The 57,671-nt window shown below is 56.2% G+C and carries 52 protein-coding genes and 1 riboswitch (2 of these 53 only partly in view); of the genes, 16 read left to right on the top strand and 36 right to left on the bottom strand.

Annotated features, from left to right (window positions below):
- Both FY046_RS12450 and FY046_RS12445 read right to left on the bottom strand, forming a co-directional pair.
- Positions 1-372, bottom strand: partial view of a multidrug efflux RND transporter permease subunit gene (locus FY046_RS12450; protein ID WP_446186100.1) — the beginning only. It extends 2,745 nt beyond the left edge of the window; only the first 372 of its 3,117 coding nucleotides appear in the window; it begins with the start codon at positions 370-372; its stop codon lies beyond the left edge, outside the window.
- 30 nt (positions 373-402) lie between these two features.
- The gene (locus FY046_RS12445) at positions 403-1,506 is read right to left on the bottom strand and encodes an efflux RND transporter periplasmic adaptor subunit (protein WP_446186099.1); all 1,104 of its coding nucleotides are present in this window, start codon (positions 1,504-1,506) and stop codon (positions 403-405) included.
- Between the two features lie 136 nt (positions 1,507-1,642).
- Between FY046_RS12445 and FY046_RS12440 the strand changes: the two genes are divergently transcribed.
- Complete coding sequence (locus tag FY046_RS12440) at positions 1,643-2,338, top strand: response regulator (RefSeq protein ID WP_167863970.1); 696 nt, start codon at positions 1,643-1,645, stop codon at positions 2,336-2,338.
- Between the two features lies 1 nt (position 2,339).
- Positions 2,340-3,392 carry an ATP-binding protein gene (locus FY046_RS12435; protein ID WP_167863971.1) on the top strand — a complete coding sequence of 351 codons (1,053 nt, stop codon included), beginning with the start codon at positions 2,340-2,342 and terminating at the stop codon, positions 3,390-3,392.
- Between the two features lie 43 nt (positions 3,393-3,435).
- On the opposite strand, the gene FY046_RS12430 is transcribed toward FY046_RS12435, so the two are convergent.
- From FY046_RS12430 to FY046_RS12350, 17 genes are all read right to left on the bottom strand, one after another.
- Positions 3,436-4,095 carry a DUF2931 family protein gene (locus FY046_RS12430; RefSeq protein WP_167863972.1) on the bottom strand — a complete coding sequence of 220 codons (660 nt, stop codon included), beginning with the start codon at positions 4,093-4,095 and terminating at the stop codon, positions 3,436-3,438.
- A 57-nt stretch (positions 4,096-4,152) separates the two neighbouring features.
- The gene (locus tag FY046_RS12425; protein WP_167863973.1) at positions 4,153-4,812 is read right to left on the bottom strand and encodes a DUF2931 family protein; all 660 of its coding nucleotides are present in this window, start codon (positions 4,810-4,812) and stop codon (positions 4,153-4,155) included.
- Positions 4,803-6,656: a phospholipase effector Tle1 domain-containing protein gene (locus tag FY046_RS12420; protein ID WP_167863974.1), complete on the bottom strand. Its 1,854-nt coding sequence runs from the start codon at positions 6,654-6,656 to the stop codon at positions 4,803-4,805. The genes FY046_RS12425 and FY046_RS12420 overlap by 10 nt, the downstream gene beginning before the upstream one ends.
- A 225-nt stretch (positions 6,657-6,881) precedes the next feature.
- Positions 6,882-7,541, bottom strand: a complete 660-nt coding sequence (locus FY046_RS12415; protein ID WP_167863975.1) for a DUF2931 family protein — start codon at positions 7,539-7,541, stop codon at positions 6,882-6,884.
- Positions 7,542-7,568: 27 nt separating this feature from the next.
- Positions 7,569-8,228: a DUF2931 family protein gene (locus FY046_RS12410; RefSeq protein WP_159336660.1), complete on the bottom strand. Its 660-nt coding sequence runs from the start codon at positions 8,226-8,228 to the stop codon at positions 7,569-7,571.
- Positions 8,229-8,230: 2 nt separating this feature from the next.
- Positions 8,231-10,084, bottom strand: a complete 1,854-nt coding sequence (locus FY046_RS12405; protein WP_446186098.1) for a phospholipase effector Tle1 domain-containing protein — start codon at positions 10,082-10,084, stop codon at positions 8,231-8,233.
- 114 nt (positions 10,085-10,198) lie between these two features.
- Positions 10,199-11,548, bottom strand: coding sequence for an LLM class flavin-dependent oxidoreductase (locus tag FY046_RS12400; protein ID WP_241008195.1), 1,350 nt, complete (start codon positions 11,546-11,548; stop codon positions 10,199-10,201).
- Positions 11,545-12,534 (bottom strand): ABC transporter permease, encoded by a 990-nt coding sequence (locus FY046_RS12395; protein WP_212812691.1) that lies wholly within the window; start codon positions 12,532-12,534, stop codon positions 11,545-11,547. Before FY046_RS12395 ends, FY046_RS12400 begins: the two co-directional genes overlap by 4 nt.
- Positions 12,527-13,558, bottom strand: a complete 1,032-nt coding sequence (locus FY046_RS12390; RefSeq protein WP_171148497.1) for an ABC transporter permease — start codon at positions 13,556-13,558, stop codon at positions 12,527-12,529. The genes FY046_RS12395 and FY046_RS12390 overlap by 8 nt, the downstream gene beginning before the upstream one ends.
- Positions 13,555-15,084 carry a sugar ABC transporter ATP-binding protein gene (locus FY046_RS12385; RefSeq protein WP_446186097.1) on the bottom strand — a complete coding sequence of 510 codons (1,530 nt, stop codon included), beginning with the start codon at positions 15,082-15,084 and terminating at the stop codon, positions 13,555-13,557. Before FY046_RS12385 ends, FY046_RS12390 begins: the two co-directional genes overlap by 4 nt.
- Positions 15,074-16,087, bottom strand: coding sequence for a sugar ABC transporter substrate-binding protein (locus FY046_RS12380; protein WP_167863980.1), 1,014 nt, complete (start codon positions 16,085-16,087; stop codon positions 15,074-15,076). The genes FY046_RS12385 and FY046_RS12380 overlap by 11 nt, the downstream gene beginning before the upstream one ends.
- 113 nt (positions 16,088-16,200) lie before the next feature.
- Positions 16,201-16,851, bottom strand: a complete 651-nt coding sequence (locus FY046_RS12375; protein ID WP_446186096.1) for a methionine ABC transporter permease — start codon at positions 16,849-16,851, stop codon at positions 16,201-16,203.
- Positions 16,835-17,929 carry a methionine ABC transporter ATP-binding protein gene (locus tag FY046_RS12370; protein WP_167863981.1) on the bottom strand — a complete coding sequence of 365 codons (1,095 nt, stop codon included), beginning with the start codon at positions 17,927-17,929 and terminating at the stop codon, positions 16,835-16,837. Before FY046_RS12370 ends, FY046_RS12375 begins: the two co-directional genes overlap by 17 nt.
- A 2-nt stretch (positions 17,930-17,931) precedes the next feature.
- Complete coding sequence (locus tag FY046_RS12365; RefSeq protein WP_133842075.1) at positions 17,932-18,732, bottom strand: MetQ/NlpA family ABC transporter substrate-binding protein; 801 nt, start codon at positions 18,730-18,732, stop codon at positions 17,932-17,934.
- Between the two features lie 27 nt (positions 18,733-18,759).
- Positions 18,760-20,112, bottom strand: a complete 1,353-nt coding sequence (locus FY046_RS12360; protein WP_446186095.1) for an LLM class flavin-dependent oxidoreductase — start codon at positions 20,110-20,112, stop codon at positions 18,760-18,762.
- Positions 20,109-21,317: an SfnB family sulfur acquisition oxidoreductase gene (locus tag FY046_RS12355; RefSeq protein ID WP_446186094.1), complete on the bottom strand. Its 1,209-nt coding sequence runs from the start codon at positions 21,315-21,317 to the stop codon at positions 20,109-20,111. The genes FY046_RS12360 and FY046_RS12355 overlap by 4 nt, the downstream gene beginning before the upstream one ends.
- Positions 21,318-21,327: 10 nt before the next feature.
- Positions 21,328-22,542 carry an SfnB family sulfur acquisition oxidoreductase gene (locus tag FY046_RS12350; protein ID WP_446186093.1) on the bottom strand — a complete coding sequence of 405 codons (1,215 nt, stop codon included), beginning with the start codon at positions 22,540-22,542 and terminating at the stop codon, positions 21,328-21,330.
- A gap of 579 nt (positions 22,543-23,121) precedes the next feature.
- On the opposite strand from FY046_RS12350, the gene FY046_RS12345 reads away from it, so the two are divergent.
- From FY046_RS12345 to FY046_RS12310, 8 genes are all read left to right on the top strand, one after another.
- Positions 23,122-24,138, top strand: a complete 1,017-nt coding sequence (locus tag FY046_RS12345; RefSeq protein ID WP_171148488.1) for a lipoate--protein ligase A — start codon at positions 23,122-23,124, stop codon at positions 24,136-24,138.
- A 103-nt stretch (positions 24,139-24,241) separates the two neighbouring features.
- A complete protein-coding gene (locus FY046_RS12340) occupies positions 24,242-24,943 on the top strand; it encodes a hypothetical protein (protein WP_167863984.1) in 702 nt (233 codons plus the stop codon).
- A 659-nt stretch (positions 24,944-25,602) separates the two neighbouring features.
- Positions 25,603-26,916, top strand: a complete 1,314-nt coding sequence (locus FY046_RS12335) for an NAD(P)/FAD-dependent oxidoreductase (RefSeq protein WP_167863985.1) — start codon at positions 25,603-25,605, stop codon at positions 26,914-26,916.
- Positions 26,917-26,964: 48 nt separating this feature from the next.
- The gene (locus FY046_RS12330; RefSeq protein WP_133842068.1) at positions 26,965-28,515 is read left to right on the top strand and encodes an ABC transporter substrate-binding protein; all 1,551 of its coding nucleotides are present in this window, start codon (positions 26,965-26,967) and stop codon (positions 28,513-28,515) included.
- 9 nt (positions 28,516-28,524) lie between these two features.
- On the top strand, positions 28,525-29,523 hold the full coding sequence (locus FY046_RS12325) for an ABC transporter permease (RefSeq protein WP_167863986.1): 999 nt from the start codon (positions 28,525-28,527) through the stop codon (positions 29,521-29,523).
- Complete coding sequence (locus FY046_RS12320; RefSeq protein ID WP_167863987.1) at positions 29,520-30,338, top strand: ABC transporter permease; 819 nt, start codon at positions 29,520-29,522, stop codon at positions 30,336-30,338. Before FY046_RS12325 ends, FY046_RS12320 begins: the two co-directional genes overlap by 4 nt.
- Positions 30,335-31,954, top strand: a complete 1,620-nt coding sequence (locus tag FY046_RS12315) for an ABC transporter ATP-binding protein (protein WP_446186092.1) — start codon at positions 30,335-30,337, stop codon at positions 31,952-31,954. Before FY046_RS12320 ends, FY046_RS12315 begins: the two co-directional genes overlap by 4 nt.
- Positions 31,951-32,949 carry a dipeptidase gene (locus FY046_RS12310; RefSeq protein ID WP_133842064.1) on the top strand — a complete coding sequence of 333 codons (999 nt, stop codon included), beginning with the start codon at positions 31,951-31,953 and terminating at the stop codon, positions 32,947-32,949. The genes FY046_RS12315 and FY046_RS12310 overlap by 4 nt, the downstream gene beginning before the upstream one ends.
- A 56-nt stretch (positions 32,950-33,005) precedes the next feature.
- Here FY046_RS12310 and FY046_RS12305 read toward each other — a convergent pair whose 3' ends face one another.
- The 9 genes from FY046_RS12305 to FY046_RS12265 all read right to left on the bottom strand — a co-directional run bounded on the left by FY046_RS12305 (position 33,006) and on the right by FY046_RS12265 (position 43,742).
- A complete protein-coding gene (locus tag FY046_RS12305) occupies positions 33,006-33,671 on the bottom strand; it encodes a methionine ABC transporter permease (protein WP_446186091.1) in 666 nt (221 codons plus the stop codon).
- Entirely contained in the window at positions 33,652-34,779 is a 1,128-nt protein-coding gene (locus FY046_RS12300; protein ID WP_133842062.1) for a methionine ABC transporter ATP-binding protein, read from the bottom strand. Before FY046_RS12300 ends, FY046_RS12305 begins: the two co-directional genes overlap by 20 nt.
- 10 nt (positions 34,780-34,789) lie before the next feature.
- Positions 34,790-35,629, bottom strand: coding sequence for a MetQ/NlpA family ABC transporter substrate-binding protein (locus FY046_RS12295; protein ID WP_446186090.1), 840 nt, complete (start codon positions 35,627-35,629; stop codon positions 34,790-34,792).
- 365 nt (positions 35,630-35,994) lie between these two features.
- Positions 35,995-39,591: an urea carboxylase gene (uca, locus tag FY046_RS12290; protein ID WP_446186089.1), complete on the bottom strand. Its 3,597-nt coding sequence runs from the start codon at positions 39,589-39,591 to the stop codon at positions 35,995-35,997.
- Positions 39,592-39,690: 99 nt separating this feature from the next.
- Positions 39,691-40,326 carry an urea amidolyase associated protein UAAP2 gene (locus FY046_RS12285; protein WP_133842059.1) on the bottom strand — a complete coding sequence of 212 codons (636 nt, stop codon included), beginning with the start codon at positions 40,324-40,326 and terminating at the stop codon, positions 39,691-39,693.
- Positions 40,327-40,337: 11 nt separating this feature from the next.
- Complete coding sequence (locus FY046_RS12280; protein ID WP_167863992.1) at positions 40,338-41,045, bottom strand: urea amidolyase associated protein UAAP1; 708 nt, start codon at positions 41,043-41,045, stop codon at positions 40,338-40,340.
- Complete coding sequence (locus FY046_RS12275; protein ID WP_167863993.1) at positions 41,029-41,847, bottom strand: ABC transporter ATP-binding protein; 819 nt, start codon at positions 41,845-41,847, stop codon at positions 41,029-41,031. The genes FY046_RS12280 and FY046_RS12275 overlap by 17 nt, the downstream gene beginning before the upstream one ends.
- Complete coding sequence (locus tag FY046_RS12270) at positions 41,844-42,659, bottom strand: ABC transporter permease (protein WP_133842056.1); 816 nt, start codon at positions 42,657-42,659, stop codon at positions 41,844-41,846. Before FY046_RS12270 ends, FY046_RS12275 begins: the two co-directional genes overlap by 4 nt.
- A 24-nt stretch (positions 42,660-42,683) precedes the next feature.
- On the bottom strand, positions 42,684-43,742 hold the full coding sequence (locus FY046_RS12265) for a putative urea ABC transporter substrate-binding protein (RefSeq protein WP_167863994.1): 1,059 nt from the start codon (positions 43,740-43,742) through the stop codon (positions 42,684-42,686).
- A 55-nt stretch (positions 43,743-43,797) separates the two neighbouring features.
- Positions 43,798-43,896: riboswitch (guanidine-I (ykkC/yxkD leader) on the bottom strand.
- A 271-nt stretch (positions 43,897-44,167) separates the two neighbouring features.
- Here FY046_RS12265 and FY046_RS12260 point away from each other — a divergent pair.
- Positions 44,168-45,442, top strand: a complete 1,275-nt coding sequence (locus tag FY046_RS12260; protein WP_446186088.1) for an MFS transporter — start codon at positions 44,168-44,170, stop codon at positions 45,440-45,442.
- A 118-nt stretch (positions 45,443-45,560) separates the two neighbouring features.
- Here the strand turns inward: FY046_RS12260 and FY046_RS12255 are convergent, their stop codons facing one another.
- Genes FY046_RS12255 through FY046_RS12245 form a run of 3 tightly spaced genes read right to left on the bottom strand, consistent with a single transcriptional unit; the run spans position 45,561 to position 47,284 of the window.
- Positions 45,561-45,956 (bottom strand): hypothetical protein, encoded by a 396-nt coding sequence (locus tag FY046_RS12255; RefSeq protein ID WP_167863996.1) that lies wholly within the window; start codon positions 45,954-45,956, stop codon positions 45,561-45,563.
- Positions 45,957-45,987: 31 nt separating this feature from the next.
- On the bottom strand, positions 45,988-46,620 hold the full coding sequence (locus FY046_RS12250; RefSeq protein WP_133842052.1) for an NAD-dependent dehydratase: 633 nt from the start codon (positions 46,618-46,620) through the stop codon (positions 45,988-45,990).
- Position 46,621: 1 nt separating this feature from the next.
- On the bottom strand, positions 46,622-47,284 hold the full coding sequence (locus tag FY046_RS12245; protein ID WP_133842051.1) for an NAD(P)H-binding protein: 663 nt from the start codon (positions 47,282-47,284) through the stop codon (positions 46,622-46,624).
- Between the two features lie 154 nt (positions 47,285-47,438).
- On the opposite strand from FY046_RS12245, the gene FY046_RS12240 reads away from it, so the two are divergent.
- From FY046_RS12240 to FY046_RS12225, 4 genes are all read left to right on the top strand, one after another.
- Positions 47,439-48,680 carry an MFS transporter gene (locus FY046_RS12240; RefSeq protein WP_159336653.1) on the top strand — a complete coding sequence of 414 codons (1,242 nt, stop codon included), beginning with the start codon at positions 47,439-47,441 and terminating at the stop codon, positions 48,678-48,680.
- Positions 48,681-48,703: 23 nt separating this feature from the next.
- Positions 48,704-49,777, top strand: a complete 1,074-nt coding sequence (locus tag FY046_RS12235; protein WP_446186087.1) for a sugar phosphate isomerase/epimerase family protein — start codon at positions 48,704-48,706, stop codon at positions 49,775-49,777.
- Positions 49,770-50,921 carry a Gfo/Idh/MocA family protein gene (locus FY046_RS12230; RefSeq protein ID WP_212812709.1) on the top strand — a complete coding sequence of 384 codons (1,152 nt, stop codon included), beginning with the start codon at positions 49,770-49,772 and terminating at the stop codon, positions 50,919-50,921. The genes FY046_RS12235 and FY046_RS12230 overlap by 8 nt, the downstream gene beginning before the upstream one ends.
- A gap of 124 nt (positions 50,922-51,045) precedes the next feature.
- The gene (locus FY046_RS12225) at positions 51,046-52,023 is read left to right on the top strand and encodes a LacI family DNA-binding transcriptional regulator (protein WP_159336650.1); all 978 of its coding nucleotides are present in this window, start codon (positions 51,046-51,048) and stop codon (positions 52,021-52,023) included.
- A 178-nt stretch (positions 52,024-52,201) separates the two neighbouring features.
- Here the strand turns inward: FY046_RS12225 and FY046_RS12220 are convergent, their stop codons facing one another.
- The 4 genes from FY046_RS12220 to FY046_RS12205 all read right to left on the bottom strand — a co-directional run bounded on the left by FY046_RS12220 (position 52,202) and on the right by FY046_RS12205 (position 56,975).
- Entirely contained in the window at positions 52,202-52,408 is a 207-nt protein-coding gene (locus FY046_RS12220; RefSeq protein WP_227534504.1) for a hypothetical protein, read from the bottom strand.
- 295 nt (positions 52,409-52,703) lie between these two features.
- On the bottom strand, positions 52,704-53,564 hold the full coding sequence (locus tag FY046_RS12215; RefSeq protein ID WP_133842046.1) for a sugar phosphate isomerase/epimerase family protein: 861 nt from the start codon (positions 53,562-53,564) through the stop codon (positions 52,704-52,706).
- A gap of 223 nt (positions 53,565-53,787) precedes the next feature.
- Positions 53,788-54,975 (bottom strand): aminotransferase-like domain-containing protein, encoded by a 1,188-nt coding sequence (locus FY046_RS12210; RefSeq protein ID WP_133842045.1) that lies wholly within the window; start codon positions 54,973-54,975, stop codon positions 53,788-53,790.
- 752 nt (positions 54,976-55,727) lie between these two features.
- Positions 55,728-56,975 (bottom strand): MFS transporter, encoded by a 1,248-nt coding sequence (locus tag FY046_RS12205; protein ID WP_167864929.1) that lies wholly within the window; start codon positions 56,973-56,975, stop codon positions 55,728-55,730.
- Between the two features lie 282 nt (positions 56,976-57,257).
- Between FY046_RS12205 and FY046_RS12200 the strand changes: the two genes are divergently transcribed.
- Positions 57,258-57,467 (top strand): YdgH/BhsA/McbA-like domain containing protein, encoded by a 210-nt coding sequence (locus FY046_RS12200; protein ID WP_133842043.1) that lies wholly within the window; start codon positions 57,258-57,260, stop codon positions 57,465-57,467.
- A gap of 90 nt (positions 57,468-57,557) precedes the next feature.
- Here the strand turns inward: FY046_RS12200 and FY046_RS12195 are convergent, their stop codons facing one another.
- On the bottom strand, positions 57,558-57,671 hold the final stretch of the coding sequence (locus FY046_RS12195; RefSeq protein ID WP_167864928.1) for a hypothetical protein. 1,185 nt of this gene lie beyond the right edge of the window; 114 of the gene's 1,299 nt are visible here — the last part of the coding sequence; its start codon lies off the right edge, out of view; its stop codon occupies positions 57,558-57,560.

Raw genomic sequence — 57,671 nt, 5'->3', positions numbered from 1 at the left:
TTGCCGTACCACCTGCGGCAGGCGCGGCTCCACGATTTTAATGCGGTTCTGCACATCCACCTGCGCCAGCTCTGGATCGGTGCCCGGCTGGAAGGTCACGGTGATCGTCGCCTGGCCGCTGGTATCCGCTGATGACTCAAAATAGAGCAGGTTTTTCACCGACGAGAGTTCACGCTCGATCAACGCGACCACGTTATTGTTCATCGTCTCCGGGGTTGATCCCGGATAACTGGCATAGATACTGACACTTGGCGGTGCCACCGATGGATAGCGTGCGATCGGAAGCTTGGGGATCGCCAGCAGCCCGAACAGGATGATAAACACGGCGATAACCCAGGCAAAAACCGGGCGATGGATAAAGAACTGTGGCATAGAATATCCTGGATAAAATGAAGCGCAGCCTTAAGGGTTTGTTTTCTTATCACCGGCATTTACCGGCATCCCTTCCTGCAATTTTCCGCCGCCCTGGGTTATCAGGCGGTCCCCGGCCTTCAGCCCGGCGCGCACAAAATAGTGGCCGCTCAGAGTTTCGCCAAGCCGGATATTGACCACTTTCGCCTTGCCGCCGTCATCCAGCCAGACCTGCGTAGCATCGCCATTGCGCACCAGGGCTTCCTGCGGGATCACCACACCTTCAGCCGCCAGCTGCCGGGAAATTTTGGCCTGAACGTACATGCCCGGTAGCAGCGTGTGCTGCGGGTTATCCACCTCGAGACGCATCACCACATCACCGGTTCCGGTATCCACGCTGACGCCCGTAAACAGAATGCGTGCACTGTTGCTGAACGGCTCACCGGACGCAGAAAGAATGTCCGCCCGAACGGGCGCGGTGGCAGGTAATGTCTGTATGGCCGAGGCTGGCTGGCGCACGTCGACATACACACGATCGATTTGCTGCACCATCGCCATTGCCTGACTGTCGCTGCTACTGACCAATGCCCCTTCCGTGACGAAGTTCTGATCGATGCGCCCGCCTATCGGTGCCTTAACGGTGGCATAGGACAAATCCAGCTGTTTACGCGCCAGCACCGCGCGGGTTTCAGACACAGTGGCCTTTGCCTGAGCGGCATTTGAGGCAGCATCTTCATGATCCTGTTGGCTGATAGCCCCGCTGCCGTGCAGTTTTTGCAACCGGGCAGCACGCGCCAGCAGCTGGCGATAACTGGCTTCGGCTTTTTCCACTGCCGCCGCTGCGCTGTTAACGTCAGCCTTGAACGGCGCCGGGTCGATCTGAAACAGTGCCTGGCCTGGTGTGATTTCACTGCCCTGACTGAAGTGCATCGCCGTAATAATGCCGCTAACCTGTGGGCGAATTTGCGCGGTGCGAAATGCCGTTACGCGACCTGCAAAAGCCTGTTCCTGCATAACGGGCTGCAGTACCAGCGTTTCAACCGTCACCGCTACTGGAGGTATTTCGTTGGCCGTTGTTTCTGTCGGCGCATCGCAGCCCGACAGGAGATAAAACATCGGTATCAATGATAATCTTGCTATGCTTTTGGTAAACATACCGGCCGTTTTCCTGATATTTTTAACGTTAACTTATGTGTTAACGTAATAATAATGGTCGTAAGTTGAGGCTGCGTGGAGGTTATGTGGAGATTGTGTGGAGAGGGAATGAGATGACACAAAAAGCGGAACAGAAATGAAGAATATTAAAATTTTGCTCGCTGAAGACGAGGAAGATATTGCCGAGATCCTTTTTGCTTACCTGCAAAAAGAAAGCTTTACCATTATTCATGCCGCTAACGGGCGTGAAGCACTGGAACGTTATTTTGAGGATCGGCCTGACTTTGTCATCCTGGATATTAAAATGCCATTTATTGATGGCTGGCAGGTACTTAACGATATCCGTAAAGACTCAGATGTCCCCGTGATGATGCTGACCGCACTGGATGCTGATGTGGATAAAATTCATGCACTGAGAGTCGGCGCCGATGATTACATCGTTAAACCTTTTAATCCGGCAGAAGTGGTGGCAAGAATTCACGTGATATTACGCCGCCTGCCCTTCTACAGTAATAATAAAAACCAACATATCTACAGCAGTAAAAATATTGATATTGATACGGTTAATCATCTGGTGAAAATAAAAAGTAGCGGTACAGAAATGGGTAATAGGCTGACCTCAACGGAATTTAAAATCCTGATGCATTTGATCCGTTATCCGAAGCGTGTATTTACCCGCCGGGAATTGCTGGAACATTGCCTGCCAGAAGGTGAAGCCAGTGAGCGCACCGTTGACAGCCACATCAGCAAACTGCGTAAAAAGATTGAGCAGGCCGGGCTGTCTTCTGTTCCTGAGAGCATTCGCGGCTTCGGCTACCGGCTGGGAGATTAAGATGGCAAAGCCAGGCATCCGTTACCAGCTGTTTATCCTGACCTCGAAAGTGGCTGTCAGCACGCTGGTGCTGCTGTCGGTGGTTTACAGCGTCTATATCGGCATTTTTTATGATGGCAAAGATGAGATCAGCTGGATCCCTTCCTCGCATGACTGGATCCTGACGCTGATCTCCGGCGTATTATCCGCCGCGGTGGCGCTCTATTTTGTCTGGGGCTTTGCCAAACGCGTGATTATTCCGCTGAATGCGGTTGCGCACAGTGCGCGCCAGGTGGCTGAAGGCAATCTGAGCATCCGCGCAGAACACAGCACCTCCGAAATACGCGAAACTGCGCTGCTAATCGATGATTTCAATTCGATGGCGGAGAAGCTGGAAGTGATGTCGCATGAGATGAAAAAGTGGAACGCGGCCATTGCCCATGAACTGCGCACCCCGGTCACCGTATTGCAGGGGCGTATCCAGGGAATGATGGAAGGTATTTTTGACCGCGACGATCGGCAGTTCGCTATCTTACTCCGTCAGACGGAAGGATTATCGCGAATGATCGACGATCTTCGGGTACTCAGCCTCTCCGACAGCGGCCAGCTCTATCTCTACCGGGAAACGCTGCATCTGAAGGAAATACTGACGTCATCCGTCGATTCCTTCCGCGACAAGCTGAAACAGCGCGGGCTGGAGCCGGTAATTGAAGCCGAAGATATTGTCTGTTTTGTCGATGAAGTGCGCCTGCGTCAGGTGCTCTTCGCGCTGCTCAGCAATGTCAGTAAATATGCGGTTCCGGGCGTGGTAATGATCACCTGCCGCCCCTCCAGTGATGCCATTGTGCTGACGGTGGAAGATGAAGGCCCCGGTATTGGTTATGCCGATCAGGACGCAGTATTTGACGCCTTTTTCCGTGCAGAAAACGACCGGGTGCAAAAGCCCGATGGTTCCGGCCTTGGCCTGGCAGTGGTGTATGCCATTGCCCGAGCGCACGGTGGCACCGCACGCTGCCTGCCCAGCCGACTGGGCGGAACCTGTATGCAGATTACGCTTCCGGGTGGTGGGAAATAGGGATGCAGACTAAAGAACTCAATTCCCTTGCCTCAAGCAGGCATTACCACTTGCCGTAAGGGTATTTCTTTCCTTTGATAAAATCTTTTATGTCCTGGTCATATCCATAAGAAAAATCGCTCTTAGTGATTCCTTTGCAAATATCTAATTTATCCCCGGATAACGTTTTCAGGACAGAGGGCTTTATACGATAGTTATGTTCGAAACGGATACCATTTACCCAGACGGCCACCTTTCCTCCTGGGGCCAGCCCCATCTGTACACTGTCGTAATACGCAGCCTTACCAAGATAGTCCTTGTGTACGCTGGGTTTACGCATTTTATCCACCACATCCCAGGGAAAAGTCAGATGAGTTTCATAGACCTTTTTATCAATCACTGAATCCCAGCAAAAAATAATATGCTTGGGAGGTTTTTCAACATGATTCCAGTAACCATTGAGCGCCCGCGCACTGTCGTTCCACTCACCCACCACGTCATGTAATGGCTGCGTGCTGTCCAGGGTATTAAAGCGATAAACAGTACCAGCCGCATCCTGTACCACAACAAACGTCACCAACGCGGGTAGGTATATGGGCGTGAAAAAGTTAAATTTCCACTCCGTTGGTTCCGTGTTGTGAGCCGCCTTGTTGGTCTGACCTGCTCCCTGGCAGGCAGTCAGGATCAATAGCGAAAGCAGCCCTGCGATACGTTTTATTTCCATATTGTGTTCCCGTCCCTACTCTAAAAACCACCTGAACTCCCTTGCCTGAAGCAGGCATTACCACTTGCCGTAAGGGTATTGTTTTCCTTTGATAAAATCTTTTATATCCTGATCATCTCCATGAGAAAAATCACTTTTAGTTATTCCTTTACAAAGAATTAATTCATCCCCAGAAACCGTGTTTAATACTGATGGCGTTACACGGTAATTAGGTTGAGGTCCTGTGCCGACTAACCAGACTGCCACTTTTCCTTCAGGGGCCAGACCAAACTGGATATTGTCGTAATACGCAGTCTGGCCAAAATAGTTTTTATGCCCGCTGGGCCTGCGCATTTTTTCCACATCAGCGTCAGATAACGTCAGCCGGGTTTCATACACTTTCTTATCAATGATCGAATCCCAGCAGAAAAACAGTTGTTTTGGCGGATGCTTCACATGGTTCCAGTACCCGCTGGGTGCCCGCGTGTAATCGTTCCATTCACCGACCATGTCACTGAGATCGGGCGTACTGTTCAGCGTCACAAACCGCGAAACCCGGTTGTTGGCATCAATAATAACGGCAAAGGTCACCAGTGCGGGCAGGGCTTTGGGCGTGAAAAAGTTAAATTTCCACGCTGTCGGCTCCGTATTTTGCACTGTCTTACTGGCCTGGCTTACTCCCTGGCAGGCCGTCAGCATTGAAAATGAAATCAGTACTATAAGGCGTTTTATTTCCATATTATATTCCCGTCCATATCGTAAGTGGTTCGTTGCCAGCGATAATCCGGCCTGTTGGTAAAGGTAACCAGCTTAGCGGGCTTTACTGCTCCGGTAATTCTTCCCTGACTATCTTTTATCACGCTGTTCCAGTTGGCCGAGCAGTGAAGGTATTTTCCGGCCAGTACATTAATTTCCGGGGTGGTAAATCCGCTGGCCCGCTGGCCGTTGCGAACGGCGCGCCCCATCACCATAGCTTTTTTATAGAATTCATAGAGTTCTGATGGCAGTTTTAATTCTGTATTCGTACTTCGAATGGGTTCAAACACCACCCCTGCATCCTGCGCGGCATCGATCATCACCCGCAGCGCCACCTTTGACCAGTCATTACGCGTGGGGCGTTCAAGGGTTAGTGCGGCAGCGCTGCGTTTTTGCAGCGTGCCGTAGCGGTCGGCGGGCATTCGGTCATCATGCCAGGCTCTGAGTTTAATTTTGTTGCCCTGCAGCAGCGGCGCAATCATGGGATAACAGGCCATAATCCTGAACTGTGCCCCGGCATGCCGATAGGTGTTGGTTTCCTTATCGGGAACAGAAACCGGCACGGTTTCAAACTGCGGGCGCGTAAGGAAACAGGCTTCGTACTCGTCGGGATTATACCCACCGCCAATATCCGAGTGCGCCCCCGGCAACGCCAGTTCCGGCCAGGCAGGTTTTACGCTGTTCAGGGCGAAGTTAAAACGGCACTCATGCTGCGCGGTGATATGGAATACTTTCTCCGCCACGCCGGGCCGCAGCACAATATTCACCTCTCCGGTATCCGCGCTGTGCGGGTTAAAGCCGTTAATCGGCGTGCCGACCCCCGCCACGGTATCGAATATCCCCAGGAAGCGGGTTTTGCCGCCGGGCGTGCCATTGAACTTAATCTCACCTAATCCGGCTTTAATCGCTGCCACAATGGCATCGTCCTGATCAAACACGCGGTTAGCAAAATGTCGTGCTGCTGCCGCGCCACGACTAAACCCAAAGATATCGAACTGCAACTCACTAATAATGAGAGATTTGATATCGGGAAGTTGAGAAAGATAGTCCTGAATACTGGTCACCAGCAGTGTCACCGCCTTATCAGTTTTGCTGACTACCCCAGTACTGCCTCTGCCAGTCCCCATCCCGTAGGAACTGTCCCCCTGACCACTTTCAGTACCGATCCCCTCAATATAAATGGCTCTCTGTGTATATGCCCTGTCCTGGTTATACAGCGTATACAGCCAGTGAACATTGGTGAAATAGCCCAGATGGCTTCCGGCGGCGAAACCGCTGTGACCATATTTTAACTTTACACACTGAGCCTGAGCAGAAGAGGAATCCCCGTCACTCATACCAAAATGCTCGCCAGCACAGGCATTCTGACGGTCAGCACTGTTATCCGCATTATTCCCCGACCCATCAAAAAACACCCCGATCGTCAGCATGATTTCGCGCCGCTTTTTCTTCGCGGACTGGGCGTATTGTTGCGGTACGATGCCCTGAGAGGGGGCGAACAGCGAGAGTTCAATCGGCTGTGGCTTGCGCTGCCTTACGCTGGCGGGTTCTTTGCCGTAACCGTCAGGAATGGAGGAAATAAACGTAGCCCCGCAGGGGCAGGAACTGACGCTGTCGAGCGTGCCGGCCAGTGACATCCCGCCCACCCTTATTTTGCCCGGCCCGCTGATGATGCGGTACGTCATACCCGGGTTCTTACCACAGGAGACCAGACTGCCCTCCCGGGGAAGCTCCGCACCACGCAGAAAAACGGTCGAGTGACCGCTCAGTACTTCCCCACCGCAGGTGGTTTTATCGCCAACGCGAAGAAAATATCCCTTTGTCACAGGCTGTCCTTAGCTCATTCACGGTGAACATTAAATGCACAAAGAACAACTTAACCCAAACGCTTCTGAGGAGAAATAGGCGTTCCGCTAACAAAGCCCTCGTTTTTTTACGATTTATCGTCCGGGTCAACTTAATTTCAAGGCGTTATATCTGACACCGTTTTTGTGAGAATGAATCGTAAATACCCGTCAGGAGCGATTTTATTCCTGCATAAAAAGCAAGCGCTACCATTTGCCGTAAGGGTATTTCTTTCCGTTGATAAAATCTTTTATGTCCTGATCATAACCATAAGAAAAATCGCTCTTAGTGATTCCTTTGCAAATATCTAATTTATCCCCGGATAACGTTTTCAGGACAGAGGGTGTTATACGGTAGTTATGCTCGAAACCGATACCATTCACCCAGACGGCCACCTTCCCTTCAGGGGCCAGCCCAATCTGGATACTGTCGTGATACCGGGTCTTTCCCTGATAGTATTTGTGTGGGCTGGGCTTACGCATTTTATCCACTATCTCATCGGACAACGTCAGATGAGTTTCATACACCTTTTTATCAATCACCGAATCCCAGCAAAAAATAATATGCCGGGGGGGATGCTGTACATGATTCCAGTACCCGTAAAGTGCACGCGCACTGTCGTTCCACTCACCCGTCACGTCATACAGCGCCTTGGTACTGTCGAGAGTATTAAATCGATAATCAATATTGCCCATATCCAGGATGGCGGCGAAGGTCACCTGCGCAGGCAGCCCTTTCGGTGTGAAAAAATTAAACTTCCACTCTGTTGGCTCTGCGTCGAGAGCCGTCTTGTTGGCCTGGTCTGCCCCCTGGCAGGCCGTCAACGTCAGTAGTGAAAGCAGCACAGCGATCCGTTTTATTTCCATATTCTGTTCCCGTCCCTGTTCTAAAAACTACCAGACACCATACGGATACACTTTGTTTTTAATGAACTCTGGTGTATCCCCGTAGTATTTATACCCATTCGGGTGTTTGGTTATTCCTTTGCACAGCGCTAATTTATCGCCGGAAACCGTTTTCAGCACTGCAGGTATTACGCGATGGTTCGGTTCAAATCCTATGCCATCTATCCAGACGGCGACTTTTCCTTCAGGGGCCAGTCCAATCTGGATACTGTCGTAATACGCAATCTTGCCAGGATAGTTCTTGTACATGCTGGACCTGCGCATTTTATCTATAGCGGCATCAGATAACGTCAGGTGAGTTTCATAGACCTTTTTATCAATCACCGAATCCCAGCAGAATAAAATATGACGGGGGGGAGATTTTGTCCGGTTCCAGTGTCCATTGGCAGCCCGCGAGCGTTCGTTCCACTCGCCGACAACGCTATCCAGCGCAGGCGTATAGTCTAAGGTGTTAAACCGATAATCAATATTGCCAGCATCGAGGACGGCGGCAAAGGTCACCAGTGCGGGCAGGGCTTTGGGTGTAAAAAAGTTAAATTTCCACTCCGTTGGTTCCGTGTTTTGAGCCGCCTTGTTGGTCTGACCTGCTCCCTGGCAGGCAGTCAGGATCAATAGCGAAAGCAGCCCTGCGATACGTTTTATTTCCATATTCAGTTCCCATCCATATTATAAATCGTTCGTTGCCAGTGATAATCCGGCCTGTTGGTAAAGGTCACCAGTTTAGCGGGCTTCACCGCCCCGGTAATCCTTCCCTGCCCGTCTTGTATCACGCTGTTCCAGTTGGCCGAGCAGTGAAGGTATTTTCCGGCCAGCGTATTAATTTCCGTTGTGGTAAAGCCGCTGGCCCGCTGGTCGTTGCGAGCGGCGCGTCCCATTACAATGGCTTTTTCATACATGCTGTTCAAATCTGCGGGCAAGGCAAAGTCAGGGATCGTTTCATCAATAGGTTCGAATAACACTCCAGCATCCTGCGCGGCATCAATCATCACCCGTAGCGCCACCTTTGACCAGTCATTGCGCGTGGGGCGTTCAAGGGTCAGCGCGGCACCGCTGCGTTTTTGCAGCGTGCCGTAGCGGTCGGCGGGCATTCGGTCGTCATGCCAGGCTCTGAGTTTAATCGTGTTGCCCTGCAACAACGGCGCAATGGCCGGAAAATGTTGCAGAGTCCTGAACACTGCCCTGGCATGCCGGTACGTTTTGGTCTCTTTATCAGAAACAGAAACCGGCACGGTTTCAAACTGCGGGCGCGTAAGGAAGCAGGCTTCGTACTCATCGGGATTATATCCGCCGCCAATATCCGAGTGCGCCCCGGGCAACACCAGCTCCGGCCACGCGGGTTTTACGCTGTTCAGCGCAAAGTTAAAGCGGCACTCATGCTGCGCGGTAATATGGAACACCTTCTCCGCCACGCCGGGACGCAGCGCGATATTCACCTCTCCGGTATCCGCACTGTGCGGGTTAAAACCGTTAAGCGGCGTACCGATGCCCGCCACAGTATCAAATATCCCCAGAAAACGGGTTTTCCCACTGGGGGTACCCGTAAATTTAACCTCACCCAGACCAGCGTGGATGGCCGCCACAATGGCATCATCCTGCTCGAACACCCGGTTAGCAAAATGCCGTGCCGCTGCTGCACCTCGACTAAAGCCGAAGATATCAAACTGCAGTTCTTTAATGATGCATGAACGGGCTTCCGGGTTCTTGAGCAAATAGCTCAGTATACCCTCTACAATCGCTGCGACAGCCTTATCGGTTTTACTGACCACGCCAGTGTTACCTCTGCCCGTTCCCATCCCGTAAGTGCTGTCGCCCTGTCCGCTTTCGGTACCGATTCCCTCAATATAAATAGCACTCTGTCCATAACCTGTATCAGCCGTAATATTCTGCTTATACAGCGTTTTGAGCCAGTGCACATTGGTGAAATAGCCAAGATGACTTCCGGCAGCAAAGCCGCTGTGGCCCTTTTTAAGCTGTATACACTGGAAATAAGCTGACTGAGCATCGCCATTGCTCATGCCAAAATGTTCCCCGGAACAGGCGACAAGACTCTCCGCGGTATTGTGCGCATTATTCCCCGTCCCATCAAAAAACACCCCGATCGTCAGCGTGATTTCGCGCCGCTTTATCTTCGCGGACTGGGCGTGTTGTAGCGGTACGTCTGCCTGAGAGGGGGCGAACAGGGAGAGTTCAATCGGCTCTGGCTTGCGCTGCGTTACGCTGGCGGGCTCTTTGCCGTAACCGTCAGGAATGGAGGAAATAAACGTCGCCCCGCAGGGGCAGGAACTGACGCTGTCGAGCGTACCGGCCAGCGGCATCCCGCCCACCCTGATTTTGCCCGGCCCGCTGATGATGCTGTACGTCATACCCGGGTTCTTACCGCAGGAGACCAGACTGCCCTCCCGCGGAAGCTCCGCGCCACGCAGAAAGACGGTCGAGTGACCGCTCAGTACTTCCCCACCGCAGGTGGTTTTATCGCCCACGCGAAGAAAATAGCCCTTTGCCATATGCTGTCCTTAGCCCGTTTACGTTGAACATAAAATGTGCGAAGGACAACTTAACCAAAAGTTTTCTGAGAAGAAATACGCGTACCGCTAACACAGACGTCTTTTTTTTACGATTTATCGCCTGTAACGCTGTCCCGCACCAAACAGCCTTTCGCGCAGGGTCAGCGGCTGCGCAGGTCGGGGTGCAACGCGTCCGCGGGCTTTCAGCTCCGGTATCACATAGCGGGCAAAATCCTCAAAGCTGCCGGGACTGATGGCATAGCCGATGTTAAAACCGTCCACGCCCGATGCCGCGGCAAACTGTTCCAACTGGTCGGCCACCGACTGCGGGCCGCCCACCAGCGTGGGATGCAGCCCCCCAATCCCGATGTAGTGTGCCGCTTCACGCAGTGTCCACTGTCGGCCACCGTCAATACGCGTCAGGCTGGCGAGCGCCGAGCGGCAGGCGTCAGTTTCGATATATTCCAGCGGGCGATCAGGATCGTAGTCGGCCCAGTCCACCCCCGTCCAGGCGGAGAACAGCGCCAGCGCCGCTTCTTTACTGATGTAACGCTGAAAATCGGCATAGCGTGCCTGGGCCTGTGTGTCATCCGGCCCGGTCACCACGGTGACGGCGGCAATAAAGCGCAGGGCATCGGGATGCCGCCCCTGCTCCACCGCCAACTGGCGAATGGTGGCAATATCATGACGAATGGCCTCCGGCGTCAGCCCGGCCATAAAGATCACCTCGGCGTTGGCGGCGGCAAACAGGCTACCGCGTGCGGAGGTACCCGCCTGAAACAGCACCGGGGTACGCTGCGGGCTGGGTTCGCTGAGATGCGCATCCGGCACCTGGTAGTAACGGCCCTGGTGACGAATGGGGTGAACTTTATGCGGATGGCTGTAAACCCCGGCCTGCTTGTCACGGACGACGGCATCCTCCTCCCACGAGCCTTCCCACAGTTTGCAGGCAACATCGACAAACTCCTGCGCACGATCGTAGCGCTCGTCATGAGGGATCTGCTGCGTCAGGCCGAGATTGCGCGCGGCGGAGTCCAACATTGAGGTGACAATATTCCACGCCACCCGCCCGTTGCTGAGATGGTCCAGGGTGGTGAATTTCCGCGCCAGCAGATAAGGATGTTCGTAGGTGGTGGAAACGGTCACGCCAAAACCCAGATGCCGGGTGGCGGCCGCCAGCGCGGAGACCAGCAGCAGCGGATCGTTAACCGGCATCTGGGCGGCACCGCGCAGCGCCGCATGGGGCTGCTGCTGATAAACATCCAGCTGCCCCAGCGCATCCGCAAGAAACAGCGCATCGAACCCCGCCTCGTCCAGCAGCTGCGCGATCTCCACCCAGTAGCGGATATCGGTGTAGCGTGATGCCTGATCCTCTGGATGACGCCACAGCCCGGCAGAGATATGCCCGACCACATTCATCATAAAACCAAACAGGATCAGCGGCGGCTTCGGAGCACTCATCATACCCCTCCGCGCTGGCGACGGTTCAGCGCTCCGGCGGCCAGCACCACGAAGATCAGCACCCCGGTCGCCACCTGCTGCCAGTAAAAGTTCCAGCCGATCAACAGTAACCCGTTGGCGACAAAGCTGAGCAGGACAACGCCAAGCAAGGTGCCCGGCACGCTGGGCCGCCGCGAGCGGGAGAAGGTGCTGCCAATAAAGGCCGCGCCGATGGCATTCAACAGATAGGCATTGCCCGACAACGACACCCAGGCTTTCACATTCGATGCCAGCATCAGTCCCACCAGACCAGCGGTGACGGCGCTGATCACAAAGGCCAGCGTGATCAGCCGTTTGGTATGGATACCCGAATAGTGCGCCACGCTACTCTGGCTGCCGAAGACGTTCAGCGCCCGGCCATGACGGCTGCGCTGCAACAGCAGATGTAAACCTGTCGCCAGCAGCGCAACGACCCACAGCGGCAGCGGAATACCCAGCCAGCTGCCGTGGCTGATCGCCGAGAAGCCCGGTGGCAGCACCTGGCTCAGCAGGTAGATCGGCTGACCGCCGTTCGATGCCAACTGCTGCACGCTCTGACCGATAAACAGCGTACCCAGCGTGGCCAGAAAGGGTTCCACTCCGAGTACTGCAATCAGAAATGCGTTAAACAATCCCACGCAAAGTGCCGCCAGCAACGCCGCGCCAATCGCCAGCGGCAGCCCGACCTGATGCAGCACCAGCGTCACCAGTACCAGGCAGGAAAAATCGATCGCGGTACCGACAGAGAGATCGACCGCGCCCATCGAAGCCACCACCGTCATCGCCAGGGCGACAATCGCCAGCGGTGCAACGTTATTCAGCAGCACGCTTTCGATATTGCTCAGGGTGAAGAAACCGGGTGCCGTCAGGCTGAACAGCAGCAGTAACAGGGCAAAGGCCAGCAGCATCAACAGGCTGAGCAGGTTGCCGCCTGCCCTTGCCGCCACAGGACGTACAGTTAACTCAGACACGGATTTTTCTCCTTTGCTGGCGCTGGCGCAGCAGTGCGGTCAGTGAGACCACCGAGAGGATCAGCACCCCTTCCACACCGTTAATCCAGTAGCTGGACACATTAATTAACTGGAAACCGTTGGCAATCAGGCTGAGGAACAGCACGCTGACCAGGGTTCCGGCCACGGTCGGCACCAGACGCCGTGAAAACACCACGCCCAGCAGCACAGCGGCAATCACCATCAGCAGGTTATCGCCCGCCCCCGGCGAACTGCCGCTGAGCACGGTCACTGAACCGAAAGCGGCTAATGCCGACGCTACGCCACAAAGCACATAGCTGGCAGCGATATAGCGCCACACGACCAGGCCATTTGCTCGCGCCGCCAGGGGATGGCTGCCCACTGCCTGTAAGCGCAGCCCGAAGCGGGTGCTGTGTGTCAACAGAATTGCCAGCAGCGCCAGCAGGGCAAAGGCCCAGGCCAGCCAGGGCAACGTCAGCGGCCCGGCGGCCAGCAGAGCATCAAACAGCGGCCCACTGACCGGAATGGTGGAGTTCTGCGTCAGCACCATCTCAAGCCCGATGGCGATATTCATGGTGGTCAGCGTTGCCAGCAGCGGCAGAATACGCAGCCACACTACCGCCAGTGCATTCAGCGCCCCAAGAGCGGCACCGCTTAACAGCGCCAGGCCCAGCGCCACTGCCAGGGAATGGCCTGCCGCCAGCTGCGTGGCAAACACCGCCGCACTCAGCCCCATATTGGCCGCCACCGACAGGTCAATGCCGCCAGTGAGTGAGTGGCTGCCGCCGCCGGTCAGCACCAGCGTCAGACCAAAGGCCAGCGTTCCGGTCACGGCGGCCTGTTGCAGCACGTTACCCAGATTACCGACGGTGAGAAAAATCGGTGACAACACGGCAAACACGGCCAGCACCGCAATAATGATCAGCAGTGCACCGCCCTGCAGCCACTGAGCGGCCTGCCCGGATGCCGGTGCCGCAGAGGCAGGCGGGGTCAGCACGGCGTCTTGTGACGTGAGTTCTGTCATGCGGCAGCTCCTTTCGTCAGGTCCTGCGCTGCACCCGAAGCCCAGGCGAGGATGTCATGATGGTCGGTGGAAGCAGTGTCCAACGTTTTGACCAGTTGCCCGCGTGCAAGTACCAGAATACGGTCACACAAGGACTGCAGCTCCAGCAGGTCCGTTGAGAAGACGATCACCAGTGCCCCCTGCGCAACCAGCTGTTGCAGCGCCTGATAGATCTCGGTTTTTGCGCCGATATCCACCCCGACCGTCGGTTCATCAAGCAGGTAAAGCTGTGCATCAGTGTTCAGCCATTTCGCCAGCACCACCTTCTGCTGATTGCCCCCGGAGAGCGACCGCAGCGGTGCCTCGGCACCCGGCGTGCGGATACCGAGTTGCTGAATATTGCTCGCGACCAGCGCCCTCTCGCGCCCGCGATCGATAAACAGCCGCCGGACCAGGCTTTTCAGTGAAGTCAGCGCAATATTCTCCCGCACGCTTAAATCAGGTGCGATGCCGTTGGCGCGGCGATCTTCCGGCACAAAGGCAATGCCCTGCTGCACCGCCTGATGGGGCGAACGCGGCAGCAGCGGCTGGTCATTCAATGTGATGCTGCCGCTCAGGCCACTTTCCAGCCCGAACAGCGAGCGCACCAGCGCTTTTCCGCCGGAGCCCAGCAGCCCGGTCACGCCGATAATCTCACCGCGTTGCGCACTAAAGCTGACGTCGCTGAAACGCCCTGGCGCAGAAAGACCCTCCACGCGCAGCAGCGTCTGTTCACGGCGCTGAGACGGCGTGCGGGCCTGGGTTTGCAGGGCATCACCGAGCATATCGTGGATCAGCTGCGGGCCGGTGACTTCGCTGACCTGATGCTGTGCCACGTTTTGCCCGTCACGCAGTACGCTGACCTGCTGGCACAGTTCGGTGATTTCATCGAGGTAGTGTGAAACGTACAGCACCGCCAGCCCCTGGCCGCGCAGCGTGCGGATAGCGCGAAACAGTGCGTCCACTTCATGACGGGCCAGCGCCGCCGTGGGTTCGTCAAATACCAGTACGCGCGGTGAGTGCCGCAGCGCACGGGTGATCTGCACAATTTGTTGTTCTGCCACACTGAGGTCGGCAATCAGGTTGTCCGGGTTAATATCCAGCGCAAAATGCTGACGGATCGCCCGGCGTGCAATGTGCCGCAGGCGACGACGGTTCAGCAGCCGCACGCCGGGATAAACCGGCTCCTCACCCAGCAGCAGCGTTTCCGCAACGGTCAGGCTGGGGGCCAGCAGACGCTCCTGATGCACAATCTCAATACCCAGCGCGTGCGCCCTGCCCGGCGAATCAATGCGCACCGGCTGGCCGTCGAACCAGATCTCGCCGCCGTCGGCGGGTTGCAGCCCGCCGAGGATTTTGATCAGGGTGGATTTCCCCGCGCCGTTATGACCAATCAGGCCGTGGATCTCCCCTGGTGCGAGGCTGAGTGACACCCCGCGCAGGGCCGGAACGCCGTCAAAGGCTTTATCAATATTATTCAGCGCTAACAGCGGCGGTTTATTTGGCATCGCTCTGGCCCAGCGTTTTCTGTGCTTCTGCGGCGTTCTCTTTGGTCACTACCAGCGAAGGTACATAGGTAGCCGGAGGCAGGTTGCGATCCCCCGCCAGATAACGGGCCGCATTTTGCACTGCCGTTTTACCAATCAGGTAAGGCTGCTGGGCCACCACTGCCGCCGCGCTGGATTTCGGATCTTTCACCAGTGACACCACGTCCGGGCTGCCGTCGACCGCATAGGTTTTGATTTCACTGCGGCCAGCGGCATCCACCGCCTGCGTGGCACCAATCTGTGGTACATCCCAGGCGGCCCAGATCGCCTGTACCGAGCCTTTCGGGTATTTATTTAACAGCTGGCTGATTTGAGAATAAGCATCCTGCACGGTATTCGGGATCACATCGCGCAGTTCCGGTTCAATAATTTTAATTTTCGGATACCACTTCAGTACCGCTTTTAACTGGTCGTAACGCATTGCCACTACCGGCACGCCATAAAAGCCGTTAAATACCAGAATATTTCCTTCGCCGCGCAGATCGTTAACCAGTTTCAGCGCCAGCTGTTCGCCAATATAAAAGTTATCTGAGGTTGTGACGTTAATACTGGAGGGGCTGGCGGTATCGACGGTAAACAGCGGAATACCTGCAGCACGGATTTTTTTAAGCCAGGGTTCGAGCACCGACGCGGTGCCGAGAGTTTCAATAATGGCATCCGGCTTTTGTGCGATAAGCGTTTGAATCTGAGAGATTTGCTGGGCTTCTTTACGCCCGCCATCCAGTGCAATTGGCGTGCCACCAAGGCGTTTCACTTCGTCGATTTGCCCCTGATAGGCTTTCAGATCCCAGTAGTGATCGGTGCCCGCCACGGTAATACCAATACGTTTCCCTTTTAATGACGGCACATCAGCATCATTGTTTTCTGCCTGTGCGGGCAAGGCCATCAATATCGCCGAAGCGACCAGCACAGCCAGTGAGGCTTTAATCAGAGAGAAGGTTTTTGTTTTATTATTCTTAGCCATTTTTATTGTATTCCTGTCAGATGAATTAATGCCAAAGTAGCACAGTCATCTGAGAGGAATAATGCCGATTTCCACTAAGGATCCGGCATCTTTGGTTATTAAGAAAAACTGAACTAACGGTGATTTAGCCGCCGCGATAACCGGTCGCCGCACAGCTGTAATACCGTCACCAGCGTCACCAGCACCACAATCACCGTCAGCATCACCTGCGAGTCAAAGCGTTGGTAACCGTAACGATACGCCAGATCCCCTAACCCGCCGGCGCCAATCGCCCCGGCCATCGCTGAGGCATTGATCATCGTGACCAGCGTAATGGTAAATCCGCTGACAATCCCCGGACGCGCCTCCGGCAGCAGCACGTGCCAGATAATATGCCGCCGATGAAAACCCATCGCCTGTGCCGCTTCCACCAGCCCTTTATCCACTTCACGCAGGCTAACCTCCGCGATGCGGGCAAAAAATGGCGTGGCCGCCAGCGTCAGCGGCACCACGGCAGCCCACACGCCATACGAGGTGCCAACCACCATGCGGGTAAAAGGGATCAAGGCGACCATCAGGATCAGAAACGGCACCGAACGGAACAGATTCACCACCCAGCCCAGCAGGCGGTTGAGCAGCGGGTTGGCAAACAGGTTATTGCGGTCGGTGATCACCAGCACCACCGCCAGCGGCAGGCCCAGTAGCAGCGCCGCCAGTGAAGACACCCCGACCATCATTAACGTATCCAGCAATCCCTGCCATAAACGATCAATCTGCAGTGACATAGCCCAGTACCTCCACACGGTCGGCTAACGGCTCAAGCGAAGTAGCGACAAACGGCGCGGGTCCGGCGGGTTTCAGTAAGATCATCTGACCAATCTGCCGTTCCTGCACCCACTCCAGCGCACTCTGTATCAACTGCGTTTCACTGCCCAGCAAGGCGATAATCTCCGCCAGCTGCGGCGCCGCGCCCTCTCCGGTCCAGGTCAGGCGCAGCAGCGCCCGGTCATTGGCACTGCTGAGTTGCGGACGCAGACGGTCAGCCAGCGCCGCAGGCAGCGCATGCTGTTGCGGGCTGAGTAGTATCTGCGTCGTCGGTTGTTGCGGATCGCCATACACCTGCCAGACCGGGCCTTGCTCAATCACTTTGCCCTGTTCCAGCACTGCCACCTGATGGCACAAATCGTGGATCACGTTCATCTCATGGGTGATCAGCACAATGGTGATGCCCTGCTGCTGGTTGATCTCGCGCAGCAACGCCAGAATCGAGGCGGTGGTTTCCGGGTCGAGCGCCGAGGTGGCTTCATCGCACAGCAACAGCTGCGGTTCATGCACCAGCGCACGGGCAATCCCCACGCGCTGCTTCTGCCCGCCGGAGAGCTGGGCGGGCCAGGCGTGCTGGCGCTCCTCCAGCCCGACCAGTTTAAGCAGCGCATCCACTTTCTGCTGGCGTGCGCGCGCCTCAACCCCGGCGACCTTTAGTGGCAGCTCAATGTTCTCACGCACCGTCTTCGCCGACAGCAGGTTGAAGTGTTGGAAGATCATCCCGGTGCCGCGCCGCCAGTTCACCAGCGCGTTGTCGCTCAGGCTGCCGATATCCACGCCATCCACCACCACGCTGCCTGCCGTCGGGTTTTCCAGCCGGTTGAGGCAGCGGATCAGTGAGGATTTCCCCGCACCGCTGCGGCCAATAATGCCGAAAATAGTACCGCGTGGAATATGCAGGTTAATGTTATGCAGCGCATCGGTTTGCTGCCCGGCATAACGTTTAAACAGGCCGTCGATGGCCACATGTGCCGCCCCCGACGCACGGGAAACGGCGGCGCTCTGTTCGGTACTGTCCGGCCAGGTCAGGCTGACCATGATTACGGCTTCCAGCCTGGCTGATAAAGTTTGCCGTAGAATTTATCCAGGCTGGCGCGTACCGCCGGGGAGTGCTGATAGATATCAACAAACTTTTTCAGGCGCGGGTCATCCTGGTGGCCGTCGCGGATAACAAACTGGATCACGTACTCCGGGTTTTCCAGCCCATCAAACAACAGCGCATTATTCGGATCAATCACCCCGGAGGCGCGCAGATAGTGTGGATAGCCCTGCGCCAGGTCCACTTCTTCCAGTGAACGCGAGAGCTGCACCGCTTCCACTTCAATAATCTTCAGATGCTTCGGGTTGTTGACGATGTCATCAACGGTCGACTTCAGGCCCGCACCCGGTTTCAGGGTGATTAACCCGGATTTTTGCAGTAGCAGCAGGCCGCGCCCGCCGTTAATCGGGTCATTTGCAATCGCCACGGTGCCGCCGTCAGGAATCTGATCAATAGCGGTATGTTTTTTGGAGTAAAGGCCGACGTTATTGATGATCGCCGGGGCGTATTTCACCAGGTGGAAACCGCCCTGCTGATTGGCGTTATCGAGGAACGGCTGATGCTGGAACAGGTTGACATCAATGTCGCCGTTTTCCAGGCTGACGTTCGGTGCCGTCCAGTCGCTGAACTCGATCAGATCCACCTTCAGGCCCTGCTTTTTCGCCTCTTCAACGGCGGTTTCCAGCGGTGGTGCAAAGGCGGCGGTAGTGCCGACTTTCAGCGGGCCGCTGTAATCGGCTGCCTGCGCAAAAGCCGTCGTGCCTAACAGTGCCGTCAGCACCAGAGTATTCAGTAATTTCATATTGTTATCCTTATTTTCCCGGAGGGATCAGGCATCCCGACGCCAGCGTGCCGCCGGATGGCGTGCTGGCAGACGGTCGTAGCTGAACAGTTTGTGACGCAATGTGCCTGGCTGATACGCGGTCTTATAGCGGCCTCGCTGCTGTAATTCCGGCACCACCAGATCAATAAAATCGATATAACTCTGCGGGTTGACGATGCGCGTCAGGTTAAAGCCGTCGATGCCCGCTTCGTCCATCCAGCGGATCAGCGCATCGGCCACCTGTGACGGGTTGCCGACAATCAGCGGATAACGCCCGCCCAGGGCGTGCTGCTCCAGCAGGCGACGGCGGGTCCAGCCGCTGAAGGTTTTGCTCACCGACTCAATGGCGCGCCCCGATCCGCTGTGGATCGGTTCATCCAATGCGAAAGCAGCGAGATCGAGACCGATCGAGCTGGAGAAATGGGCGATCCCCGCTTCCGGGCTGGCATAGCGCAGATACTCCTGATGCTTTTCCTGCGCCTCTTTCTCGCTGGGTGCCACGATCACCGAGACGCCCATAAAGACTTTCAAATCGTCGGCTTCGCGCCCGGCCTCGACCGCGGCCTGACGCAGGCGATCGACCTGGCTGCGCATCGCGGCCGGGGTACTGCCGTTAACAAAGCTGCACTCCGCGTGGCGGGCGGCAAAGCGGATGCCGCGATCGGAGCTGCCTGCCTGGAACAGCAGCGGCGTGCGCTGTGGGGAAGGCGAACTGAGGTGATAGCCTTCCACCTGGTAATACTCGCCGTGATGACGCACCGGGTAGATTTTGGCCGCATCGGCATATAACCGCCGCTGACGATCCGCCACCACGGCATCGTCCTGCCAGCTCCCTTCCCACAGCTGATAGCTGACATCAAGAAACTCGTCAGCCTGATCGTAGCGCTGATCGTGCCCGAGCAGCTGAGTCTGCCCCATCGCACGCGCAGCGCTGTCGAGGTAACCGGTGACGATATTCCAGCCCACCCGCCCCCCGGTCAGGTGGTCGAGGGTGGAGAAACGGCGGGCAAATGGATACGGCGCTTCATAGCTCAGGTTGGCGGTGAGACCAAAACCGAGATGTTCGGTCACGCTGGCCATGCCGGAGACCAGCATCAGCGGATCGTTGACCGGAAGCTGGATGGATTCGCTGGCCGTCAGGCCAATCCCCTGCTGGTAAACGTCGTACACACCGAGAATATCGGCGATGAACAGCCCGTCGAACAGCCCGCGCTCCAGAGTGCGCGCCAGATCCAGCCAGTAGCGCAGATCGTTAAATTCGGTGGAGCGGTCAAGCGGATGAGTCCACATGCCGTGATGAATATGCCCTACGCAGTTCATATTGAAGGCGTTAAGCAGGATTTTTTTCGCTTTGCTCATAGGGTTCCCCGGCGTGGCGGTAGCACATCGTTCAGCACGTAGTTGCCAATGGCCGGATATTTCCAGCACACCGGATCGTGCAATGTATGGGTGCGGGCGTTGCGCCAGTGGCGATCCAGATTGTGCTCGCGCAGCGCCGAGCGCGTGCCGGAGAGCTCAAACAGCAGGTTGGACGCTTCCAGCGCCCGTTCAGTGGTCCAGGCTTTTACTGTCGCTACGGCAATCGAGGCCTCGGCCACCGTGCGCTCACTGACCTGATGGCGTGCGGCATCTACGGCATCGCCAGCGTCGGCCAGCAGTGCGTCTCCGGCCTGTAAACGCGGGGCCAGTTGTCCAACGCGGTCAATGGTCAGCGGGTCCTGCCCGGCATGATCGACCCCGGCATCCGGCCACGGACGCGCACGGGTATTGATAAAGTTCAGCATGTCGTTAAAGGCGGCGCGGGCAATGCCCTGTTCAATGGCGGCATGGAGGATTTGTGCAAACGGCCCGAGGCGGGTGGGCCGATCAAAGGCACTCTGGAACGGGATAATATCCTCAGCATCCACCGCCACCGTGGCAAACTGCACCGACCCGCTGCCAGTAGTGCGCTGACCAAAGCCCGACCAGTCGTCGGTCACGGTGATGCCGGGCTGATGGCGCGGCACAAACACCAGTTGCTCTTTACCGTCTTCCCCGCGCGCGGCGGTGGGAATGCGGTCGGCAAACAGTGCCCCCGTAGCGTAAAACTTCTGGCCGCTAAGCTGCCAGCCGTCACCCTGCGGCAATACCGAGGTGCTGCGCTGGTGGGCGGCGGCAGAACTGAACTCGGCCAGTGCATTGCCAAGATGCACGCCATCGAGCACTTCCTGATAAAAACGCTGTTGCTGCGCGGCGTTGCCGTTCAGGCGCAGCACTTCCAGCGCATAAAAATGGTTCTGCGGCACCTGACCAATCGCCGCGTCGGCTTCGCTGATAATGGCGATCACCTGCGCCAGTACGGCGGTGGAGACATCCGCTCCACCAAACGCTTTGGGCACGGTGATCGCCCCCAGGCCTGCGGCAAACAGCGCCCGCAGCGGTGCGACGGGCAGTTTACGTTCGCGGTCACGACGTGCAGCACCGCTGCGAAATTCTGCTGCCAGATGCTGAGCAACGTCTATCGCCTGCGCGGCACTGGTGATACGGCTGGCCTGCTGTTTCGGTTTAACCTGGCTGAGAGGCATAAGGGGCTCCTTAAATCCAGGCATGACGCACCGGAAGCTGACCGTTGAGGTAGTAATTACCGATGGCGTGAAACTTCCAGCGGAGCGGATCGTGCAGGGTATGGGTACGCGCATTGCGCCAGTGGCGGTCAAGGCCGTGCTCGCTGAGCGTGGCGCGACTGCCGCCCCACTCCAGCAGCTTTTCGCTGGCCTTAAGCGCAATCTCGGTGGTCAGCACTTTGGCTTCGGCCACGGCGATGGAAGCCTGCGCGGCGGTCTGCGCATCCAGCCGCGCGGGATCAATGTTATCCAGCGTGCGGGCTGCCTGACGCAGCAGGGATTCCGCCGCGACCAGTTCAATAAACACACGGCCAACATCGGCCTGTAAATGGGGATCGTCAGCGTTACGTTCTACCCCGGCATCCACCCACGGGCGCGAATGGCGGCGAATAAATTCGCAGCCCTCATCAAAGGCTCCCCGGCCAATCCCGGCATCAATAGCAGCCTGTAGCAGCTGCGAGACCGGGCCACGCAGTGAGGGTTTATCGCTGGCGGGCACCGGGATCACCAGCGCAGCATCCACCCGCACCGCGTCGAGATGGATCGTGCCGCTGGCAGTGGTGCGCTGACCCATGCCGGACCAGTCATCGACAATCTCCAGCCCGACCGATTTGCGTGGCATAAAGGCCATCACCGCCTGCCCGTCATCATTCAGCGCGGTCGTAACAATGATGTCGGCGAACAGTGCGCCAGTGGAGTAGAACTTGCTGCCGGTCAGACGCAGGCCATCCGGCCCCAGGACCAGGCGGGCCGTGACTTCACGGGTATGTCGGGTATTTTTTTCCGGGCCGCCGTTACCGAGGCGCTGCCCCTGCACCACGGCGCTGAAAAGGGTGTGTTGCTGGGCGGGTGTACCTTCATCGAGCAGCAGTTGGATCAGGGCGAAATGGTTTTGCGGGATCTGCCCCAGTGAGGGGTCCACGGCCGAGATAATGCGGAACACCTCCGACAGCGTGCGGTATGACAGCCCGCCACCGCCAAAGGCGCGAGGCACAGAGATGCTGCCCAGTCCGCTGCGACTGAACAGTGCCAGCGCCTCCAGCGGGTAGATGCGATCCCGGTCGCGGGCCACCACATCGAACCGGGCGAGGTCGGCCACGGCCTGTGCGGCCTGGATCGCCTGTTCGTGACTGAGGATCACTGCCGCTGTTTTATTCTGGCCGGTAGTACTCGCTGATTGGCTCATGATGTCCCTTAATTAACAGGCAAATAAATGCCAGATGGCGCAGGCCATCAGCAAAGAGATTTTTCAGATTTCATTAATATAATCAGAGCGATAATATGAAGTAAAGCGTCGTACTTATGACAAATATGACGTTGGATTGCTGATATTTAGCTATAGCGGTTTTATTTAAAAATAATAATGGGCGCGGTTAATTTATAACGGTGTTAATTATTGGCAATATAAAATTGCCGAACTCTATGGGCGATCACGGTGGGATCCCCGGTTATATTCCCTGGCTGAACGTTCGGCGTCAGGTCCGGGGCCAGTTTGAGCACGCCGGATCGGCAAAAAACGCATCCATGCGGGCCTCGGCACGCGACGTCCTGTCGCGTGACGTCCGGCTTACCTCAAGCTGGCCCCATCCCCGCAGAACCGTTACTCGCTGTGAGTTTAAAACCTCCACGGCATCGCGATCTAATGTAGGGGTCGATCATCTTTTCCGATCAACCCGTGCTGATGACGGGCATCAGGCGGCAATCTGGACGTTTTCCCCGATGATGGTATTATCCCTGCGCCGCCAAAACTTCAATGGAGTCAAGCATGTCCACACTGCGTTTACTGTTATCGGATTCCTGGGACCCGTGGTTTAACCTGGCCGTGGAAGAGTCTATTTTCCGCCAGATGCCAGCGACGCAGCGGGTGCTGTTTTTGTGGCGCAATGCCGAAACGGTGGTGATTGGCCGTTCGCAGAATCCGTGGAAAGAGTGCAATACGCGGCGTATGGAAGAAGACGGCATCCGCCTGGCGCGACGCAGCAGCGGCGGTGGCGCGGTGTTTCATGATCTCGGTAACTGCTGCTTTACTTTTATGGCCGGGAAGCCGGAATACGATAAAAGCGTGTCCACCGGGATTATTCTGCGGGCGCTGGCGTCGTTGGGTATTCAGGCTGAAGCCTCAGGACGAAACGATCTGGTGGTGAATACCGCCGACGGCGTGCGTAAAATCTCCGGTTCTGCCTACCATGAAACCCACGATCGCGGTTTTCATCACGGTACTATTCTGCGCGATGCGGACCTCTCGCGCCTGGCCGATTACCTCAACCCTGACATCAAGAAATTGCAGGCCAAAGGCATTACTTCCGTGCGCTCGCGCGTGGCGAATCTGGAAGAGCTGGTGCCGGGGATTACCTTTGAAGCGATTTGCAGCGCAGTAACGGCGGCGTTTTTCGACCATTTTGGCGAAGAATGCCAGCCCGAACATATCTCCCCGACCTCCCTGCCCGACCTGCCAGGTTTTGAGGCGCAGTTTGCCAAACAGAGCAGCTGGCAGTGGAATTTTGGCCAGGCACCGCAGTTCCAGCACCTGCTGGATACCCGTTTTAGCTGGGGTGGCGTGGAAATCCACGTCGATGTTGAGCGCGGCAAGGTCAGCCGCTGCCAGATTTTCAGCGACAGCCTGAACCTGGCGCCGCTGGAGAAACTGGCGGAACTGCTGCCCGGCACCGAATATCGCCCGGAGGCGCTGGCCGCTAAGGTGGCACGGCTGAGGGAGGCGTTCCCTCAGCAAGAGGTGGAGCTGACGGAGCTGGAGCAGTGGCTGGCGGAGAGTGTGCGATGATGACCGCATTGGCAGGCCAGTTGACAAAAGCAGAAGATCAGCCCGAAGTCATTATCCTGCCTACTGGCATTGCAATAAGTAAATGGTAAGTGGAAAACACATCATGTTTAAAATTATTCTGGTCATAATTATTGTATTAGTACTCTTTCCTTTTTGGATTTTGGCGTTCTTCCTTGTCAAGAACAGTGTTCTGCCAACTTGGGAAAGTGGGAATCTGTCTGATTGGATGAGCACTATATGTAATTTAGTTATGGCATTGTCCGCAGTCTATGCGGCTTTCAAAGCAAAAAAATGGTTCAAAGAAAAAACACTTCTCAATACTTTGGATTCCGCCCATGTTTTTGCTCTAAAATTCGACAGTTTGTTATGGGAAATAAATGAAGAAATATTCAACGATGTACTAATACGAGCAGACCTCCATTTTAGATCTAAAAAACATAGAGATAGCCAAAAAACAGCAGAATTGTTAGCGACACTTAAATTAGAGGAGGAAAAATCAGCATCAACGCAATTATCTTATTACGCTAAAATTAACAACACCAAGATAAGACTTGAACGATATAATATATTAACCAGTGAACATCTCAATCGTCTTTTTGATGAAATAATGAAAGCAAGAAAAGAATATTTAAATGAACATAATGATTACATTTCTGATTTAACCAAAGTTGTGTTGTCGGGAGATCAAAACCCTGACTCTATTTCGACGGACAAACTAAATATGAAAATGAATAAACTTGCTGCGTTATTCGAAAATGAACTCGTAAAAATAGATATTAATAGTGATTATACTTTCAAAATGTAGAAAGGTATAAGCTCATCCTTTAATCTAGCTCACAAGCGCGGAGCAGCATAATGCACAGCGCACAAAGGTTGACCTCTGAGGTTTCCCCACAAAACATGACCCGCATTCCCCGTAATTGACGAGCTTATTTTTACACCAGCCAGTGATGCTTACCTGAGCCGTGACGATGGCCCAGCTCAATACAACCTCAATCCCAAATCAATCCGCTGACATCGTCATGCCGTGGCGGTTTTAAAACTTACAGCGAGCAACCGTTCTTTGGGGATGGGGCCAGTTTTAGGTAAGCCGGACGTCACGCGGCAGGGACGCCGCGTGCCGAGGCCCGCAGGGATGCGGATTTTGCCGATCCGGCGTGCTCAAACTGGCCTCAGACCGGAAGCCAAACTGTCAGCCACAAAAAATGACAGGAACGCCCTCATAGGTCGACCTTCTTCGATCCACCTTTTTCCCGACAGTCATGTCAACGGCACTGGCCGACCCTAAAAAACGTCGGTAGCAACAGATGATGAATTCCGCATAAGCTAATGATTTAAAATTGTTTAGTCTCCCGCCTCGTTTCTCCTATGCTTCACCTCTTCCTTTTTTTTTTTCACGGCCGTTGATAGCGTCGGCCGTGTCCGTCTCCAACCTGACGACGCCACCGATGAACAACATATAGTATGGATATTCGTTCACTTCCTTTTGATCAAAATATCAATGGCTGGGCGGCGCAGTTGCCCCCTCATGCGCGCCTGCCCGCGCTGAATCGTTCCATCCAGGCAGACTGGCTGGTGATCGGTGCCGGCTACGCCGGGCTGGCTTTCGCCCGACGTATTGCCGAGCTGCGCCCGCATCAGCAGGTGGTGGTGATTGATGCCGTTGATATTGCGGATAATGCGTCTGCACGCAACTCCGGCTTTATGATCGATTTACCGCACAATGTCGGCAGTTCAACGGAAGAGCTGGCGCACGCGCAGACCTATCGCCGCCTGCTGCAGTTTGGCGTCAGCCAGCTAAAAAAAACCGTCCAGACCCATAACATTGACTGTCACTGGAGCAATACGGGCAAATATCACTGCGCCGTTACTCCCCAGTTTGACAGGCTGATTGATGCCTACTGCGCCGAACTGAACCGGCTTGATGAACCCCATAAGGTGATGGAAAAAGCTGAGCTTGCTTCACTGCTGGGCACCGATTTTTATCGCCGCGCGGTTTACACGCCTAACTGCATTCTCGTCAACCCCGCCGCGCTGGTGCGGGGCCTGGCGACATCGTTGCCTGACAACGTCACGATCTACCCCAACACCCCGGCGCTGAACATCGATACCCACAGCGGTATTCGCGTGCAAACGCCGCACGGTGACATTCAGGCATCGCAGTTGATGCTGGGCATGAACGGGGCGATTCGCGGCTTGTTGCCGGGCAAAAGTAACGTCTTCGCCATGGCAACCTTCGCCACCCTGACAGAACCCCTCACTACCGCGCAGCGCCAGCGCTTGGGGGATATTCAGCCCTGGGGCCTGACGCCGATGAATGCGCTGGCGGGTGCCACCTTACGTTACACCCACGATCACCGTTTCCTGATCCGTGAACACGTCAATTTCACCCCAGGCCTGACCACCAGTGCGCGTGAAACCGGCCTGCATGCTCGCCGTCATCAAGCGTTGTTCAATCGACTCTATCCGCAACTCAGTGATGTTGCGATGAACTGGAGCTGGTCGGGAATGATTGGGATTACGGGGAATGGCGCCCCGGTCTGGGGCAAGGTCGCGCCCCATATTTATGCGTCGGCAGGGTGTAACGGTGCGGGGATCTCCAAACAGAGTGCCTTTGGGCACCTGCTGGCGGAATACGCCTTGCAGCAGGACCATCCGCTGCTCAGCGACATGGCCTCAGTGGGTCTTGCCAACTGGCTGCCGCCGCGCCCGGTTCTGGATATCGGCGTAAAAGGTTATCTGGCACGCGAGCGCTGGAAAGCGCGCAGTGAATGTTAATGCCAACATCATCATCAGCGGGTTTCGGCCCCTTCTTAAGGTTATCTTATGACGCACTCATTTAATCGACGGGATTTTATTAAAGCATCGCTGGCCGCCAGCGTCGTGGCCAGTGGCTTATCGCTGACGCTCACGGCCCGTGCGGCAGAGACTACGGTCAAAAAAGGCGGACACCTCAAACTGGGCATCGACGGGGCCGCCACCACGGATCAACTGGATCCGGCAAGCTGGATCAGTGCTTATATGATGGTGGTGGGCTGTGCCTGGGGCGATACGCTCATTCGCACCGATGCCAAAACGGGCAAAGCGCTGCCCGGACTGGCAGAATCCTGGGAGGCCAGCGATAAATCAACGCGCTGGCTGTTTACCCTGCGCAAGGGCGTGCTGTTCCATAACGGCCAGTCGTTAACGGCAGACGATGTGGTAAAGACGATTGAACGTCACCGCGATGCCAAATTCCGCTCTGGCGTTATTGCCTATCTCTCCGCGATTAAAAGCGTCACCGCACAGGGCGATAAAATTGAGATCGTCCTGAGCGAGAGTAACGTCGATTTCCCGCTGGTGCTGTCATTGTGGAATTTACAAATTCAGCCGGACGGCGGCTTTGACAATCCGAACGCCGGTATTGGCACCGGTCCTTACCGTCTGGTGAAGTTTGAGCCGGGCGTGTATGCGCAGCTGGAGAAAAACCCACACGACTGGGATGCCGAACGTGGTCATGTCGACAGTGCGGAAGTGATTGCCATTAATGATGCTTCGGCACGTGTTGCGGCCCTTTCCACCGGTAAGGTCCATTTTATCAGCAGCCTGAACCCGAAAATTGTTGCGCTGCTGCAACGCGGCCCCGTCACGCTGTATAACACGCCAGGGCGCGGACATTACACCCTGCCGATGATGGTTGACCAGGCGCCGTTCAGCAATAATGACCTGCGCCTGGCGCTGAAATATGCCATCGACCGCGAGCAAATTTTACAGCGTGTGCTGGGCGGCTACGGTTCACTCGGCAATGATTTCCCGGTCAATGCAGCCTATCCGCTGTTCCCGTCAGAGATCCCGCAGCGCACTTATGATCCTGATAAAGCGGCGTTTCATTTTAAAAAGTCCGGTTATAGCGGCCCGATTGTTCTCGATACCGCTGAAGGCGTCTTCCCGGGTGCTGTCGATGCCGCCACGCTGTTTCAGTTAAGCGCACAGAAAGCCGGGATTAAGCTGGATATTCGCCGCCAGCCCGACGACGGTTACTGGAACAATGTCTGGCGCAGCAAGCCGTTTTGCGTCTCTTCCTGGGGCACACGACTTACTCAGGATTTAATTTATTCGCTGGAGCTGGGCCCGACGTCAGCCAGTAATGAAACCCATTTTGCCAACCCGCAATTTGCCAGCCTGCTGAAACTGGCGCGTGGCGAAGAGGATGAAGCTAAACGTCGCGCGCTCTATCACGATATCGCGCTGATTGTCCGCGATGAGGGCGGCACCCTGCTGCCGGTGTTTAATAACTATCTGAACGCCAGTAGCAACCGTCTGCAAGGTTATGTGGAGGATGTTGGCAACGATCTCTCCAATGGCCATGTGATTTCACGCGTGTGGCTGACGAGTTAAGGGAAACGTATGCTGTTTGACCGCTTGCACGGCATCCGGATCCCGGGGTTCAGCCATCCACTGGCACAGGCGCTTGGCCAGCGGGTGCTCATTGCCCTGCTGCTACTGTGGAGTGTGTCCGTACTAATATTTCTGTCTATCAATGCCTTACCCGGCGACTTTGCGGCGGCCTCTGCCGGGCAAAATGCCTCCCCGGAAGCCATGGCGGCCATTCGTCAAAGCCTTGGGCTGGATCAGCCGCTGGTAATACGCTATTTCAGCTGGGTAACACAGCTGTTGCAGGGAGATTTGGGCATTTCCTGGGGCAGTCATCAGCCGGTCGGCACCTTGCTCTGGCCCCGTCTAATCAACTCATTGTCACTGGCCGGCGGCGCGATGCTGCTGGCAGTGCCAGTAGCACTGGGTGGTGGACTTCTGGCAGTGAGATACCTGCATCGCTTACCCGATCGAGTGCTGCAGTGGCTGAGTTTAGTGACGTTGTCACTACCAGAGTTCTTTATTGGCTACCTGCTGATTGATGCCGTGGTAGTGCAGGCCGGGCTGACCACATTCCCTTCAACGCTTTACGATGATATGACCTTTTCTCAGCGCTTTTCCGCCATGATCCTGCCAATGTGCACGCTGGCGCTGTCGGTGCTGGCTCATCTGTTAAGGTCGACGCGCAGCGCGCTGTTGCAGTTAACCGATACACCGTGGATGGAGACGGCTCGGCTCAAGGGGCTTGCTCCTCTGCGCATTCTGCTGAAGCACGCCGCCCCCAATGCCATTGCGCCGGTGGTGACGGTGATTGCTATCAATCTGGCCGCACTGATTGTCGGTGCCATGATTGTTGAGGTGATCTTCGTCTATCCCGGCATGGGCCAATATATGGTCGATGCGGTAACGGTACGCGATATCCCGGTGGTACAGGCCTGTGGCCTGGTCTTTGCCAGCCTTTATATTGTGATCAACTTACTGGTGGATGGCATTGTCCTTTTCACCAATCCCCGCCTGAGGTATCCACGATGAAGACGCCAGGCTCACTGCCGGGCACGGTGATAGCGATCTTTGTGCTCGCCCTGTTACTGACGGCGGCACTGATTGCCCCCTGGCTGGCACCGTATGACGGGTCGGCGATTACTGGCGATCTGTGGCAACCGATGAGCGCTCAGCACTGGCTGGGTACCGATAATCTTGGGCGCGATCTCTTTTCCCGTCTGCTGTACGGCACGCGCTTAACGCTGCTGTTTGCCTTCGCCATTGCTCTGCTGGCGATGATAGCAGGCACCTTAATCAGTTTTCTCGCGGTCAGTCTCGGTGGACGCAAGGAGCAGGTAATTTCGCGCATCAACGATCTGTTTATGTCTCTGCCGTCGCTGATCCTTTCACTGGTGGCGCTGGCCGTATTACCCCAGGAGAACCTCACGCTGATTGTGGTACTGGCGGCGATTGAAGCCACCCGCGTCTATCGTCTGGGGTATGCGCTGGCGAAACAGATTTCAGCGATGGAGTATATGGAAGCGACGTTACTGGCTGGCGAGTCTCACCGCTGGCGCATCTTTCATGAAATGTTACCCAATGCCTGGGTGCCACTGCTCACCGAGTTCGGCGTGCGTTTTGGCTACTGCGTGCTGTTTGTTTCCACGCTCTCCTTCCTTGGGCTGGGGGTTCAGCCGCCAGCCGCCGACTGGGGCAGCATTGTGCGTGAAAATCGTGACGGCATACTGTTTGGCGTCAGCGCCGCATTCTATCCGGCCATCGCCATTGCCCTGTTGGTGATTTCCACCAATCTGGTAGTTGATGCGCTGAGTCGTTACTGGCAACGCCAGACAGGTGGACAATGATGCACACACCGTTGCTTAAACTTGAAGGTCTGCAGGTCACCCATCAGGGCCGTAACGTGATTGACAACATCTCGTTCAGCCTGGCGCGCGGCGAAGTGCTGGGGTTAATTGGCGAATCCGGTGCCGGTAAATCGACGCTCGGTCTGGCGATTATGGGGTACTACCGCGGGGAGTTAACCCCGGTTGCTGGCACCCTGACTTACGAGCAGCAGCGTCTGGATGCGCGCGATACGGTGCGACTGGCGCGCCTGCGCGGCAAGCATATTGGCTATGTGGCACAGTCGGCCAGCGCGGCGTTTAATCCGGCGCTGACGCTGGGTGAACAAATTGTCGAGGCCGCCTGTTATCACGGATTACTGAACGCTGACCAGGCCCGTCAGCGCATGCTGCAACTGCTGATGCTGCTCGATTTACCGCAGCCCGCACAGTTTGCCAGACGCTATCCGCATCAGGTTTCCGGTGGTCAGCTACAGCGCGCCATGACGGTGATGGCACTCTGCCCCGATCCTGACATTGTGGTGTTCGATGAACCCACCACCGCGCTGGATGTGACCACTCAGCGGGACGTTCTCAAGGCGATCCGCCACGCGGTGCGCCAGACGCATACGGCAGCGTTGTATATTTCGCATGATATCGCCGTGGTCAATCAGATCGCCGACCATCTGCTGGTGTTACGTGACGGGAAAATGATTGAGGCCGGTACACCAGCCCAACTGGTCTCTGCGGCGGTGCATCCCTACACCCGGGCGTTGTTAGCAGCGACACATCCCTCACCGCCCGCCCCCGTGAGTACAACGCCAGCATTGTTACAGGTCAGCGCGTTAACGGTGGGATACGGCGAAGGCGCACCGGTGATCAACGATCTCTCGCTCAGCTTACAGCGTGGGCGTACGCTGGCGCTGGTCGGCGAATCCGGGTCGGGAAAATCGACGCTGGCCCGCACGCTGGCGGGGTTGCAGCAGCCCTCGACGGGGATTCTCTCCTTTGCGGGATCGCCTCTTGATTTCAACTGTCGCCGACGCACTGTGCAACAATTGCAGAAAATTCAGTATCTTTATCAGCATCCCGATACCTCGCTGAATCCGCGCCAGCGGGTACGCGATCTGATCGGACGTCCGCTGGCACGAACGCAGGGTTTACGCGGTGCGGCACGCACTGCCCGTATCGATCAGCTCCTGCGCCAGGTTGAGCTTGATCCGGCATTCGCCAGTCGCTTTCCGGCGCAGCTTTCAGGGGGGCAGAAACAGCGCGTCGCCATTGCCCGTGCCCTTGCCTGTGAACCGGACATCTTAATCTGTGATGAACCGACTTCTGCGCTGGATCCCCTGGTGGCACAAGAGATCCTCGCTCTGTTTCGTCGCTTGCAGCAGGACCAGGGCCTGACGCTGCTGTTTATCACCCATGATATGGCGATTGTTCGCGCCATCGCCCATCAGGTTGCCGTGATGTATCGCGGTAACATTGTGCGTCAGGGCGACCGGGAGCAGGTGCTGAATCCCCCTTTCGATAGTTATACCGGGCAGCTGTTGCGCGCTGAACCTTCGGCACATCCGGGTTGGCTGGATGAGACGGAAGATGACTGTTTTACGACGACATTAAAGGATGCTGTGCTATGAAAAATGAAGCGATCGTTCAGCGTGCCCGCACGCTGTTTAATGAGGCGCTGGTCTGGGATGGTCACTCCGGTTTTATGCCGGACCCGGCTGCTGATTTAAATAATCTTCAGCGATGGCGCAATGCAGGCGTCCACTATCTTTCGGTGGATGTCGGATTTGATGTTTTGCCCTGGACGCAGACGGTTGAAAATCTGGCGGTTTTCAGGCACTGGATCCTCGATCACAGCGATGATTATCTGCTGGTCGAGCGCCCTGAAGATATTCTCCGCGCCCGTCGCGAAGGTCGGCTGGGGATTACCTTTGATATCGAGGGCATGAACGCCCTGAATGGCCGCGTAGAGATGGTGGAATTTTATCATCGGCTGGGTGTTCGCCAGATGTTATTCGCCTATAACCGCAATAATCTGGCCGGAGGCGGCTGTCACGATGAGGATATCGGGCTGACTGCTTTTGGCCGCGAAGTGATTGATGAAATGAACCGGCTCGGGATGTTTGTCGACGTTTCGCATTGCAGTTATCGCACCAGCATGGAAGCAATGGAATATTCGCAGCAGCCAGTGATTTTCTCACATTCCAATCCTCGCCAGCTCACGCCACACGGTCGCAATATCACCGATGAACAGATCCTTGCCTGCGTCAAAACCGGCGGCCTGATTGGCGTTAACGGCATCGGCGGCTTTTTAGGCTGTGACCAGCCGGATGCTGCCCGTTTCGCCGACCATATCGACTATCTGTTGAATCTGGCCGGGCCTCGTCACGTCGGCATTGCACTAGACTACGCCTTTCCGGTAGGCAGCTTCAGTGTGGAAGAGATACTCGCTAATCATGCTGAATACTGGCCAGCGGAAGAGTACCAGGGTGGACATGGTTATGTCGCCCCGGAGGCATTGTTTGACGTCACTGCGGAGTTACTGGCACGCGGTCACAGCGAGAAAAGCGTGAAAGCGGTACTGGGGGAGAACTTCCTGCGTCTGGCCCACGAGATCTGGAAATAAGATCACAAGGCCCACGGACAGGTCCTGATACGCTTATCGGGCCTGTCCGTTTTGACTTAATGTCTTCTGTCGATTTTTTGCACGATCTTATCACCGCACCACTGGATCCCGCAGACCAGTACAATCAGCACGACAATTACCGCCATCATCACGGAGGTTTCAAAGCGCTGATAGCCGTAGCGGATAGCCAGATCGCCCAGCCCGCCCGCACCGATGGCTCCGGCCATGGCCGAGGCACCGACTAGCGCCACCAGCGTCACCAGCGTCACCACAAAGCCGGACAGCAGACCGGGTAACGCTTCCGGGATCAACACATCCCAGACAATCCGCAGTTTGCTGGCACCCATCGCCCGCACCGCATCAATCAGCCCGCGATCAACATCTCGCAGTGACACTTCCGCCACACGCGCAAAGTACGGCGTCGCGGTGATCGAAAGCGGTACGATGGCCGCCCAGGTTCCCAGCGACGTGCCGACTAAAAAGCGGGTGAAGGGGATCAACGCCACCAGTAAGATGATAAACGGCAGAGAGCGGAAACTGTTGACGATCAGGCCAAGTGAGCGATTGATGCCCCGGTGCTGGGCAATACCGCCGGGGCTGGTCATCACCAGAATTAACCCCAACGGCAGACCCGCGATCAGCGAGAATAGCCCGGAAACGGCGGTCATCAGCACCGTTTCGCCAACAGCATTAATCAGTAGGTCAATCATTACTGGCGACATAGCCCATTATCTCCACCTGAGCCTGCTGCTGACGCAGCCAGGCAATAACCTGTTGTTGATCCGCACGATTCTGCGCGGGAACGGAGATAAAGAAACGTACCACCGCATAGTGCTGAATGTGGTCAACGCCACCCTGCAATAAACGAAACTTTCCAGGAAATTCCGCCGCAAAACGGGTGATCAACTCCCCTTCGGCTTTCTCTCCGGCAAAGTGCACGCTGAAGATGGCATCGCCATCCGGCTCACTATTCAGGCAGGCGCTGAGATTCTCCGGTAACTGCGGCAGTAATCCGCGTAATAACGTGCGGGTGAGTTCAGACTGCGGATGGGCAAACACCTGCCACACCGGGCCTTGTTCAATAATTTCGCCACCATCAATTACCGCTACCCGGTGCGCCACCGACTTGATCACTTCCATCTCGTGGGTAATGAGCAAAATGGTGATGCCCAGTTGCTGATTCAGCGATTTCAGCAATGCCAGAATGGATCGCGTTGTCTCCGGGTCCAGCGCGGAGGTGGCTTCATCACACAGCAGTAATGCCGGGTTGGCCGCCAGCGCGCGCGCAATCCCGACACGCTGCTTTTGCCCACCCGATAACGCGGCGGGATAGTGATCGGCTTTGTCTTCCAGACCCACCAGTTTCAACAACTCCGCCACCCGCCGTGTGCGTTGGGCTTTGTCCATTCCGGCGATTTTGAGAGGTAACGCGACGTTTTGCGCAGCGGTTTTGGCCGACAAAAGATTGAAGTGCTGAAACACCATACCCACCCGGCTACGTACCGACTGGAGCTGTTTCTCATTTAAATTATTAATCGCCCGGCCTTCAATTTCAATCACGCCCGCATCGGGGCGTTCCAGGCCATTCAGGCAGCGGATCAGCGTGGACTTTCCTGCACCACTGCGGCCAATAATGCCGAGAATTTCGCCTTTGTTCACCATCAGAGAGACGTCGCGCAGCGCATGGGTTTCCCCAAACTGGCGTGATACGCCTTGCAGGCGCACCACGCTCAGGTTGTCACGGCTGGCGTGCACTCTCTCCTGCTCCGCCTCAGCAACATCCCGCATGACGGCGTTGAAAGGCACCTCAGTGCCTGCAAATAACGTCATGATCTTGTCCTTACCAGGCGGTAATGCCCGTGCCTTTATAGACATTATCAAACACTTTTTTAACGTCATCATTCTGATACGACGCCACCAGTGTTTTCACCCACGGTGCATTCACGTTCTCTTTTTTTACGGCAATAAAATTATTGTACGGGTTACCTTTAACGTTTTCCTGAGCAATACGATCTTCTTTTGTCAGGCCGCTTTTTAATGCCCAGTCAGTATTGACTACGGCAGCATCCAGATCAGGCACGGAACGGCCAATAATACCGGAATCGAGTTCTTTAATTTTAATATGGCGCGGGTTCTCAGTGATATCGGCAATGGTGGCAAAAATCCCGGCCCCCGGTTTTAATTTTATGACCCCTTCACGCTGTAAAAGATTCAGACCACGCGCTTCGTTCGCCGGATCATTTGGCACACCAATGACTGCCCCGTCTTTCAGTTCGCTCAATGATTTGACCTTTTTAGAATAAAGACCAATCGGCCAGACGGCGGTGTCACCCACGCGTACCACATCGTAATGATTGACCTTGATCTGGTTATCGAGGAAGGGCTGATGCTGGAAAGCATTGGCATCGACTTCGCCGTTTTGTAGCGCTTCATTGGGCTGGTTGTAGTCATTGAAGACCACGGTTTTCACCGTCAATCCTTTGCTGGCAGCCTGTTTGATCACTTCACGCCAGACGTCTTCATCTTCACCGCTGATGATGCCGACTTTGACCGTGGTTTTGTCCGCGGCCTGCGCCAGGGAGAACGGTGCCAGCGCCGCGCCCGCTAACAGGAAAACGCCCGCAGTGGCAAACAGAGTACGGTGTAATTTATTTTTGGCATACGCCAGGCATGTGTGCATAAGAGTGTCCTGAAATAAGTTATTTGCTGCCGTTTTTGGCAGATAGCGGCAGTATACTGAGTTATTTATTTTTGCATTATGCTTTATAAGCAAATGCTATTTATAAAATGTCGCAACGCTATTTAATAGTATTTAAATTTGTTTTTAATCGATGGGGTTTAATAATGGTTATGCAGCTAACTATATTTATTGAGTGTGAGGCGAGGGTTCGTCTACTCAGGTAAAAAAGGTCGACCGGAAAAGAGGGTCGACCTCTACGGGATTGTGCTCATTTCGGGATTTGTTGTAGTGGCCGACCTTTTTTCCGGTCGGCCACTGTTTAGGTCGCCATTTGTTTAGGTCGGCCAGCGCCACAGCCCAGGATATTAAACGCCCATCACCACCACACATTGCCCTGCCCGCACCGATGACCCCGGTTCCACGCGGATGGACTCAATCACCCCACTGACTGGCGCCAGCAGCGGGATCTCCATTTTCATCGCTTCGATAATCACCAGCACATCACCTTGCGTGACACTGTCACCCACTGCGCACTTCACCTGCCACAGATTGCCAGCGATCGCGCTCTCTACAGCGAGTTTTCCCTCAGGCAGTACTGCGTCCTCGGTCACCTCCACCACCACTTCCTGGCTGTCAAAATGCGCCTGACCGCTGGCGATCCAGCGCTCGCGCTCGGCATTAAACGCCGAATGCTGATGCTGACGGAAATCGCTGATGCCCGTCGCCTGCTCCGCCAGGAACTGCTGATAATCGGCCAGCGCCAGCTCGGTCTGCTCAATACGCAGCGGGTAGCGACCCAGCGGGAAATCACGGCGGATGCGCAGCAGCTCTTCCGATGACACCGGGTAAAACTTAATCTGATCAAAGAAGCGCAGCAGCCAGGGTTTGCCACCAAAGTCGGCGACCTCGCGGTAGCGGTTCCACATCTGCAACGTTCGCCCAACAAACTGATAGCCCCCCGGCCCTTCCATACCGTATACGCACAGATAGGCCCCGCCGATACCCACCGAGTTCTCCGCCGTCCAGGTGCGTGCCGGGTTGTATTTGGTGGTGACCAGACGATGACGCGGATCGAGCGGCGTAGCCACCGGTGCACCGAGGTACACATCCCCCAGCCCCATCACAAGGTAGTTGGCGGCAAACACCGTGTTGAATACGGCATCGATGTCCGGCAGATCGTTAATGCGGCGGATGAACTCCAGATTGCTCGGGCACCAGGGCGCGTCACGGCGTACCGTGGTCATGTATTTATCAATCGCCAGCTGACAGGCCGGATCATCCCAGGAGAGCGGCAGCCAGACCACGCGGGAAGGTACGCGCAAATCCTCCTGACTGCTTACCGACTGCCACAAGTCCCGAACTATCGTCAGCAGTTCCTCCTGCGGCAGTACGTCCGGCTGATAGTGGATTTGCAGTGAGCGGATACCGGGCGTCAGGTCGATTATCGCCGGATGGGTAAGCGCCTCCAGCGCCTGCATCAGCGCATGACCGCGAAAACGCAGCACCAGGTCCAGCTCCGGGGCACCAATCTCCAGCAGCAGATGAGTATCCCCGGAGAGCCGGGCTACCAGGCGACGATCGCCCTCGCCGATATCCAGCACCACCGGGGAGAGCAGCGCTGAGGCCTGCCAGACCGCTTCCACCGGGGCGAGCTGTTGCAGTTCGGTATGACGTGCAGCGTTCAGCTGGCGCGCTGTGGTGATATTTACCGGAACAAAGCGCAGACGGTCGCCCGCTTTAAGCTGGCCCACCTGCCACAGGTCGGCCTCGATGATGGTGACCGGGCAGACAAAACCGCCGAGGCTTGGGCCATCCGGGCCGAGAATAACCGGCATATCCCCGGTAAAGTCGACCGCGCCCACCGCATACGGGTTGTCGTGAATATTGGAGGGATGCAGCCCGGCCTCGCCGCCGCTGTCACGCACCCACTCCGGTTTCGGGCCAATCAGGCGCACCCCGGTGCGGCTGGAGTTAAAGTGTACTTCCCAGTCGGTGGCAAAGAAGGTGTCGATATAGCCAGGGGTGAAATATTCCGGTGCCGCATGGGGTCCGTAGATCACTCGCAGCGTACGGATGGCGGGCAGCGCCGGGGTCAGTGCCGCAGGCAGCGTTACACCTGCCGAGCTATCGCTGAGTTCGGCAAGGTGCAGCACGTCCCCGGTGCGCAAAGCCCGGCCCGCGTGGCCACCAAACTGGCCAAGGGTAAAGGTACTTTTGCTGCCCAGATAATCCGGCACCGCGATGCCGCCGCGCAGGCAGAGGTAGCTGCGTACTCCGGCTCCGTCGATGGCGCCCAGCGTTAAGGTAGCACCCGCCGGGATCAGGAAACTCTGGTTCATCGGCAGCGCCTTGCCATCCAGCGTAATCGGCAGCGTTGCACCACACACCACCGCCACGCTGGCGGTGTTAAAGCGCAGCGTCGGGCCGCTCAGGGTGATCTCGAGCGCAGCCGCATCGGCGGCGTTGTTCAGCAGGCGATTGCCGAAGCGCAATGCACGATCATCCATCGGCCCGGACGGCGGCACACCAACCGCCCAGTACCCCAGGCGACCGGGGAAATCCTGCACCGTAGTCTGGGTTCCGGCGCTCATCACCTCAACGGTGGTGGCCTGATAGTGCAAGGCATCCAGAAAGCGCGTCCAGGGTTCTCCGCTGGCAAATGGCGCGGCGTGCAGGATCTGTTGCAGGTACTGACGGTTGACCTCCACGCCGTACAGACGCGTATCGTTCAGTGCGCTGTCCAGCGCGGCGATGGCCTGTTCGCGGGTGGCGCAGCAGGTGATGATTTTCGCCAGCAGCGGATCGAAGAACGCCGGAACGTCGCAGCCGGACTCCACCCAGGTATCAATACGCAGTGCTTCGCCGTCGGCAGGCGGGAAACTGACGTCGGTGAGCAGCCCAGGTGAAGGCTGGAACTGGCGGCCCGGATCTTCCGCATAGACACGGGCCTGAATGGCATGACCTGAAGGTGACAATGTCACGGAAAGTTCCTTCAGCGGCGGCAGCGTGCCTGCGGCCAGCGCAATCATCCAGTGCACCAGATCCACGCCCCAAACCTGTTCGGTCACGCCGTGCTCCACCTGTAACCGGGTATTCACCTCCAGGAACCAGAACTGTTGTAAAGCGCTGTCGTAGACAAACTCCACCGTGCCTGCGCTGCGGTAGTTCACCGCTTTTGCCAGTTTGATGGCGGCGCTGCACAGCGCTTCCGCCATCCCGGCCGGCAAATTCGGTGCCGGGGTTTCTTCAATCACTTTCTGGTTGCGGCGCTGCACGGAGCAGTCGCGCACGCCGAGGGCAATCACTTCGCCCTGTCCGTCACCGAAAATCTGCACTTCGAGATGCCGCGCGCGTTCGATGTATTTTTCGATAAACACACCCGCATCGCTGAAGTTGTTCTGACCAAGACGCTTCACTGCATCAAACGCCTGGCTCAGCCCCTCGGCATCGTGACAGACGCGCATACCGATGCCGCCCCCGCCGGCGGTGCTTTTCAGCATCACCGGGTATCCCACCTGGCGGGCCGCCGTCAGCGCCGCGTCAATATCCTCCAGCAGGTCGGTGCCTTCCAGCAGCGGGATCTGCTGCTCTCGCGCCAGCGCACGCGCCGTATGTTTTAAGCCAAACAGCCGCAGTTGTTGTGTCGTGGGGCCAACAAAGGCAATGCCTGCCGCGTCACAGGCCTCGGCAAAGGCCGCGTTTTCCGAAAGAAAACCGTAGCCGGGATGGATCGCCTGCGCGCCACTTTCCTTTGCTGCGGCAATGATTTTTTCCACTACCAGATAGGTTTGCGCCGCCGGACCGTCGCCGAGGCTGATGGCCTCATCGGCCTCGCGGATATGCAGGCTGGTGGCATCCGCTTCGGAGAAGACCGCCACGCCAGTGACGTCCATCGCACGCAGCGTACGCAAAATACGGCACGCAATCGCGCCACGGTTAGCAATCAGCAGTTTTGTAAACATAGAGGCAGACTCACATCAGGGCGGGCCGTCCCGCCAGAATCCTGGCCGCCTGAGGTCGTCCTCAGGGGAAAATGCATTTTCTCAGCTGAGTATCAGCAATCAGTTCCACACCAGCACTTCGGCAGCGGTGGGGTTCCAGCCGTTGCAGGGATTATTCAGCTGCGGGCAGTTGGAGATCAGCACAATCACGTCGCATTCCGCGCGCAGTTCAACGTATTTCCCGGCGGCAGAGATCCCGTCTTCAAACGTCAGGCCGCCCTCAGGCGTCACCGGTACATTCATAAAGAAGTTAATGTTGGCAGTGATATCGCGCTTGTTCAGCCGCCCGTCGTGCAGGCAGGCGCAGAGGAAGTTATCGCGGCAGCTGTGCATATAGCGCGTATCGGCGTGATAGCGCACGGTGTTACTTTCCTGCGCACAGGCTCCGCCAAGCGTATCGTGGCGGCCACAGGTATCGGCAACAAGGGTCAGCAGCGGGTTGCCGAGGTTGGAATAAAGCACGCTGCCGCAGGTCAGATAGGCATTGTTTTGACGGCGTAACGTGCGCTGGGCGTCATAGCGCTCACGCGGGCTGGCGGCGCGGTAAAACAGCGTATCCACCGCCTGGTTACCTTCCAGATCGTGCAGGCGCACCGTCTGGCCTTTTTTTACCTCAAACAGGAACGGCTCTCCTGCCGGGATCGTGTGGCGATAGACCGCATCGGCAGGGTTTTTATCACTGGTGGTTAACGTCATCGGGTGGCTCCTTATACGACAAAGCGCTCAATATTCTGGAAGGCGCGCAGATTTTCCGGGCGCGAGGTTTTGCACAGCGTCAGCCCTGCTGGATCGCTGGCAGGCATCAGCGCAAGCTGTACCGGACGTGGCGTGTATTCCTGGTTTGGGTCCATCGGGTGCGGCAGCGCGGTCAGCACCACCAGAATATCCATCGGCGCATACAGCTCTACCACGCTGCCGGGGGCGGAGTGCTGCGGATGGAAAGTGAATGCGCCCTGCTCATCTACCGTCACTTTGCTGAACAGATTGAGCACCATGTGCAGATCTTCGAGGTTGAGATTCCATTTACCCATCTCGATCAGCAGGTTATCCATCCCGTTGCGATGGAAGCCATTGCGCCGTTCCTGATAGCGCCCCTGACCGTATTTTTCCGCCACTTCCTCCGCGTTCAGCACGCCACCGAAGCTGTCGTGCCAGCCGCAGGTGTCAGTGACGATGGCCGCCAGCACGCGGCCCATATCGGAGTAGAGGCAGTGCCCTGCACCCAGCCGCGCGGTGTGTTGCCCTTTCAACGTGTCCGGCAGATTCAGCCGCTCGCTTTTCTCATGGGCGTTAAACAGCATCAGGCTGACATTGGCGCCGCCCTCGATGTCCGTCAAACGCAGGCTCTGCCCCTGTTTCACCACAAACGAGGTATGACCGCCGCCGGGTAACGTTTCTTCATAGGGATGTGTCATGTGAAATCTCCGGGTTAAATGATTGTGCTGCCAGTGCCGGGTGCGGGATCACCACACCCGGCTGCTGACGCTGCCGCAGGCGGGTTTCATTCAGCGGCAAATCGTAGGTCACGCGCGCTCCCCAGGCGTTGGGCTCATGGGGGTCGATGCGGACTTTGTCGAACACCAGCAGGCGGGTGCCGAGGTTGAAGCCTTCTGACAGGTCGTGGGTGACCATAAACACCGTCAGTTGAGTTTCCTGCCACAGCGAGAGCAGCAGACTGTGCATATCCTTGCGAATGCCGGGATCGAGCGCGCCGAACGGTTCATCCAGCAACAGAATGCGCGGGCGCATAATAAAGGCCTGGGCGATCGCCAGCCGCTGTTGCATGCCGCCGGAGAGCTGGGCCGGATACTTCTCCAGTGCATGCCCCAGTCCAACCCGCTCCAGCATCTCAGCGGCCTGTTCACGTGCCGCTTTTTTACGCCGTCCAAACAGACGCCCGAGAAACGCTGCCTGCGGCAGTTCCAGCCCGATGGCGACGTTATCCAGCACATTCAGATGGGGGAACACGGAGTAGCGCTGAAACACGACGCCACGGCTGGCGTCCGGCTCTGGCGTCAGCGGCTGGCCTTCCAGCAGGATGGTGCCTCGACTCGGTTTCTCCTGGCCCAGCAGCAGGCGCAGAAACGTCGATTTCCCGCAGCCGGAGGCCCCGACCATGGTGCAGAACTCCCCTTCGTTAATGCTCAGGTTGAGGTTCTCCAGCACCACGTGGTTGCCGTACTCCTGCCAGATATGGTTGATATCGATAAAACTCATGATTTTTCTCCCTGTGCCCAGGGGAAGCACAGCCGGTTAAGGTGGCGCAGCCCGAGGTCCATCAGCCACGCCAGCAGCGTGATCCAGATGACGTACGGCAGAATGACGTCCATTGCCATGTACCTGCGCACCAGGAAGATGCGGTAGCCCAGCCCGGCGGTGGATGAGATGGCTTCTGCGGAGATCAGGAACAGCCAGGCCGATCCCAGCAGCAGGCGCAGTGAGGTCAGCAGCCGGGTTAACAGCTGCGGTAAGACCACCCGCAGCACCACTGTCCAGCTGTTGGCCCCGAGGGTCTGCGCCTTAATCAGGATCTCCACCGGAATTTCCCGCGCCCGCTGCTCAAGGTCACGCGCGAGCATGGGTGTAATCCCAATGACGATCAGCATAATTTTCGACAGTTCATCGAGGCCGAAGACGATAAACAGCACCGGGAGGATCGCCAGCGGCGGGACCATCGAGACCACCGTCATAAACGACGACAGCGGCGATCGCCACATCGGGAAAACCCCGGAGGCGATACCAAAGCACAGCCCCAGCAGTGAGGCGATGCCCAGCCCGATCAGCAGCCTGCCGAGACTGACGGCGGTGTCCATCCACAACAGGTATTCGCCACTGCGTTTATCCGGGGTAAACGCCATGCGCCATACCGCATCGGCCATCTGCCCCAGTCCCGGTAACAGCTTGTCGTGGGGGTTAGCCTCCAGCCGCACCGCAGAACCGATAAAGTACGCGGCGATCACCAGCACAAATGGCAGCAGAATCAGCATCAGGTGCAGGCCCTTTTCAGGGTGTCGATTAATTTGCCGCATCGTTTGGCCTCCTCAGAGTGATGATCACAGCGTGCCGGCAGCCGCCATCTTCAGATAGCTGTCGTCGAAACGCAGTTTGATATTGCTGTTGTCGCCCAGGGTCACGTTGCCGGGGAAGCTCATGCCGATGAAATCCGCACTCTGCGCGCCATCGCCGAGCAGGCCTTTTTCAAAGGAGAAGTTCGCCACACGCTGCATGGTTTTCGCCAGTTCGGCATCGGTGACAAACTTCAGGTTGTCGGCCGGGGTGTAAAACAGATGGGTGGTTTTGAGCTGGGCCTGATAGCCGCTGAGATCGGTACCGGAGGCGACGGCCATCGCGCTCAGCGCGTCTTTATCGCCCGCTTTCATCTGCGCCATCATTTCATACCAGGCACCCGTCAGTGCTTTACCCAGTGCCGGGTTATCTTTCAGTACTGCGCTGTTCACCACCATCATGTCGATCAGCTCGCCGGGCACCTGTGAAGACTCAAACACTTCGCTGGTGTTGGGGGTGTTTTTGATCACCGACAGCTGCGGGTTCCAGGCGACAGCGGCCTGCACGCCCTTGGTGGCGAAAGCAGAGACAATATCGGCATCCGAGGTGTTAACCACCGTAACGTCTTTTTCCTGCAATCCGGCTTTTTCCAGGCCGCGTACCAGCAGGTAATGCGATACCGACAGCTCAGGCAGATAGACCTTCATGCCTTTCAGGTCGTTCAGCGTTTTGCCTTTCCCCTTCAGCACCACACCGTCGTTGCCTTCGGAATAGCTGCCCAGGATCAGCGCGGTGGAGTCCACGCCACCGGCGGCGGGAATGGTCAGCGCATCCATATTGGTCATCGTGCAGCCGTCAAACTGTCCGGCGGTGTACTGATTGATGGATTCGATATAGTCGTTGAGCTGAGTGACGTGGATTTTAATGCCGTATTTCGCCGCCCACTTATCGATGATGCCGGAAGAGGCAATCTGGCCCCATGGCATCCAGCCTGCGTAAATGGTCCAGCAGACATTGAACTCTTTCTTAGGGGCGGCCTGGGAAGGAACGCTAACCAGCGCGGTGACGCTGAGAAGGCAAATGCTGAGGATGTGGGAAAATTTCATTGTAACCTCGGTGTTGGCGGATAATACGGGGCAGCGCTACACCAGTGGTGTTGCTGTCTCCCGGGCTTTTATCCCGCCGTGTAACCCCAACCGAGGTCGCCAGCTCTCGGACCAGTCATCCACGTCGTGGACCGGAACCCTAGCCTGCTATTGTGTTCAGTGATCGGTATAACGCTGCTGCTTGGGAAAGATAAAGCAAGAGTTATGCCAGGAGGGTTTTCACTGCAAAACAAGAGGTTATTAATAACGCGTGAACGCTCACGTTCGTTTATGGGGCATCATTTTCTGGCAGACTGCATCAGAAGTGTGCATCCCGATACTGATACCCGGTCATCACTTCCCGTTAAAACAATGCATTGTCGGTAACGGTTTGCCTGTCTACCCTTGCAGTACGCTGTTTTATTCATCATAAGGTGCTGAGAACCATGACACAGTCTGAATCTGTCCGCAGAAAGGCGCTGATTGCCGGTGCCGTCGGCAACTTTATCGAGTGGTATGAGTTTGCCGTGTATGGCTTTCTCGCCACGGTGATTGCCCGTAACTTTTTTACCTTACAGGGCGAATCTGAACTGACCGGGATCATCCTCACCTGGGCCTCCTTCGCCATTGCCTTTTTCTTCCGGCCGCTGGGGGCGATTGTTTTTGGTCGCATCGGCGACAGAATTGGCCGCAAACCCACGCTGATCGCGGTGCTGATACTGATGACGCTGGCGACAGCGGCGATAGGCCTGGTGCCTGTTTATGCCTCTATCGGTCTGGCTGCCCCACTGATTATTACTCTGTTGCGCATTCTTCAGGGCCTGTTTGCCGGGGGTGAGTACGGCGGTGCAGTGTCACTGATGACCGAGTTTGCGCCAAAAGGGAAAAGAGGGTTATACGGTGCATGGCAGTCGCTGACCGTGGCCTTTGGCCTGCTGGCCGGGGCGGCAATGGTGGCGGTGCTGACGGCAACCCTGAGCAGTGAGGCGCTGCACAGCTGGGGCTGGCGCATTCCCTTCCTGACGGCGCTGCCGCTGGGCCTGGTGGCGCTCTGGCTGCGGATGCAGCTGGAAGAAACGCCCACCTTCAGCAAGGCCAGCGTTGAGCACCGCGCGCCAGACGGCGGGCTGGTGTTCCGGGTGATCCTGCTGGGTATTGGCCGGGTAATGGTGTGGTCAGCGGCGGGCTACACCTATCTGGTGGTGATGCCAACCTATTTACAGTCAGTGTTGCATACCGGGCTGAATCAGGCGCTGGTGATTGCCGTGCTCTCCAATATCGGCTTTGCCCTGACGATTTTACCCGCCGGGATACTCAGCGACCGCCTCGGTCGTCGTAACGTGATGGTGTTTGCCAGCGTGATGTTACTGATTTTCGCCTGGCCTTTGCTGAAGGTATTGCAGATGCCCGATATCGGCTTGTGGGTGAAGTGCCTGGTGGTGCTGTTTGCCGGAGGGCTGGTGGGACTGCTGGCCGGGCCGGGGCCTGCGATGTTGTCTGAGATGTTCCCTACCCGGGTGCGCTATACCGGACTGGGGCTGGCCTATTCGCTCTCCAATGCAATCTTCTCCGGTTGCGCCGGGTTGATTATCAGCGGCTTGATCAAGCAGACCGGCAACAACGACATCCCGGCATTTTATGTGATGGCGACTGCGGTGATCAGCATCGCTGCGCTGATGACACTGCGGGGGGACGATCACCGGCGGGATCTGGATGAGTGACTGACGGGCAGATTTTTTTGATGGCGCCACGGAAGGAACTCCGGGGGTGCCATCCAGCCCATCTCTCCTCTGGAAATATCATGATAATGACGCTGACCGGTTTCAAACGTTTTACTGATTACTTATCTTTAAGAAACCACCTGGATAGTTTTTTCTTTTCAAACAAAACACATAGCAGGATAAAACCATAGCCAGCCAACCCTGAAATGAACATCAATAATACCCGGAGAGGGTTAGTTTCGTACCAGGCATAAAACATCAATATAAAAATAAAAGTCATAACGGCAAGTGAAAACGTAACTTTCAAGAAAGATGAGACGAAAATAAACGGCATAACAGCATATTGCATATAAAACTTAACAAATCCCAAAGTCACACCTCGGCTTCGCGGCCGATAATGTTCCATATACCACTGATACCCCAGTTGATGGACGACAACGACAACCAGGCAGCCAGTCAGTGAGAAAAGAATTTTAAAAGCGAGGATTTTGTTTTTTCCCGTGACTGAATTCATATTTCCATTTCCATTTTTTCTCACCCTGCCCTCAGTCCGATAATGCCGCCGCCGGGACAATATGCACGCCTTTCCGTGGTGTCAGCGCCGCGTCCAGCAGCGCACGCGCAATATTCTGTGCCGGATTCAGGCGCATCCGTTTTGGCAGCAGCGGCCCCGCCACCCGCAGGAAGCTCATCATCAGTGCCTCCATCGTCCGCGCTTCCTCACGCTCTCCGCCAATCAGGCCCGGGCGCACCAGCGTCAGTGAATCAAACCCGAGCTGCGCAAGATCGCGCTCCAGCTCCCCTTTGACCCGATTGTAAAAAAAGCGCGACGCGATAGAAGCACCGGTAGCCGAGTTCAGTACACAGGTCTGAACACCCTGCGCTTTTGCCTGACGCGCAATCGCCAGCGGGTAATGGTAATCAACCCGCTTAAATGCCTCCCGCGTTTGTGCCTTTTTCATGGTGGTACCTAACGTGCAGACCATTGCATCGGCCTGCCACCAGGGTTCGTTCCACGGCAGGCTGTCAAAATTGACCACCGGGGCCAGCAGTTTAGGATGTGCAGGCAGCGCCCGCCGTACCGGAGCCACTACCGATGTGACGCGTTCATCTTGCAGTGCCAGGCGTAAAACCTGTCCGCCTACCAGTCCCGTTGCTCCTGCCAGCAATAACTTCATTTTATGCTTCCCCGGCCAGACGTCCGATAGCCGGATCCACCGGCGTATCGCCGTCGGTCAGTTCGATAAGCTTGTGCGACACCTGCGGCTGTTCAACCAGCGCCACCAGCGCGGCGGCGACGTTATCGCGCGATATATTCCCGTAAGGGATCGCCAGCCCGGCATTCACGCGGCCCGTTCCGGCCTCGTCAGTCAGCGTGCCAGGGCGCAGGATCACCCAGTCAAGGTCGCTGGCGGCCAGATGGACATCGGCCTGTTTCTTCACTGCCATGTAATATTCAAAGGTCTCTGAAATTGTCTTAGCGCGCCCGGCTTCAGGAAAAGCGGACACCAGCAGAAAACGTGAAACGCCCGCCTGCTGCGCCGCCGCCACGGCCAGCTCCAGTCCTTTACCATCAATGGCCTGCGTGGTTTCCTTCCCTCCTTTCCCCCCCGCACCGGCGGTAAATATCACGCTGTCGCAGCCGCGCAGTAACTCGCTGAGCCCGGCCACGGTCAGACGTGTCAGGTCCCCCGGCGCGCTTTGGGCACCGAGCTTTTGCAGTTCTTCACCCTGTTCGGGATGGCGGTGAAGTGCCACCGGCTGATGCCCGCGCTGTGCGAGCTGGCTGACCAGACGGCGGCCCACATTGCCTGCCGCACCAATAATAAATACCTTACTCATTGCGATCTCCAGATCATGAACCAGCCTCAATCTTAGCTGATTGATTGTGACTCGCCTCGCACTTCGCAGCAATGCCACAGGAAAGTATAAAAGTAATCGATTACATTGTGCGTGAGATTAATTGTAATCGATTACTTTATGAAGGGGTCTGACGATGGTTTCTTCCGTTGAGCATGCAGGCGTTGCGGGCAGTAAACAGGTTTTACTGGTGCCACGCCTGGCATTAATGATGTTTTTACAGTTCTTTATCTGGGGTACCTGGTCGGTGACGCTGGGCCTGGTGATGACCCAACATAACCTTGGGACGATCATTGGCGATGCCTTCTCCGCCGGGCCGATTGCCTCGATCCTCTCGCCGTTTGTCCTGGGGATGATCGTTGACCGTTTCTTCCCCTCGCAGAAAGTGATGGCGCTGCTGCATCTGGCGGGTGCTGTGATCCTGTGGTTTGTGCCCGGCGCGCTGGAAGCACAAAACGGTTCGCTGCTGATTGTGCTGCTGTTCGCTTATACGCTGTGCTACATGCCGACGCTGGCACTCACCAACAATATTGCGTTTCACAGTCTGAGCAACAGTGAGAAAAGTTTCCCTGTGGTGCGTGTGTTCGGCACCATCGGCTGGATTGTTGCCGGGATCTGCATTGGCGTCAGTGGGATTTCCGCTAGCGTGATGATCTTCCAGCTGGCTGCCGCCTGTTCGGTGCTGCTGGCTGCCTACAGCCTGACGCTGCCGCACACCCCTGCTCCGGCCAAAGGCCTGCCGTTCCGGGTACGGGACCTGTTCTGTGCGGATGCCTTCAGCCTGCTGAAGCAGAGTCACTTCCTGATTTTCGCTCTCTGCGCCACGCTGATCTCTATCCCGCTGGGCACCTATTACGCCTTTACCGCCACCTTCCTTGCCGATGTCGGTATCCAGGATGTCAGCAGCGCGATGTCCTTCGGTCAGATGTCGGAAATCGTCTTTATGCTGATTATCCCGCTGCTGTTCCGCCGGCTGGGGGTGAAATACATGCTGCTGATCGGCATGGTGGCGTGGTTCGTGCGCTACATGCTGTTTGCTTATGGCGTGAGCGATGAAGCGCGCTGGCTGTTGTACGCCGGGATCCTGCTGCACGGGGTCTGCTACGACTTCTTCTTTGTTATCGGTTTTATCTACACCGACCGCGTGGCCGGCACCCAGGTGAAAGGCCAGGCGCAGAGCCTGATTGTGATGTTCACCTACGGCATCGGCATGCTGCTGGGTTCGCAAATCTCCGGCGCGCTGTACAACCATCTGTTCACGGCGGGGAGCCCGCATGCACTGAGTGACTGGACGACGTTCTGGTTAATCCCGGCCGTTGCCGCGCTGGTGATCGCCGTGATCTTCCTGTTCTCGTTCCGCTACAAAGAACAGCGTTAATTTTTACCCTTCAGGAGAATGCAATGAAGACATTAAAAGGCCCGGGTTTGTTCCTGTCACAGTTCATCGGCCAGGATGCGCCCTTTAATACGCTGGATAACCTCGCACAGTGGGCGGCGGATTTAGGTTTCAAGGCGTTGCAGATCCCCTGTAATCACCCGCACATTTTCGATGTGGAAAAAGCGGCGAACAGCCAGAGCTATTGCGATGATATTCGTGAACGCCTGGCGGCATACGGGCTGACGATCAGCGAGCTGTCCACCCATCTGGAAGGTCAGCTGATTGCCGTGCACCCCGCCTATGACGAAGCGTTTAACGATTTTGCCCCGGAGGCGGTACGTCATGATCCCCGCGCCCGCCAGCAGTGGGCCACTGGGGTACTGATGCAGGCGGCGCAGGCGTCTGCCCGCCTGGGGCTGACGGCGCACGCCACCTTTTCCGGGGCGCTGGCCTGGCCCTATTTCTATCCGTGGCCACCGCGTAAAGCCGCACTGATTCATACCGCGTTCAGCGAGCTGGCCGTGCGCTGGAAGCCGATCCTCGACGTTTTCGACCATCACGGAGTGGACGTCTGCTACGAGCTGCATCCGTCAGAAGATCTGCACGATGGCATCAGTTTTGAGCGTTTCCTCGCCGCAGTGGACCACCATCCGCGCTGCAATATCCTGTTTGATCCCAGCCATATGCTGCTGCAACAGATGGATTATCTGGCCTTTATCGATATTTATCACAGCAGAATTAAAGCTTTTCACGTCAAGGATGCGGAGTTTACCCCATCAGGGCGCAGCGGCGTTTATGGCGGCTACCAGACATGGATTGAGCGCGCCGGGCGCTTCCGTTCACCTGGCGACGGGCAGATCGATTTCAAGGCCATTTTCAGCAAACTGGCGCAGTACGGCTATGACGGCTGGGCGGTGCTGGAGTGGGAGTGCTGCCTGAAAGACGCCGCCACGGGCGCCCGCGAAGGGGCCCAGTTTATTACTCAGAATATTATTCCGGTCGCCGACCGCGCGTTTGATGATTTCGCCGCTACCGGCGAGTCCGATACCGCCATTCGTTCGATGCTGGGCATCACAGGAGTCAACTCACATGATTAAAGTGGGCATTGTCGGGTCGGGCTTCATTGGCCCGGCGCATATTGAGGCGATCCGTCGCCTTGGTTTCGTTGAGGTGGTCGCACTGTGCGACAGTTCACTGGTGGTAGCGCAGGAGAAAGCACAGCAGTACAACGTGCCTTTTGCCTATGGCGATGTGGCCGAACTGCTCCAGCATCCGGGGCTGTCGGTGGTGCACAACTGCACGCCAAACCATCTGCATGCGGCAATCAACCGGCAGATTCTGCTGGCGGGAAAACACGTCTTCTCCGAGAAGCCACTCTGTATGACGGCCGCCGAAGCACGCGAACTGGTGACGCTGGCAGAACAGGCGGGCGTGGTGCATGCGGTGAGTTTTGTCTATCGACAGTTCGCGATGGTGCAGCAGGCGGCCAGTATGATCCGTCATCAGCAGGCTGGGCGTATTTTTGCGGTTCACGGCAGCTATTTACAGGACTGGATGCTGCATGACACGGACTTTAACTGGCGTATTCTGCCGGATAAAGGGGGCGTGTCGCGCACCGTGGCGGATATTGGTTCGCACTGGTGCGATACCCTGCAATTTGTCACCGGGCGTAAAATCAGCGCCGTTATGGCGGATTTCGCCATCGTTCATCCAAGCCGGAAAGCCAGCCTTAGCGACGGCAGCACCTTCACCTCGGGCAAGGCAGCGGAAGACTATCAGGAGGTGGCGGTGGAAACCGAAGATTTTGCTTCTGTCCTGCTGCGTTTCGACGACGGCAGCAAAGGCAGCATGACGGTATCGCAGGTCAGCGCCGGACGTAAAAATCGCCTGGCGTTTGAGATCAACGCCAGCAAACTCTCCCTGGGCTGGGATCAGGAAGCCCCGCAAACGTTATGGCTTGGCCAGCGCGACGGGCCGAATCAGCGTCTGTCGGACGACCCCTCTTTGCTGAACCCGGATGTCGCCGCGACGGCGCATTTCCCCGGTGGGCATATCGAAGGCTGGCCAGATGCCTTTAAAAACATGATGCTTAACTTCTACCGTTACATTCAGGCGGGCAAGCAGCCGGGCACCGATGTCGGCAACTTTGCCACCTTCCACGATGGCGCGAATATCATGTTCATTATTGACGCGATGGTTCAAAGCCATCAACAGCAGCGCTGGATCACCGTTCAGGACTGACGCTCTCCCGGTCACGGTTTCCCGTGGCCGTTCATCCGTTGAATTCAGCCGTTTCCCGAAGTGTGTTACCCTGTTTTTTCAATAGTCAACATGGTCAACATGGTCAGCAGGAAGGCTTATCAGGATGTCGATCCAAAAAATTGCCCGCCTCGCCGGGGTGTCTGTCGCCACGGTATCACGCGTGATGAACAACCTCGGCTCGGTGAAACCGCAGAATCGGGAGCGCGTGCTCAACGCGATCAAAGAGAGTAACTATCAGCCGAATCTGCTCGCCAGACAACTGCGTACTGCACGCAGTAATATGCTGCTGGTGATGGTGTCGAATATTGCCAACCCGTTCTGTGCCGACGTGGTAAAGGGCATTGAAGCCGAAGCGGAGCGCAACGGTTACCGCATTTTGTTGTGCAACTCCGGCTCCGATATCGCCCGCTCCCAGTCCAGCCTGAGACTGCTTTCCGGCAAGATGGTTGACGGCGTGATCACGATGGATGCCCTTTCCGCCCTGCCTGAGCTGACCACCCTGATTGGTGATTCACCGTGGGTGCAGTGTGCGGAGTACGACGAGGCATCCGCGGTATCGAGCGTGGGCATTGATGATCATCAGGCATCCCGCTTTGTCGCCGGAGAGTTTATCCGCCGCGAGCGTCAGCATCTGGCGATGATTAATCACGATCTTACGTATAAATACGCTAAACAGCGTGAACAGGGCTACCGCGCGGTGCTGGAAGAACAGCATCTCGCGCCTCCCGCCGTGGAATACGCCAGTGAGTTAAGCTATCAGGCAGGGAAAGAGGCCATGACTCGCCTGCTGCAACAGTCACCGCGTCCTGATGCGGTGTTCGCCGTCTCCGATACGCTGGCCGCCGGGGCTATCCGTGCGCTGGATGAAGCCGGTCTGCGGGTGCCGCAGGATGTGGCGGTAATGGGATTTGATGGCACGGAGCTGGGGCATATGACCTCGCCGCCGTTGTCGACGATTGAGCTGCCCTCACAGGACATTGGCCGCGAGGCGGTGAGTTTGCTGCTGAAGAAGATTAATGAGCCGCTAAGCCCGGCGCAGAAGACCACGTTACAGTGGCGGTATGTGGCGCGGGGATCGTAAGCGGGAATGCGTCTGCCTGTCTGCCTGTCTGCCTGTCTGCCTGTCTGCCGTTGCAGGGGCTGGCCTTCTGTTTCGGTCAGCCCGAAAGGCCAGGTCAACGTCTTAAGGTCAAGGTCAACGGCGTTTCGCTTTCCCACTTCGTGGGCGAAGCGACCTAAGGGCGGCAGTCGCCCCGCCCTTAGGGATCCGGGCTTGCGGCAGGCGCATCGCCCGCGTAGCGGGTGCCTTCGCAAGCGTTGCTTAATTGCCGCTCAAACATCAACGGCCAGGTCACAATCAAAAAAAAGACAACAGACCAAATACAAAAACCCTTTTTGGTCTTATTTAGTTTTTTGTCTTTTTTAATTTTTAGATTTTGACCTGGGTTTTGACGTTGAGTCGGCAATTAAGCCTCGCCGAAGGAGAGCGGATTTCCAGGATGAGCCAACAGGACGTTGGCGAGAGGGGGTGCCGGGACAGGGATGTCACGTCACACCCGCTCCGGCCGGAAAGTCGATTGACTGAGGGAACCCGCTGTAAGCGGGCGATGCGCCTGCCGCAAGCCCGGGTCCCCAGGGGGGTGGCGATTGACCACCCTGGGTCGCTCAGCCCGCGCAGCGGGAAAGCGAAACGCCCTTGACCTGGAACTTGACCTTAAGACGTTGACGTTGATCTTAAGACGGTAGATACAAATGATAAAACTACATCTCCAACGGAGACAACGCCCCCACCAGATACTGATTCGCCTGACGGATAATCGACTGCGGATCCTTCGGCAAATCATGCTCTACAATAAACCAGCGCGTATCGGCTTTCACCGCTGCGGGCAGTACCTCGTTCCACGCCAGCAGACCTTCCCCCGCCGGGGCAAAATTCATCTCGTCGTTACGAATGCCGATACCGGCATTATCCTTGGCATGAATGGCGTAAATACGCCCCTGATATTTCTTCAGCAGACGCACCGGATCCTGACCGCCGCGTGATACCCATGCCACATCGAGTTCAATTTGCAGGTTTGCTGGTGTGCTGTTATCAAACAGAATTTCCAGCGCGGTCTTACCACCATACTTTTTCATTTCGAAGTCATGGTTATGGTAAGCCAGCACCATGCCCTGCTTTCTCACCTGACTGCCGAGCGCATCCAGCTCGTGCGCCAGCTTTTTCCAGCCTGCGGCAGAGTCCGGGCGATCCGGGATTTGCAGGTACGGCACCACCAGCACCTTATTGCCCACCGCTTTATTAAACGCGATGATTTCAGCGGCGTTGCTGCGCAAATCGGCGAGCTGAACATGGTCAGATGTGACCTTAAGCTGATATTTCTCCAGCAGCGTTTTCATCTCATCGGCGCTGACGCCCTGCGTCCCCACCAGCTCCACCGCGCTGAACCCTGATGTCTGCGCCACAGCAAATTGCTGCTCCAGCGTACCCACGTTTCTCAACGTGTACATTTGCAGCGCGAGATGCTTTTTGGCTGCGGCGTCATCGGCCAGCACAGGATGAATCGCGCCCAGCGTCAGTGCGCCAATGAATAACGTAGAAGTCACTGCTTTTACCAGCTTCATAACGGTTCCTTAGTGGTCAGTAATCGGAATGTCAGTCTCTTTTTTGTATGTAATCGATTACTTTATCTATTAACCATTTTGTAATCGATTACTTATGCTAACGAGTATTCTGATAACAGAGCAAGTGGCACCGGTTGCAGACCGCTAAATTAGACGGGATTTATGAAGCAGATCACAGATAAAGCGGAGCCAAACCCTGTTTAGCTCCGCATTCAACAGCAGATTAGAGGTGTTTCTTCAGCAGATCGGCCAGCGCCGTCATACCTTTGATGATCTTCTCGTCACTGTGGGTCGAATAGCTGAAGCGGGCAAAATTGTCGCGCTGCACGGTCGGGAAGAACGTTGCGCCCGGCACCCAGACCACTTTCGCTTCCGGCACCGCGTGTTCCAGCATAAATTTCGCCGTATCAAACCCGTCCGGGAACTCCATCCAGGTAAACAGGCCACCGTCAGGATCGGTCCAGCTGATCCCCTGCGGGAATTCGCTTCTGACCACCGAGAGCATGGTTTCCTTTTTACGCAAATACTGCGCTTTGATGGTCTGGATATGGTCATCAATATTGTGTCTTTCCAGATACATCGACACCGCCGCCATATTCAGCGTGCTGCACTGCGTATCGGCGGCCAGCTTCAGCAGCCCCAGCTTTTCAGTGATCTCAGCAGAAGCCACCGACCAGCCCAGGCGCAGACCCGGTGCGAGGATCTTCGAGAAGCTACCGAAGTAGATCACCCGCCCTTCCGTATCCATGCTTTTCAGCGTGGCGACTTTGTCGCCCTGGTAACGCACTTCGCGGTACGGCGAATCTTCGAGGATAATAAAGTCATACTGATTCGCCAGCTGGATCAGATGCTGACGGCGTGCCAGTGACAGGGTGATCCCGGTTGGGTTATGGAAGTCCGGCACGGTATACAGCAGCTTAATCCGCTGCCCGGCCTTGAGTTTTTCTTCCAGCACCTCGGTCATCAGCCCCTGCTCATCCATCGGGATGGCCAGATAATCTGGCTGGCAGGTATTAAAGGCGATCAGCGCCCCGAGGAAGGTGGGTGCTTCGGTAGCCACCAGGTCGCCAGGGTTGATCAGCAGTCTGGCCGCCAGATCCAGCCCCTGCTGGCTTCCCTGCAGGATCAGAACATTGTCTTCTTCACAAACGATGCCGTCTGCTGCCATACGCTGCGCGATCTGCTGACGCAGCCTGGGCATCCCGGTGGAATGGGTGTATTGCAGAGATACTTCGCCAGGCCCTGACAGCAGTTCAGCAAAAATATCCTGCAATGCCTTTGCCGGGAACAGGCTGGAATCCGGGTAACCGCCGCCGAATGAAATAATCGACGGATCTGCACCGAACTGGAGCAGTTGCCTGATTGCCGAAGGCTTCACGCCCTCCATTCTGTCAGCGTAACGCGTGGTCATGTTCCGTATTCTCTTTATTGGTATTGGGCTGGAAATCACGTTATGAGAAGTCCATGCGCTGTGTCAATTACTCATCGTAATTTTCACTGTTTCCGGGTGCTTATATATCTTGATGAGGTAAAAACGGTTTAAAATCAGCCAAAAAGGAGTAAGCATCAAAGATGGCTAAAGCTGGTTCGAGCGAGAAAAACATCGAATCCTAAACGAGCTTGCCAAGATGTGGTGGTTTTAAAACCCACAGCAAACACCTTTGTTGCAGGGATGAGGCCAGATTGAGGTAAGCCGGACGTCACGCGCCAGGACGGCGCGTGCCGAGGCCCGCAGGGATGCGTCTTTTGCCGATCCGGCGTGCTCAACCTGGCCTCAGACTTGTAGCGGAACTATTCGCCAATAAAATGATCCAACTTCACGCAAGAAACTGACAATTCCATCGTCTAAAATGCATATGTTTTATTTTTTTCAAAAAAGAATTCACAAGGAGAGTGTTATCAACAGTTATCTAAAATTAACCAGCACATTAAAAGTCCCAATGACGGAAATATATCGCCACCCGGACATTGGAAGAAAAAATACAACTGAAGTGAGCACGGCAAAATGGTGAGAATGATATATGCCTTACCCATTATCCTTATGTGTTCACATCAAGTTGGTGCCATAACTGTCGAAGAGGTGGAGATAACAGAAGTCGGCATAAATTCCAGTGTAGAACAAACACTATGCTGATCCTGAATCCCCACCACCCTTATTAAGGATCAGCTCGTACTACTGTCGCTCTCCAGCTTCTGCCTGCGCCTCAAATGCGGGAACAGCGTCATCCACAGACCGACTACTACCAGCGTACCAACACCGCCCAGCACCGCAGCCGGAACAGCGCCCATCAGCGCGGCCAGCATCCCGGACTCAAACTCGCCAAGCTGGTTTGAGGTGTTAATAAAGATACTGTTCACCGCATTGACGCGGCCACGCATATCATCAGGGGTATCCAGCTGCACCAGCGCCCCACGGATCACCATGCTGACCATATCAAACCCACCCAGCGCGGCCAGTGCCAGCAGCGAGAGCCATAGCTGGCTGGAGAGTGCAAAAATCAGCGTGGCGACGCCAAATCCAGCCACCGAACCAAACATGATCATGCCGACGTTTTTCTCCAGCTTGTTACGGCTGAGCCAGATACCGACCAGCAGCGCACCCACTGACGGCGCACCGCGCAGCATTCCCAGTCCCCAGGGGCCGGTATGCAGAATATCTTTGGCGAAAATCGGCAGCAGCGCGGTCGCACCACCCAGCAGCACGGCAAAAAGATCGAGGGAAATCACCCCCAGCACATCGCGCCGCTCACGGATAAACTTCACCCCGGCAAACAGCGTCTTGATATTGGCGGGCAGGCGCGGCTGCGGCGCACGAATAAAGCGGATGTAAGCAATCATCACAATCGACAGCAGATAGAACGCAGCGGCCACGCTGTATACCACATCCGGCCCGGCAACATACAGCAGCCCGCCCAGCGTAGGACCAATAATCACCGCACTTTGCCCGCTAACGGCCGCCGCCGCCGTGGCGCGTGCCAGCATCGCAGGCGGCACCAGCGAAGGCAGCATTGACTGCATCGCCGGGCCTTCAATGGCTTTTGCCACAGAGATCAGGAACACCAGCCCCCACAGCGCGTTTTTATCCGACCACTGATAGAACGTCAGCAGGATCAGCGCCAGCAGCGCGCCCCACTCCAGCACCTGCCCGAACAGCACAATCCGTCGACGGTCGTACTGATCCGCCAGATGCCCGGCCGGTAATGCCAGCAGCACCGAGGGCAGAAACTGCATCAGACCGATCATCCCCAGCGCCATTGCACTGTTAGTGATGGCATAGATTTGCCAGCTCACCGCCACCGAGAACATCTGGAAACCGAATGAGGAGAAGGTTCGTGCCAGCCAGAAGCGCACGAACGAAGGATGGCGCAGCAACGATTCATTGCTGTCCTGTTGGAGGTGCTTCGACGTCATTAACTATCCCTACCTGCAAGTGCTCCAGCCAGCGCAGGACTGGCAGACAGCTTTATTCGTTTTATTGTTATCCCGGTGAAGCCCGGGTATCGACCTGATTATGCCAGAGAAATCCGGCGCGACATGGCGTTAATTGTTACAGGCTTAGTACATTTTTTTATTCAAATTATTTGACAGTTATCGACAATAAATTCCGATTTTAGTTTATTATTAGCAGGCGTAGTATTTATCACATCGAGACAGAACGTCTCAACTTACATACAATACTCTGAGGAATTAACCATGAAATCCATCAAAACTTTCGTAGCAGTTGCCGCTCTTTCACTGATCTCTTTCGGTAGCTTTGCACAGAGCGTGACCGCCACTGGCTCTACCCTGTCAGCCGCTGAAGCGCAGATTGCCGCTCAGGCACAGCAGACAGGCAGCAGCTACAAAATCATCGAAGCCAACTTCAACAACGGCGTGCATATGACCGCCGAACTGACTAAATAAGTCACGCACCACTGAATTAAGCCCATAAAAAAGCCCCTTTCGGGGCTTTTTGTCGTTTCAGAACAACCGTCTTTCTGGTGCCAGTAACAGTCAGTTCACGGCTGCCTTGCGCCGTACTGTGGCACTTTTCTTCTCTGCGATAAGTGCCATTAATGTGCTTCGCTCGTTTATCAGCAGTTGCCCGATATGATGACGACTACGATT

It is taken from the genome of Erwinia sp. 1181_3, from assembly GCF_052824965.1.
This window is presented reverse-complemented; position numbering and strand designations above follow the sequence as displayed.

Excerpts from the sequence above, each read along its gene's own strand:
- FY046_RS12445 (WP_446186099.1), bottom strand. The coding sequence starts at position 1,506 with ATGTTTACCAAAAGCATAGCAAGATTATCATTGATACCGATGTTTTAT.
- FY046_RS12440 (WP_167863970.1), top strand. The coding sequence starts at position 1,643 with ATGAAGAATATTAAAATTTTGCTCGCTGAAGACGAGGAAGATATTGCC.
- FY046_RS12435 (WP_167863971.1), top strand. The coding sequence starts at position 2,340 with ATGGCAAAGCCAGGCATCCGTTACCAGCTGTTTATCCTGACCTCGAAA.
- FY046_RS12430 (WP_167863972.1), bottom strand. The coding sequence starts at position 4,095 with ATGGAAATAAAACGTATCGCAGGGCTGCTTTCGCTATTGATCCTGACT.
- FY046_RS12425 (WP_167863973.1), bottom strand. The coding sequence starts at position 4,812 with ATGGAAATAAAACGCCTTATAGTACTGATTTCATTTTCAATGCTGACG.
- FY046_RS12415 (WP_167863975.1), bottom strand. The coding sequence starts at position 7,541 with ATGGAAATAAAACGGATCGCTGTGCTGCTTTCACTACTGACGTTGACG.
- FY046_RS12410 (WP_159336660.1), bottom strand. The coding sequence starts at position 8,228 with ATGGAAATAAAACGTATCGCAGGGCTGCTTTCGCTATTGATCCTGACT.
- FY046_RS12405 (WP_446186098.1), bottom strand. The coding sequence starts at position 10,084 with ATGGCAAAGGGCTATTTTCTTCGCGTGGGCGATAAAACCACCTGCGGT.
- FY046_RS12400 (WP_241008195.1), bottom strand. The coding sequence starts at position 11,548 with ATGATGAGTGCTCCGAAGCCGCCGCTGATCCTGTTTGGTTTTATGATG.
- FY046_RS12390 (WP_171148497.1), bottom strand. The coding sequence starts at position 13,558 with ATGACAGAACTCACGTCACAAGACGCCGTGCTGACCCCGCCTGCCTCT.
- FY046_RS12385 (WP_446186097.1), bottom strand. The coding sequence starts at position 15,084 with ATGCCAAATAAACCGCCGCTGTTAGCGCTGAATAATATTGATAAAGCC.
- FY046_RS12380 (WP_167863980.1), bottom strand. The coding sequence starts at position 16,087 with ATGGCTAAGAATAATAAAACAAAAACCTTCTCTCTGATTAAAGCCTCA.
- FY046_RS12375 (WP_446186096.1), bottom strand. The coding sequence starts at position 16,851 with ATGTCACTGCAGATTGATCGTTTATGGCAGGGATTGCTGGATACGTTA.
- FY046_RS12370 (WP_167863981.1), bottom strand. The coding sequence starts at position 17,929 with ATGGTCAGCCTGACCTGGCCGGACAGTACCGAACAGAGCGCCGCCGTT.
- FY046_RS12365 (WP_133842075.1), bottom strand. The coding sequence starts at position 18,732 with ATGAAATTACTGAATACTCTGGTGCTGACGGCACTGTTAGGCACGACG.
- FY046_RS12360 (WP_446186095.1), bottom strand. The coding sequence starts at position 20,112 with ATGAGCAAAGCGAAAAAAATCCTGCTTAACGCCTTCAATATGAACTGC.
- FY046_RS12355 (WP_446186094.1), bottom strand. The coding sequence starts at position 21,317 with ATGCCTCTCAGCCAGGTTAAACCGAAACAGCAGGCCAGCCGTATCACC.
- FY046_RS12350 (WP_446186093.1), bottom strand. The coding sequence starts at position 22,542 with ATGAGCCAATCAGCGAGTACTACCGGCCAGAATAAAACAGCGGCAGTG.
- FY046_RS12345 (WP_171148488.1), top strand. The coding sequence starts at position 23,122 with ATGTCCACACTGCGTTTACTGTTATCGGATTCCTGGGACCCGTGGTTT.
- FY046_RS12340 (WP_167863984.1), top strand. The coding sequence starts at position 24,242 with ATGTTTAAAATTATTCTGGTCATAATTATTGTATTAGTACTCTTTCCT.
- FY046_RS12335 (WP_167863985.1), top strand. The coding sequence starts at position 25,603 with ATGGATATTCGTTCACTTCCTTTTGATCAAAATATCAATGGCTGGGCG.
- FY046_RS12330 (WP_133842068.1), top strand. The coding sequence starts at position 26,965 with ATGACGCACTCATTTAATCGACGGGATTTTATTAAAGCATCGCTGGCC.
- FY046_RS12325 (WP_167863986.1), top strand. The coding sequence starts at position 28,525 with ATGCTGTTTGACCGCTTGCACGGCATCCGGATCCCGGGGTTCAGCCAT.
- FY046_RS12320 (WP_167863987.1), top strand. The coding sequence starts at position 29,520 with ATGAAGACGCCAGGCTCACTGCCGGGCACGGTGATAGCGATCTTTGTG.
- FY046_RS12315 (WP_446186092.1), top strand. The coding sequence starts at position 30,335 with ATGATGCACACACCGTTGCTTAAACTTGAAGGTCTGCAGGTCACCCAT.
- FY046_RS12310 (WP_133842064.1), top strand. The coding sequence starts at position 31,951 with ATGAAAAATGAAGCGATCGTTCAGCGTGCCCGCACGCTGTTTAATGAG.
- FY046_RS12305 (WP_446186091.1), bottom strand. The coding sequence starts at position 33,671 with ATGTCGCCAGTAATGATTGACCTACTGATTAATGCTGTTGGCGAAACG.
- FY046_RS12300 (WP_133842062.1), bottom strand. The coding sequence starts at position 34,779 with ATGACGTTATTTGCAGGCACTGAGGTGCCTTTCAACGCCGTCATGCGG.
- FY046_RS12295 (WP_446186090.1), bottom strand. The coding sequence starts at position 35,629 with ATGCACACATGCCTGGCGTATGCCAAAAATAAATTACACCGTACTCTG.
- uca (WP_446186089.1), bottom strand. The coding sequence starts at position 39,591 with ATGTTTACAAAACTGCTGATTGCTAACCGTGGCGCGATTGCGTGCCGT.
- FY046_RS12285 (WP_133842059.1), bottom strand. The coding sequence starts at position 40,326 with ATGACGTTAACCACCAGTGATAAAAACCCTGCCGATGCGGTCTATCGC.
- FY046_RS12280 (WP_167863992.1), bottom strand. The coding sequence starts at position 41,045 with ATGACACATCCCTATGAAGAAACGTTACCCGGCGGCGGTCATACCTCG.
- FY046_RS12275 (WP_167863993.1), bottom strand. The coding sequence starts at position 41,847 with ATGAGTTTTATCGATATCAACCATATCTGGCAGGAGTACGGCAACCAC.
- FY046_RS12270 (WP_133842056.1), bottom strand. The coding sequence starts at position 42,659 with ATGCGGCAAATTAATCGACACCCTGAAAAGGGCCTGCACCTGATGCTG.
- FY046_RS12265 (WP_167863994.1), bottom strand. The coding sequence starts at position 43,742 with ATGAAATTTTCCCACATCCTCAGCATTTGCCTTCTCAGCGTCACCGCG.
- FY046_RS12260 (WP_446186088.1), top strand. The coding sequence starts at position 44,168 with ATGACACAGTCTGAATCTGTCCGCAGAAAGGCGCTGATTGCCGGTGCC.
- FY046_RS12255 (WP_167863996.1), bottom strand. The coding sequence starts at position 45,956 with ATGAATTCAGTCACGGGAAAAAACAAAATCCTCGCTTTTAAAATTCTT.
- FY046_RS12250 (WP_133842052.1), bottom strand. The coding sequence starts at position 46,620 with ATGAAGTTATTGCTGGCAGGAGCAACGGGACTGGTAGGCGGACAGGTT.
- FY046_RS12245 (WP_133842051.1), bottom strand. The coding sequence starts at position 47,284 with ATGAGTAAGGTATTTATTATTGGTGCGGCAGGCAATGTGGGCCGCCGT.
- FY046_RS12240 (WP_159336653.1), top strand. The coding sequence starts at position 47,439 with ATGGTTTCTTCCGTTGAGCATGCAGGCGTTGCGGGCAGTAAACAGGTT.
- FY046_RS12235 (WP_446186087.1), top strand. The coding sequence starts at position 48,704 with ATGAAGACATTAAAAGGCCCGGGTTTGTTCCTGTCACAGTTCATCGGC.
- FY046_RS12230 (WP_212812709.1), top strand. The coding sequence starts at position 49,770 with ATGATTAAAGTGGGCATTGTCGGGTCGGGCTTCATTGGCCCGGCGCAT.
- FY046_RS12225 (WP_159336650.1), top strand. The coding sequence starts at position 51,046 with ATGTCGATCCAAAAAATTGCCCGCCTCGCCGGGGTGTCTGTCGCCACG.
- FY046_RS12215 (WP_133842046.1), bottom strand. The coding sequence starts at position 53,564 with ATGAAGCTGGTAAAAGCAGTGACTTCTACGTTATTCATTGGCGCACTG.
- FY046_RS12210 (WP_133842045.1), bottom strand. The coding sequence starts at position 54,975 with ATGACCACGCGTTACGCTGACAGAATGGAGGGCGTGAAGCCTTCGGCA.
- FY046_RS12205 (WP_167864929.1), bottom strand. The coding sequence starts at position 56,975 with ATGACGTCGAAGCACCTCCAACAGGACAGCAATGAATCGTTGCTGCGC.
- FY046_RS12200 (WP_133842043.1), top strand. The coding sequence starts at position 57,258 with ATGAAATCCATCAAAACTTTCGTAGCAGTTGCCGCTCTTTCACTGATC.